This window comes from Pedobacter soli (genome assembly GCF_900101435.1).
GTDB lineage: Bacteria > Bacteroidota > Bacteroidia > Sphingobacteriales > Sphingobacteriaceae > Pedobacter > Pedobacter soli.
Genome location: NZ_FMZH01000011.1, coordinates 1 through 57,671 on the forward strand (window position 1 = coordinate 1; position 57,671 = coordinate 57,671).

Annotated in this window: 50 protein-coding genes (1 of these 50 running past the window's edge); 17 read left to right on the forward strand and 33 right to left on the reverse strand. The window is 40.0% G+C overall.

Translation table 11 applies throughout. The annotated features are described in order from the left end of the window. Positions 1-601: 601 nt before the first annotated feature. The 11 genes from sucD to fabG all read left to right on the forward strand — a co-directional run bounded on the left by sucD (position 602) and on the right by fabG (position 15,022). The gene (gene sucD / locus BLR37_RS19810; RefSeq protein ID WP_090771663.1) at positions 602-1,474 is read left to right on the forward strand and encodes a succinate--CoA ligase subunit alpha; all 873 of its coding nucleotides are present in this window, start codon (positions 602-604) and stop codon (positions 1,472-1,474) included. 568 nt (positions 1,475-2,042) lie between these two features. Beyond that, on the forward strand, positions 2,043-2,546 hold the full coding sequence (locus BLR37_RS19815; protein ID WP_090771894.1) for a methionine-R-sulfoxide reductase: 504 nt from the start codon (positions 2,043-2,045) through the stop codon (positions 2,544-2,546). 179 nt (positions 2,547-2,725) lie between these two features. Next, the gene (locus BLR37_RS19820) at positions 2,726-4,273 is read left to right on the forward strand and encodes an arylsulfatase (protein ID WP_090771665.1); all 1,548 of its coding nucleotides are present in this window, start codon (positions 2,726-2,728) and stop codon (positions 4,271-4,273) included. 194 nt (positions 4,274-4,467) lie between these two features. Further along, on the forward strand, positions 4,468-4,851 hold the full coding sequence (locus BLR37_RS19825; RefSeq protein ID WP_090771667.1) for a septal ring lytic transglycosylase RlpA family protein: 384 nt from the start codon (positions 4,468-4,470) through the stop codon (positions 4,849-4,851). A gap of 456 nt (positions 4,852-5,307) precedes the next feature. Continuing rightward, positions 5,308-6,279 (forward strand): ribonucleoside-diphosphate reductase small subunit, encoded by a 972-nt coding sequence (locus BLR37_RS19830; RefSeq protein ID WP_090771670.1) that lies wholly within the window; start codon positions 5,308-5,310, stop codon positions 6,277-6,279. A 145-nt stretch (positions 6,280-6,424) separates the two neighbouring features. Continuing rightward, the gene (locus BLR37_RS19835) at positions 6,425-8,809 is read left to right on the forward strand and encodes a ribonucleoside-diphosphate reductase subunit alpha (protein ID WP_090771672.1); all 2,385 of its coding nucleotides are present in this window, start codon (positions 6,425-6,427) and stop codon (positions 8,807-8,809) included. Positions 8,810-9,058: 249 nt separating this feature from the next. Continuing rightward, complete coding sequence (locus BLR37_RS19840; protein WP_090771674.1) at positions 9,059-9,280, forward strand: cysteine-rich CWC family protein; 222 nt, start codon at positions 9,059-9,061, stop codon at positions 9,278-9,280. Positions 9,281-9,884: 604 nt separating this feature from the next. Further along, on the forward strand, positions 9,885-11,849 hold the full coding sequence (locus BLR37_RS19845) for an SPFH domain-containing protein (RefSeq protein ID WP_090771676.1): 1,965 nt from the start codon (positions 9,885-9,887) through the stop codon (positions 11,847-11,849). Between the two features lie 254 nt (positions 11,850-12,103). Then, positions 12,104-12,979: a carbon-nitrogen hydrolase gene (locus tag BLR37_RS19850; protein ID WP_090771678.1), complete on the forward strand. Its 876-nt coding sequence runs from the start codon at positions 12,104-12,106 to the stop codon at positions 12,977-12,979. 98 nt (positions 12,980-13,077) lie between these two features. Further along, positions 13,078-14,154, forward strand: coding sequence for an agmatine deiminase family protein (locus BLR37_RS19855; RefSeq protein WP_090771680.1), 1,077 nt, complete (start codon positions 13,078-13,080; stop codon positions 14,152-14,154). Positions 14,155-14,278: 124 nt separating this feature from the next. Beyond that, positions 14,279-15,022, forward strand: coding sequence for a 3-oxoacyl-[acyl-carrier-protein] reductase (gene fabG, locus BLR37_RS19860; protein WP_039477310.1), 744 nt, complete (start codon positions 14,279-14,281; stop codon positions 15,020-15,022). 106 nt (positions 15,023-15,128) lie between these two features. Here the strand turns inward: fabG and BLR37_RS19865 are convergent, their stop codons facing one another. Beyond that, the gene (locus BLR37_RS19865) at positions 15,129-15,878 is read right to left on the reverse strand and encodes a L,D-transpeptidase family protein (protein WP_090771682.1); all 750 of its coding nucleotides are present in this window, start codon (positions 15,876-15,878) and stop codon (positions 15,129-15,131) included. A 204-nt stretch (positions 15,879-16,082) separates the two neighbouring features. On the opposite strand from BLR37_RS19865, the gene BLR37_RS19870 reads away from it, so the two are divergent. Further along, complete coding sequence (locus tag BLR37_RS19870; protein WP_090771684.1) at positions 16,083-18,167, forward strand: hypothetical protein; 2,085 nt, start codon at positions 16,083-16,085, stop codon at positions 18,165-18,167. Positions 18,168-18,230: 63 nt separating this feature from the next. Here BLR37_RS19870 and BLR37_RS19875 read toward each other — a convergent pair whose 3' ends face one another. The 5 genes from BLR37_RS19875 to BLR37_RS19895 all read right to left on the reverse strand — a co-directional run bounded on the left by BLR37_RS19875 (position 18,231) and on the right by BLR37_RS19895 (position 22,732). Further along, the gene (locus BLR37_RS19875) at positions 18,231-18,845 is read right to left on the reverse strand and encodes a trimeric intracellular cation channel family protein (RefSeq protein ID WP_090771685.1); all 615 of its coding nucleotides are present in this window, start codon (positions 18,843-18,845) and stop codon (positions 18,231-18,233) included. A gap of 90 nt (positions 18,846-18,935) precedes the next feature. Further along, the gene (locus BLR37_RS19880) at positions 18,936-19,235 is read right to left on the reverse strand and encodes an FtsB family cell division protein (RefSeq protein ID WP_025145767.1); all 300 of its coding nucleotides are present in this window, start codon (positions 19,233-19,235) and stop codon (positions 18,936-18,938) included. 141 nt (positions 19,236-19,376) lie between these two features. Further along, positions 19,377-20,672 (reverse strand): phosphopyruvate hydratase, encoded by a 1,296-nt coding sequence (gene eno, locus BLR37_RS19885; RefSeq protein WP_039477324.1) that lies wholly within the window; start codon positions 20,670-20,672, stop codon positions 19,377-19,379. A gap of 573 nt (positions 20,673-21,245) precedes the next feature. After that, a complete protein-coding gene (locus tag BLR37_RS19890; protein ID WP_090771687.1) occupies positions 21,246-22,094 on the reverse strand; it encodes a DUF2911 domain-containing protein in 849 nt (282 codons plus the stop codon). 74 nt (positions 22,095-22,168) lie between these two features. Continuing rightward, positions 22,169-22,732 (reverse strand): GNAT family N-acetyltransferase, encoded by a 564-nt coding sequence (locus BLR37_RS19895; RefSeq protein WP_208599698.1) that lies wholly within the window; start codon positions 22,730-22,732, stop codon positions 22,169-22,171. A 20-nt stretch (positions 22,733-22,752) separates the two neighbouring features. On the opposite strand from BLR37_RS19895, the gene BLR37_RS19900 reads away from it, so the two are divergent. Both BLR37_RS19900 and BLR37_RS19905 read left to right on the forward strand, forming a co-directional pair. Then, positions 22,753-23,385 (forward strand): ABC transporter ATP-binding protein, encoded by a 633-nt coding sequence (locus BLR37_RS19900; protein ID WP_090771689.1) that lies wholly within the window; start codon positions 22,753-22,755, stop codon positions 23,383-23,385. Next, positions 23,385-24,512 (forward strand): hypothetical protein, encoded by a 1,128-nt coding sequence (locus BLR37_RS19905; RefSeq protein ID WP_090771691.1) that lies wholly within the window; start codon positions 23,385-23,387, stop codon positions 24,510-24,512. Before BLR37_RS19900 ends, BLR37_RS19905 begins: the two co-directional genes overlap by 1 nt. Before the next feature lie 14 nt (positions 24,513-24,526). On the opposite strand, the gene BLR37_RS19910 is transcribed toward BLR37_RS19905, so the two are convergent. The 22 genes from BLR37_RS19910 to BLR37_RS20015 all read right to left on the reverse strand — a co-directional run bounded on the left by BLR37_RS19910 (position 24,527) and on the right by BLR37_RS20015 (position 47,742). Then, the gene (locus BLR37_RS19910) at positions 24,527-24,919 is read right to left on the reverse strand and encodes a type II toxin-antitoxin system VapC family toxin (protein WP_039477333.1); all 393 of its coding nucleotides are present in this window, start codon (positions 24,917-24,919) and stop codon (positions 24,527-24,529) included. Beyond that, the gene (locus tag BLR37_RS19915; protein ID WP_090771693.1) at positions 24,904-25,140 is read right to left on the reverse strand and encodes a hypothetical protein; all 237 of its coding nucleotides are present in this window, start codon (positions 25,138-25,140) and stop codon (positions 24,904-24,906) included. The genes BLR37_RS19910 and BLR37_RS19915 overlap by 16 nt, the downstream gene beginning before the upstream one ends. Positions 25,141-25,214: 74 nt before the next feature. Next, on the reverse strand, positions 25,215-25,574 hold the full coding sequence (locus BLR37_RS19920; protein ID WP_090771695.1) for a hypothetical protein: 360 nt from the start codon (positions 25,572-25,574) through the stop codon (positions 25,215-25,217). 27 nt (positions 25,575-25,601) lie between these two features. Continuing rightward, positions 25,602-27,011, reverse strand: coding sequence for a D-alanyl-D-alanine carboxypeptidase/D-alanyl-D-alanine endopeptidase (dacB, locus tag BLR37_RS19925; RefSeq protein WP_090771697.1), 1,410 nt, complete (start codon positions 27,009-27,011; stop codon positions 25,602-25,604). Between the two features lie 21 nt (positions 27,012-27,032). After that, positions 27,033-28,157: an ATP-binding protein gene (locus tag BLR37_RS19930; RefSeq protein ID WP_090771699.1), complete on the reverse strand. Its 1,125-nt coding sequence runs from the start codon at positions 28,155-28,157 to the stop codon at positions 27,033-27,035. 138 nt (positions 28,158-28,295) lie between these two features. Beyond that, the gene (locus tag BLR37_RS19935; protein ID WP_244154712.1) at positions 28,296-28,913 is read right to left on the reverse strand and encodes a CDP-alcohol phosphatidyltransferase family protein; all 618 of its coding nucleotides are present in this window, start codon (positions 28,911-28,913) and stop codon (positions 28,296-28,298) included. 39 nt (positions 28,914-28,952) lie between these two features. Next, positions 28,953-29,942: an aspartate-semialdehyde dehydrogenase gene (locus tag BLR37_RS19940; protein ID WP_090771703.1), complete on the reverse strand. Its 990-nt coding sequence runs from the start codon at positions 29,940-29,942 to the stop codon at positions 28,953-28,955. Positions 29,943-30,180: 238 nt separating this feature from the next. After that, the gene (locus BLR37_RS19945) at positions 30,181-31,053 is read right to left on the reverse strand and encodes a sugar phosphate isomerase/epimerase family protein (protein WP_244154713.1); all 873 of its coding nucleotides are present in this window, start codon (positions 31,051-31,053) and stop codon (positions 30,181-30,183) included. Between the two features lie 7 nt (positions 31,054-31,060). After that, positions 31,061-31,900: a sugar phosphate isomerase/epimerase family protein gene (locus BLR37_RS19950; protein ID WP_244154714.1), complete on the reverse strand. Its 840-nt coding sequence runs from the start codon at positions 31,898-31,900 to the stop codon at positions 31,061-31,063. Between the two features lie 44 nt (positions 31,901-31,944). Beyond that, complete coding sequence (locus BLR37_RS19955; RefSeq protein WP_090771710.1) at positions 31,945-32,835, reverse strand: hydroxypyruvate isomerase family protein; 891 nt, start codon at positions 32,833-32,835, stop codon at positions 31,945-31,947. A gap of 1 nt (position 32,836) precedes the next feature. Continuing rightward, a complete protein-coding gene (locus tag BLR37_RS19960; protein WP_039477352.1) occupies positions 32,837-34,078 on the reverse strand; it encodes a nucleoside permease in 1,242 nt (413 codons plus the stop codon). 217 nt (positions 34,079-34,295) lie between these two features. Then, positions 34,296-34,976, reverse strand: coding sequence for a 3-keto-disaccharide hydrolase (locus tag BLR37_RS19965; RefSeq protein WP_039477355.1), 681 nt, complete (start codon positions 34,974-34,976; stop codon positions 34,296-34,298). Between the two features lie 53 nt (positions 34,977-35,029). Further along, positions 35,030-36,487, reverse strand: a complete 1,458-nt coding sequence (locus tag BLR37_RS19970; RefSeq protein ID WP_090771712.1) for a Gfo/Idh/MocA family protein — start codon at positions 36,485-36,487, stop codon at positions 35,030-35,032. A gap of 32 nt (positions 36,488-36,519) precedes the next feature. Further along, positions 36,520-36,903 carry a c-type cytochrome gene (locus BLR37_RS19975; protein WP_090771714.1) on the reverse strand — a complete coding sequence of 128 codons (384 nt, stop codon included), beginning with the start codon at positions 36,901-36,903 and terminating at the stop codon, positions 36,520-36,522. An 88-nt stretch (positions 36,904-36,991) separates the two neighbouring features. Further along, a complete protein-coding gene (locus BLR37_RS19980) occupies positions 36,992-38,044 on the reverse strand; it encodes a sugar phosphate isomerase/epimerase family protein (protein WP_090771716.1) in 1,053 nt (350 codons plus the stop codon). 9 nt (positions 38,045-38,053) lie between these two features. Continuing rightward, positions 38,054-39,211 (reverse strand): Gfo/Idh/MocA family protein, encoded by a 1,158-nt coding sequence (locus BLR37_RS19985; RefSeq protein WP_090771718.1) that lies wholly within the window; start codon positions 39,209-39,211, stop codon positions 38,054-38,056. A gap of 174 nt (positions 39,212-39,385) precedes the next feature. Beyond that, entirely contained in the window at positions 39,386-41,086 is a 1,701-nt protein-coding gene (locus BLR37_RS19990; protein WP_208599699.1) for a GMC oxidoreductase, read from the reverse strand. Positions 41,087-41,109: 23 nt separating this feature from the next. Next, positions 41,110-41,694 (reverse strand): gluconate 2-dehydrogenase subunit 3 family protein, encoded by a 585-nt coding sequence (locus tag BLR37_RS19995; protein ID WP_090771720.1) that lies wholly within the window; start codon positions 41,692-41,694, stop codon positions 41,110-41,112. A 281-nt stretch (positions 41,695-41,975) separates the two neighbouring features. Next, a complete protein-coding gene (locus BLR37_RS20000) occupies positions 41,976-42,881 on the reverse strand; it encodes a sugar phosphate isomerase/epimerase family protein (RefSeq protein WP_090771722.1) in 906 nt (301 codons plus the stop codon). A gap of 47 nt (positions 42,882-42,928) precedes the next feature. Then, positions 42,929-45,859 (reverse strand): TonB-dependent receptor, encoded by a 2,931-nt coding sequence (locus tag BLR37_RS20005; protein ID WP_090771724.1) that lies wholly within the window; start codon positions 45,857-45,859, stop codon positions 42,929-42,931. Positions 45,860-46,054: 195 nt separating this feature from the next. Next, positions 46,055-47,077, reverse strand: coding sequence for a FecR family protein (locus tag BLR37_RS20010; RefSeq protein ID WP_090771726.1), 1,023 nt, complete (start codon positions 47,075-47,077; stop codon positions 46,055-46,057). A gap of 104 nt (positions 47,078-47,181) precedes the next feature. Continuing rightward, a complete protein-coding gene (locus tag BLR37_RS20015) occupies positions 47,182-47,742 on the reverse strand; it encodes a sigma-70 family RNA polymerase sigma factor (protein ID WP_090771729.1) in 561 nt (186 codons plus the stop codon). Positions 47,743-48,358: 616 nt separating this feature from the next. Here BLR37_RS20015 and BLR37_RS20020 point away from each other — a divergent pair. From BLR37_RS20020 to BLR37_RS20030, 3 genes are all read left to right on the forward strand, one after another. Next, positions 48,359-49,306, forward strand: a complete 948-nt coding sequence (locus tag BLR37_RS20020) for an NAD-dependent epimerase/dehydratase family protein (protein WP_090771731.1) — start codon at positions 48,359-48,361, stop codon at positions 49,304-49,306. A gap of 110 nt (positions 49,307-49,416) precedes the next feature. Then, positions 49,417-50,145, forward strand: coding sequence for a YebC/PmpR family DNA-binding transcriptional regulator (locus BLR37_RS20025; protein ID WP_039477381.1), 729 nt, complete (start codon positions 49,417-49,419; stop codon positions 50,143-50,145). A gap of 143 nt (positions 50,146-50,288) precedes the next feature. Continuing rightward, complete coding sequence (locus tag BLR37_RS20030; protein WP_090771733.1) at positions 50,289-50,843, forward strand: transposase; 555 nt, start codon at positions 50,289-50,291, stop codon at positions 50,841-50,843. A gap of 51 nt (positions 50,844-50,894) precedes the next feature. On the opposite strand, the gene BLR37_RS20035 is transcribed toward BLR37_RS20030, so the two are convergent. The 5 genes from BLR37_RS20035 to BLR37_RS20055 form a co-directional block, all read right to left on the reverse strand. Then, positions 50,895-51,674, reverse strand: a complete 780-nt coding sequence (locus BLR37_RS20035; RefSeq protein ID WP_090771735.1) for a carboxylesterase family protein — start codon at positions 51,672-51,674, stop codon at positions 50,895-50,897. A gap of 186 nt (positions 51,675-51,860) precedes the next feature. Then, positions 51,861-54,158, reverse strand: a complete 2,298-nt coding sequence (gene bglX, locus BLR37_RS20040; protein ID WP_090771738.1) for a beta-glucosidase BglX — start codon at positions 54,156-54,158, stop codon at positions 51,861-51,863. Positions 54,159-54,248: 90 nt separating this feature from the next. Beyond that, a complete protein-coding gene (locus BLR37_RS20045; protein WP_090771740.1) occupies positions 54,249-55,988 on the reverse strand; it encodes a discoidin domain-containing protein in 1,740 nt (579 codons plus the stop codon). Between the two features lie 21 nt (positions 55,989-56,009). Beyond that, on the reverse strand, positions 56,010-57,380 hold the full coding sequence (locus BLR37_RS20050) for a glucoamylase family protein (protein WP_090771742.1): 1,371 nt from the start codon (positions 57,378-57,380) through the stop codon (positions 56,010-56,012). 12 nt (positions 57,381-57,392) lie between these two features. Next, a protein-coding gene (locus tag BLR37_RS20055; protein ID WP_090771744.1) for a glucoamylase family protein crosses the window boundary here: on the reverse strand, positions 57,393-57,671 show its final stretch. 1,389 nt of this gene lie beyond the right edge of the window; 279 of the gene's 1,668 nt are visible here — the last part of the coding sequence; its start codon lies off the right edge, out of view; the stop codon is at positions 57,393-57,395.

Below are 57,671 nucleotides of genomic sequence, written 5' to 3' on the forward strand. Positions count from 1 at the left end.
TTTAATCTTCACAGCCTGCTCCGTATCGATAACTGAAAGACAGCAGTGGAAATCTTTTTTGGACACATCAATCCCGATTGAATACTTTAGATTACTCATAGTCTATAGATTAGAATAAGACAATCAGAAACTACTCTCAGTCTTTGCTCATGTTAATCGCTGATCCAGATACTCTGATCTGGTCAATAGGTACTGTTCTGACTTTAAGAAGTAAAAAAGAGAGGATAATCCTCTCCGTCAACATCTGTAATATTTCGTGTCTAGCGGGACCTCAACTTGCCTCTCTTTTCTGATTGTTATATATAAATATAAAGATATGAGCGGGACTGCAGCCCGCCAAAAGAACCTGACTGTTCATTTCTTAATCAAAGCGATAATTTTTTTATTTGGAAATGAAAGGCCTGTTTCTTACAATGTGCCAAAAAGAGTTTTATCCTTCGTCACTAAATCCGATCACAACAGTGTAGGCTACGCCCAGAACAGGCCTCTGGCAGGCATAAAGCAATTCCTTACATTTTCCTGAGAAAACGGGGCAAATAATATGCTTTTCGGTTTGACTTTCCAGTCAATAATATTAGCTTTGCACAAAAAAAATTGATACATGAGCGTTTTAGTAAATAAAGATTCTAAGGTTATCGTTCAGGGTTTTACCGGAAACGAAGGAACTTACCACGCAGAACAGATGTTGGCGTACGGTACAAACGTAGTTGGTGGTGTTACCCCTGGCAAAGGCGGGCAATTACATTTAGATAAGCCTGTTTTTAATACTGTTAAAGATGCTGTTGATAAAACAGGAGCAAATGTATCGATCATTTTCGTTCCACCGGCTTTTGCTGCTGATGCGATTATGGAAGCTGCCGAAGGTGGTATTAAAGTAATTGTTTGTATTACTGAAGGTATCCCAACTAAGGATATGATTCAGGTAAAAGAATATATCTCAGACCGTGATGTTACTTTAATTGGCCCTAACTGCCCGGGTATTATCACTGCTGATGAAGCTAAAATCGGTATCATGCCAGGTTTTATCTTCAAAAAAGGTAACGTAGGTGTAGTTTCTAAATCAGGAACTTTAACTTACGAAGCTGTAGATCAGGTTGTAAAAGCTGGTTTAGGTATTACTACAGCTATTGGTATCGGTGGCGACCCGATTATCGGAACGCCAACTGTTGAAGCTGTTAAATTATTAATGAACGATCCTGAAACGCACGGTATCATCATGATTGGTGAAATTGGTGGTGGTATGGAAGCTGAAGCTGCCCGTTGGATCAAAGAACACGGGACTAAACCTGTTGTTGGTTTCATCGCTGGTCAAACTGCGCCTCCGGGACGTAGAATGGGGCACGCTGGTGCAATTGTTGGCGGTGCTGATGATACTGCTGCAGCTAAAATGAAAATCATGGCTGAGTGTGGTATCCGTGTGGTAGAAAGCCCTGCTGAAATCGGAGCTGCAATGGCAGAAGAATTAGCGAAGTAAGATTTTTAAATTTATATAAAGAAAAGCGTTTCGATTTGGTTCGGAGCGCTTTTTGTTTTTGGTTACCCGCTGTTTAACCGCAAAAGGACGCAAAGAGTTGACGCAAAGAGCGCACATTTTTTAACCGCCGAGTGCACAGAGAAGGGCACGGAGGACGCTGAGTTTTTTCAACACTCAGGTGTGCTTAGGTGTCTTAGGTGGTAAATCTATATTTTTTAACTTATTTTACCACCGAGTACGCAGAGTGAGGCACAAAGGGCACTGAGTTTTTACCACCAAATGCACAGAGAAAAACGCAAGCACACAGAGTTAGGAGCATTATAACTTAACATTAAAACCAATTCGCTCGGTGCCTCTCTGTGAAACCTCTTTTCTCTCTGTGGTTAATACCTAAGTGCTGGCTTATATTTTTTACCTACTTTGGTTTTGCTTTAAGTCTCAGGTGCGCTTAGGTGTCTTAGGTGGTAAATAATAGATGTCATTACATACTTTGTCAGTAGGAGGTAAACACTATTACAAACCATTGAAACAGCAAACCAAAACCTATAGCTTTAACGTATATTGTAACATGAGAACGATGTTAAATAAACTATTTTTAGTTTCAGCTGTTGTTTTAACTACAGGGCTTTCTGCCTGTGCACAAAAGCAGGATAAGAAAGAAGAAAAACCAGCTAAGGAAACTACACAAATTATACCCAAGAAAAAAATGAACTGGAATCCATTAACCCCCGAAGAAGAAAGAGTAATTGTAAATAAAGGTACCGAATACCCGGGGACAGGTAAATACGAGCATACTACAGATAAAGGAACCTATACTTGCAAACGCTGCAATGCGGCCTTGTATCGCTCAGAAAGCAAGTTCGATGCGCACTGCGGCTGGCCTGCGTTTGACGATGAAATTAAAGGTGCTGTAAAACGCATTCCCGATGCAGATGGTTCGCGTACAGAAATTGTTTGTGCCAATTGCGGTGCACACTTGGGTCACGTATTTTTAGGAGAAGGCTTTACCAATAAAGACACCCGTCATTGTGTAAATTCGATCTCGATGAATTTCGTGCCCGATCAGAAATAAAGGTGGATATAGAAGGGTTAGGTAGAGGTGTATGGCTATAGGCTATACACCTTTTTTTATAGGCTTTTGTAATAATTCAAATGGTCAATCGTTTGCGCGTTTTTTTAAGATACGAGTATTTGCCGAATGCCTTATTTTAGTTGTACTAACCAATACAAACCAATTATCAGGAAGCAACAATGAAACGTAAACTCTTGCTCTTCGCCCTAAGCTTATTTACTTTTTACTCAGCCTTTGCTCAAAATGGGGTAAAAAAAGCTAACCAGTCTAAACCCAATATCGTTTATATCCTGGCCGATGATATGGGCTATGGCGAACTAGGTTGTTACGGACAAGATAAGATTGAAACACCCAATCTGGATGCTTTAGCCAAACGCGGCATGAAGTTTACCCAGCACTATGCTTACCCGGTGTGTGCACCTTCGCGTTATATTTTAATGACCGGACAAAATTCAGGAAAAGCCTTTATACGTGGTAACCACGAGTGGGGCGAACGTGGGCCAGTGTGGGATTTTAAGGCTATGGAAGAAAACCCTTATCTGGAAGGTCAGTACCCAATACCCGATTCGACGGTTACCCTGGCAGAAGTGTTAAAAGGTGCAGGTTACACTACGGGTATGGTAGGTAAGTGGGGTTTGGGCGCACCCTTTACCACTGGTTTCCCAACGCAACAAGGCTTTGATTATTTTTATGGTTACATCTGTCAGCGACAAGATCATACCTATTATAGCGGTCACCTGTGGGAAAATGAAAACCGCGTTCCTTTAGATAATAAAATTCAGGCACCTACGGTAACTTTTCCAAAGGGATTGGATAGCCTGGATGAGAAAAATTACGAGCGATATGCGCAAAAGGATTATGCCCCTGATTTTTTGATCAAAGCAGCATTAAAATTTATTGATAAAAATGCAGCTAAACCATTTTTCCTGTACTACCCAACGCCATTGCCGCATGTTTCGTTACAGGCACCTAAAGACCTGGTAGCTTATTACCATCAAAAATTTGGAGATGAAAAGCCATTTCTCGGCGATGGATCTTATTTTCCTTGCCGTTACCCGCGCGCTACCTATGCAGCTATGATTACCTTGCTGGATAGGCAGGTAGGCGAATTAATTAAAGAGCTAAAGGCAAAAGGGGTATATGACAATACCATCATTCTGTTCTCTGCCGATAACGGTGTAGCTTTCAATGCTGGTGTAGATCCTGTCTTTTTCAACAGTGCTGGTCCGTTTAAAGGTAATTTTGGCTGGGGTAAAGGCTTTGTTCACGAAGGTGGCATCCGCGAGCCCTTTATTGTTTCATGGCCCGGAAAAGTAAAACCTGGTAGTACCAGTGATCTGATTGCTTCGACTATGGACATGATGCCTACCTTTTGCGATCTGCTTGGTTTAAATACTCCAAAGGAGGTTGACGGGATCAGCATTTTGCCAACTTTACTGGGGCAACAACAGAAAAATACCCATCCTTATTTGTATTTCGAATACCCTGAATATGGTGGTCAGCAGGCTATCCGTTTGGGCAACTGGAAAGGTGTACGCCTCAATATGCTTAAGGGCAATGCGAAATGGGCTTTGTACAATCTGGAGAGCGACATTAAAGAAGAAAACGACCTGGCTTCAAAGCATCCCGATATTGTCGAAAAAATGATTAAAATCAGTAAGCAGGAACACCGGACCCCGGCATTATCGCGCTTTTTAATTCCGGTTTTAGAGCAGGAAATGAAATAAATTGTAGCAGTAAATCAAGTTTTTTTCAACAGGTAAAAATCTTACCTGACGGGGTGATAGGCAGCGATTTTTCGGGTAAAACGTTGCTTCGATATTGGAACTGAATTGCTGTGTTTTGCCGGGCAGGGGCCAATTAACAGCTTCATTTTAAACTAAATGCTTATATTTGCCGGCTCGATAAAGAATTTTAGCCTATGAAGTATCTTCTGTTATTAAGTAGTTTGTTCTTGTTTTTACACAGTAATGCACAAGATTCTGCCTCGCCGGTAAATACCGCAGACAGTATTCAGAAAACAGTTCTCGCCACTTATTACCACAGAAAATTTGAAGGCCACCGCACCACGAGTGGTGCCCGCTACAGGTCAAAAAAACTCACCGCCGCACATCGTACCCTGCCATTCGGTACAATGGTTACTGTAACCAATCCGGTTAATGGAAAATCAGTGGTTGTAAAGGTAAACGATCGTGGCCCTTTCTCTAAAAGACTGGCTATCGATTTGTCGGAAAGCGCCGCTAAACAGATTGGTATTTACCGCAAAGGCATTGCTAAAGTTAACCTCAGTTATACTGTTGAGTAGCACTCCATTTAGCTCTATTTTGGGCTTAAAACACCCCTCAAATTTAAGTTATTAACACTTGTTTTTGTTTGCTAAGTGCTTGAAATTAAATGATTAGCTTTTTTTTGGCTTGAAAATGATATTTAGCTGATCGTTTTTCCCCAGCAATAGACAAGGGTGTTAACAACTTTGGTTCACTAAAAAGAGCCATGGTATATATATTTGTTATAACAAAGTTCTTTAACTTCTTGCACTTGAAAACAATTATAAAAGCTTAGTTTTTAGTAATTTATGCGTATATCTCTCAGATTGCAATTTTAAATTTTCCGAACTAAAAGCTAAGTTGTTCGTCAGGTAATAGGGTTAGCACTTTCACTACAGCGTTTTGATAAAAGACATTACAATCATCATATAAAATTGATGGATGCGTGCCTTTGTCGGCTCTGTTAAAAAAATAGATTTTAAAAACATCAGCGTATGGAACAGGAATTATTACTACAAGAAAACAAAGACAGGTTTGTGCTTTTGCCGATCAAGTATCCGAAAGTTTGGGAGATGTATAAAAGAACAGAGGCGAGTTTCTGGACTGCCGAAGAAATCGACCTTTCTGACGACTTGAAACATTGGGAAAACCTTAACGATGGTGAAAGACATTTCATATCCCACATTTTAGCTTTTTTTGCAGCCAGTGATGGTATTGTAAATGAAAATCTTGCAGTAAACTTCATGAGCGAAGTTCAGATTCCTGAAGCCCGTTGTTTTTATGGTTTCCAGATCATGATGGAAAACATCCATTCAGAAACCTACGCTTTATTAATCGATACCTACATTAAAGATCCGGAAGAAAAAGACCGTTTGTTCCACGCCATTGATACTGTTCCGGCAGTAAAAAGAAAGGCAGAGTGGGCTTTACGCTGGATTGATAACGGAACTTTTGCAGAGCGTTTAGTGGCTTTTGCCGCGGTTGAAGGTATTTTCTTCAGCGGTAGTTTCTGCTCAATCTTCTGGTTAAAGAAACGTGGCTTAATGCCGGGCTTAACTTTCAGTAACGAGCTTATTTCGAGAGATGAGGGTTCTCACTGCGAATTTGCCTGTCTGTTGTACAGCATGTTAAGCAACAAATTAAGCGAAGAGCAAGTGCATGGCATCATCAGCGATGCAGTTGAAATTGAAAAAGAATTTATTACCGATGCATTGCCAGTTGCCTTAATTGGGATGAATGCAAAATTAATGAGCCAGTACATCGAGTTTGTTGCCGATAGATGGTTACAGGAATTAGGTTACAAAAAAATATACAACGCAACCAATCCTTTCGATTTTATGGAAATGATCTCGTTACAGGGTAAAACCAACTTCTTCGAAAAACGTGTTGGCGACTATCAGAAAAGTGGTGTATTAACCGCTGCCGATAACAAAGCCCAGGCGTTTTCTTTAGATGAAGATTTCTAAGGTAGAAGGTTAGAAGGCGGAAGGCATAAGGTCTTGATACCCGATACTTACTACTCGATACTAAATAACAAAAATTACAAAAGTGATGATTAAGTCTTGATACTTGATACTCACGACTTGATATAAAACTTAAATCTCATAAAATATGTTCGTACTAAAAAGAGATGGCCGGAAAGAGCCGGTGCAATTTGACAAAATCACAGCACGTATTCAAAAGCTGTGCTACAGTTTAAATTCAGATCTTGTAGATCCGATCGATGTGGCCAAAAAGGTAATCGAAGGTTTATATGATGGGGTAACTACCTCTGAGTTGGATAACCTTGCTGCAGAAACAGCTGCATCGTTAACGACAAAACACCCTGATTATGCTTTGTTAGCTTCGCGTATTGCGGTTTCTAACCTGCATAAAAACACCACCAAATCATTCTCGGGTACGATGAAAATGTTGTACGAATATTTCGACCCGAAAGCGCAGAAAGAGGCACCTCTTATCGCTGATGATGTTTATGAGATTATTGAAAAAAACAAAGATATTTTAGATAGTTCTATCATTTACGACCGCGATTTCGGTTTCGACTATTTCGGTTTTAAAACTTTAGAAAAATCTTACCTGTTAAAAGTTAATGGTCAGATTGTTGAGCGTCCTCAGCATTTGTTCATGCGCGTTTCAGTTGGTATCCACAAAGAAGATATCGAAAGCGCAATTAAAACCTATAACTTAATGAGCGAGCGTTGGTTTACACACGCTACGCCAACCTTGTTCAATGCCGCTACACCAAAGCCTCAAATGTCGTCATGTTTCTTGTTAACCATGCAGGATGACAGCATTGAAGGTATTTACGATACTTTAAAACAAACCGCTAAAATTTCACAAAGTGCAGGTGGTATTGGTTTAAGCATCCACAACATCCGTGCAACCGGTTCATACATTGGTGGTACCAACGGTACAAGTAACGGTATTATTCCAATGTTACGCGTATTTAACGATACTGCCCGTTATGTAGATCAGGGTGGAGGTAAACGTAAAGGTGCTTTTGCTATTTATTTAGAGCCTTGGCATGCTGATGTTTTCGAATTTTTAGATTTACGTAAAAACCACGGTAAAGAAGAAATGCGCGCGCGCGATTTATTCTATGCACTTTGGATCAACGATTTGTTTATGCAACGTGTTAAAGATAATGGCGACTGGACTTTATTCTGCCCGCACGAAGCACCAGGTTTAGCAGATTGTTTCGGTAAAGAATTCGAAGATTTATATACCAAATATGAAGCTGAAGGCCGTGGCCGCAAAACGGTTAAAGCACAAGAGCTTTGGTTTGCCATTTTAGATTCGCAGATTGAAACCGGTACACCTTATATGTTGTTTAAAGATGCAGCGAACAGCAAATCTAACCAACAGAACTTAGGTACCATTAAGAGCTCTAACCTGTGTACCGAAATTATCGAGTATACCTCTAAAGATGAAGTTGCGGTTTGTAACTTAGCTTCACTGGCTTTACCACGTTTCGTAATCAACGGTGCTTTCGATCACCAGAAATTATACGATGTAACTTATCAGGCTACTTTAAACCTGAACAAGATCATCGATCACAACTATTATCCTGTTCAGGAAGCTGAAAACTCTAACATGCGCCATCGTCCCGTTGGTTTAGGAGTACAAGGCTTAGCTGATGCCTTTATCTTGTTGCGTTTACCTTTCGAAAGTGATGAGGCTAAACGTTTAAACAAAGATATCTTCGAAACCATTTATTTTGCTTCGATGTCGGCTTCACACGATTTAGCTGTGAAACATGGTCCTTATCAAACGTTTAAAGATTCTCCGTTATCAAAAGGTAAATTCCAGTTCGATCTGTGGAATGTAACTCCAGATAGCGGCCGTTGGGATTGGGATGCATTGCGCAAAAAAGTAGTTAAAGATGGTGTGTACAACTCATTATTGGTTGCGCCAATGCCAACTGCATCTACTTCGCAGATTTTAGGTAACAACGAGTGTTTCGAACCTTACACTTCTAACATTTACACCCGTCGTGTATTAAGCGGAGAGTTTGTGGTAGTAAACAAACACTTATTGAAAGATTTAGTGGCCTTAGGTTTATGGAACAACGATATGAAAAACAAAATCATATTGGCTAACGGTTCTATTCAGGCGATTGCTGAAATTCCTGATTACATTAAAGAATTGTACAAAACCGTTTGGGAGATCAAGATGCGTAATATCATCGATATGGCTGCCGACCGTGGTGCCTATATCTGCCAGTCGCAATCGTTAAACCTGTTTGTAAATGCGCCGAACACTTCAAAATTAACTTCAATGCACTTCTATGCATGGGAGAAAGGATTGAAAACCGGTATGTACTATCTACGTACACAAGCTGCTTCGCAAGCTGTTAAATTTACAGTAGAGAACCAGGGCGGTAAAGCAATTGAAGCGGTTATCCCTGCTGAAATGACACAAGATCAGGTTGCAGAAGAAATCATCGACGGACCAGTTTGTTCGATGGAAGAAGGCTGCATTAGCTGCTCGGGCTAGTCTTGCACAATCGTCATGCTGCCCCGATTTTATATCGGGATCAGCATCTCTTCTAATAGTTCCTGAAACAAGTTCAGGATGACGAATCTAATAATATCGTAAGGTTTTGGGCAAACGCTCAAAACCTTATTTTTTGTCCTTACTTTTGTATTCAGTTCAATAGTTCATTAGGCAATTGGTTCATTGGTTTTGCCAAACGCAAATAGCGAACATCCATACTAATGACCATTGAACCAATGAACCTATAAAATGTCTGCACATACCCATAGCGCCAAACACGAAATCATTCCCTGCGAAAGATGCGGAACGGCTATAGAGTGCAAGGCCAATGCTTATACCAAATGCCAGTGCAGTGTAGTGCAACTCAGCATCAACGAAGTACAACATATCTCTGAGCTTTACGATGGCTGTCTCTGTGCCAAATGCCTGTTCGAGCTGCAACAGGAATACCGGGAAGAAATAGGAGCATAATACTTTACAATCTTTATTGCCGGCATAAATCGATCTGTGGCTCACAGACCGAATCTGTAAATCATTGCAGGTGTCGATATCATAATATGAAGGAACATCATTTGAAAAGCAAGCTCCTGTGCTTTTGGGTTGCTTTCAATCCCGCTTTTTCTGCTGCAGATTGAAGGAATCGGCATTCGTGCAATCGGGTTTAGCTTACAGCGGTTCCGATCTTTTCTGAATTTTTTATGTCAATACATCTTTTCTGATTCAAAACTGTTTAATTACTGTATCTCAATTCGGTCAATTGCATAGATTCAAAAAAGGACACCTTTCTTCTTTTAATTGTTGAAAGTACAATTAAAATTTCCGTAGCTATCAGGTAAAAGGAAAAAAGTCGTTTTTGGCTGTTTTTAAGCGTTTGGTTAAGCAAATTCTGAAAATGTCATCTGCAGTTGGTATTCCCGTAATCGTGTTTCTTAACGCTTCTTTCAGGCCTTAAAATCAATGAAAAATAGTTTGAAAATAAGTGTTAAATCTGGTAACAAAGCATACAATTTGATATCTATATCATGCTTAATAAATGGTTTATTAGGCTTAAAAAAACATAAAAATCATATAAATTATGGAATCGCTCATTTCAAATTACTGGTGGGTTTTAGTGGCACTGTTGTGCTTAGTTTTATACAAATATATTTTACGTTTCCTATTCGGGATGGTCATCGTACCCGAAGATAGAATCGGCTTAATTACCAAAAAATTCGTGCTCTTAGGTTCCGATCGCGAATTGCCCGACGGGCGCATTATCGCCATCAAAGGCGAGGCAGGTTTCCAGGGAAAAACACTCGCTCCCGGATTGTATTTCGGGATGTGGTTCTGGCAATACAGCGTAACTATGGAGCAGTTCACCGTCATTCCTGAGGGTAAAATAGGGCTCATTATGGCCAAAGACGGGGCCGAAATCCCAACAGGGAATATCCTGGGGCAAAAAGTAGAGTCAGATAATTTTCAGGATGCCGTTAAGTTCCTCGAAAACGGTGGCCAGCGAGGTCGGCAAACGGCTTATATCACTTCCGGATCGTACCGGATTAATACCATGTTATTTCAGGTTTCGGTTACCGATATGGTTCGTATTCAGGAAAGCATGGTAGGTATTGTAACTACACTGGATGGTTTACCAATCGAAGCTAACCAGATTGCAGGTAAGCTGGTAGAAGGCCACAATAACTTTCAGGATTTTGATGCCTTTGTAAAACAAGGCGGTAACAGAGGTTTGCAGCCGCAGGTTATTCTAGCGGGTTCGTACAATTTAAACCCCTGGGCAATCCAGTTAGAAGAAATACCCATGACCGAAATTGCTATTGGTTATGTAGGTGTGGTGATCTCGTTTATTGGTAAAGAAGGCGACGATTTAACCGGTGCCGATTTTAAACATGGTAATATCGTAGCTAAAGGATCAAAAGGGGTTTGGCTGGAGCCACTTGGGCCGGGAAAATATCCGATTAACAAATACATTATGAAGGTAGAGCTGGTACCTACAACCAATCTGGTATTAAACTGGGCATCGGCACGCAGCGAGGCACATAATCTCGATAAAAACCTCTCAACCATTACCGTACGTTCGAGAGATGGTTTCCCTTTTAACCTGGATGTGGCACAGATTATTCACGTGCCTACTACCGAGGCGCCAAAAGTAATTGCCCGTTTTGGTAACATGGTCAACCTGGTTTCACAGGTGTTGGAGCCTACTATTGGTAACTATTTCCGTAACTCAGCGCAGGGCAGCGATGTAATTGCTTTCCTGAGTACACGTAAAGAACGTCAGGAGTCGGCAAAAGAGCATATTCGAAAAGTACTTGACGAGTACAACGTAAATGCGGTTGATACTTTGATTGGTGATATTGTGCCACCAGAATCGTTAATGAAAACCTTAACCGACCGTAAAATTGCGGAAGAGCAAAAGGTGACTTACGAAACGCAGAAACAGGCTCAGGAAACGCGCCAGGGGATGGAAAAAGAAACTGCCATTGCCGATATGCAGAAAGATATCGTAAAAGCACAACAAAGTGTCGAAATTGCCGAGCGTACAGCAAGTGCAACGGTAAAAAAATCAGAAGGTGATGCTGCCGGCGTAAAACTGGCAGTAGGTGCTGAGGCTGAAGCTACTAAAATGCGTGCGCACGCAGAGGCTGAGGCAACCAAGGCACGTGCACAAGCCGATTCGGAAGCGATTAAATTACGTGCATCAGCAGAGGCAGAACAAATTTCGTTAACCGGTAGTGCCGAAGCTGGTAAAATTTTGGCGGTAGGTAAATCTACAGCCGAGGCTTACGAGCTTGCCGTTAAAGCTTTGGGTGGCGAAAACTTTACCCGCTACAAGATTACCGAAGAGTTATCGAAAGGTAATGTAAAACTGATTCCGGATGTATTGATCGGTGGAAATGCCAATGCTGGTGGTTCGGCCATGGATGGTTTATTAGGGCTTAAACTGATGGAGTTAATGGACCCTGAAAAACGTAAGGAAGTGGTTGCAGTAGCCGAAATTGTAGAAACCAAAACGAAACCGAAAAAGGATAATATTAACCCTTAAATTTGTTAAATTAGCATGGAAGGCCTTGACGTAAGTTGAGGCCTTTTTTGTAAGAAAAAAATCATCCTGCTTTGTGTTCTTCGTGTTTTTTCCTCTGTTTTCTTTGTGGTTAATAAACTATTACACAATTATGCCGTTCTACTCTTAAACAAAATAGTAACTTTGCAGCCGATTTAGAATGATAGCATTTTGAATGGCTGAATGATACTGCGAAGCACTCATTCACTCATTCTTTCATCCAATAATTTTAAAAAATGAAGAAGGTAAATGTTGGCCTGGTGCAGATGAGCTGTACTAAAGATAAGCAGGAAAATTTAGATAAAGCGATTGCGAAAGTAAGGGATGCCGCTGCAAAGGGTGCACAAATTGTGTGCTTGCAGGAGCTTTTTACTTCACTATATTTCTGCGATGTTGAAGATTACGATAATTTCGATCTGGCAGAAGCTATTCCAGGTCCATCAACCGATGCCTTGCAGGTAGTTGCCAAAGAATTGGGTGTAGTAATTATTGCTTCACTGTTCGAAAAACGTGCTGAAGGTTTATACCACAATACTACTGCCGTTTTAGATGCCGATGGATCTTATTTAGGTAAATACCGTAAGATGCACATCCCTGATGATCCCGCGTACTACGAGAAATTTTACTTTACACCGGGCGATTTAGGTTACAAGGTTTTCCAAACCAAGTTTGCGAAGATCGGTATTTTAATCTGCTGGGATCAATGGTATCCGGAAGCATCACGTATCACTGCATTAATGGGAGCCGATATCATGTTTTATCCAACTGCAATTGGTTGGGCTACCGATCAGGATGAGGAAACCAATAAAGATCAGTACAATGCATGGCAAACCATTCAGCGCTCACATGCCGTTGCCAATGGTGTTCCGGTTGTGAGTGTAAACCGCGTTGGTTTTGAGCAGGATGGTGCTATGAAATTCTGGGGCGGAAGCTTTGCTACCAACGCCCAGGGGCGTTTGCTTTATCTGGCTTCACACGATCAGGAAGAAACTGAAGTAGTCGAGCTGGATTTAACCCAGTCAGACTTTTTCCGTAAACACTGGCCATTTTTAAGGGATAGAAGGATCGATTCGTATCAACCAATTACGAAAAGATATCTGGATGGGGACTAAGCTGAAAGCCTAAAGACCAAAGGATAAAGCGAGAATCCATAAATTAAAAATCCATGGTTCGTGTCCTCACGAACCATTCATTTTATAAATAAAATTAGATGTCAAATTTCCCTCCTAGAGAAAATTTAAATATTAATCACTTCGATTATTCTCCTAAAAAACAAGGCTATGCGTTCCCTGCCGAGTGGGCTAAACATGAAGCTACCTGGTTAAGCTGGCCGCATAAAGAAGCCTCATGGCCGGGTAAGATCGAAACCATTTACGCCCCTTATTGCCAGTTTATTAAATTGGTTGCTGAGGGTGAAAAAGTACGGATCAATGTAAAAGACGAAGAAATGAAAGCTTTTGCCATTGCCGAACTTCAAAAAGTAAATGCCGATTTAGCGCAGATTGAATTTTATTTTAACGAAACCAACGATGCATGGTGCCGCGATCATGGACCTGCATTTGTGTTAAAGGGAAATGAAAAAGCAGTGGTAGACTGGGGCTATAACGCCTGGGGAGGAAAGTATCCGCCTTTTGATCTGGATGACGTTGTGCCCACCAAAATAGCCAAACACTTTAATCTGCCTTTGTTTGCACCTGATATTGTAATGGAAGGTGGTTCGGTGGAGTTTAATGGTGCAGGTACGGTTTTAACCACTACTGCTTGTCTGTTAAACGAAAACCGCAATCCGCATTTAACTAAAGAACAGATAGAACAGTATTTGCTCGAATATTATGGTCAGGAGCAGGTTTTGTGGTTAGGCGATGGCATTGTTGGCGATGATACTGATGGCCACATTGACGACATTACTCGTTTTGTAAATGAGGATACCGTTTTAACCGTAGTAGAAAGTAATCCACTGGATGAAAACTATGTATTGTTACAAGAGAATCTGGAGGCCTTAAAGGCAATGAGACTGAAAGATGGTCGTGCCTTAAATATTGTAGAGTTACCTATGCCTTCGCCGGTAATTTATGATGATACCCGTTTGCCGGCTTCTTACGCTAATTTTTACATTGCCAATTCAGCAGTAATTGTTCCGGTTTTTGATGATGTGAACGACCAAAAAGCTTTGGATATTATTCAGGGTTGTTTCCCTGACCGTAAGGTAGTCGGCATCAATTCGGTTGATATTATCTGGGGTTTGGGTAGTTTCCATTGTTTAAGCCAGCAGGAACCAGCTATTTAAGTTTGGAGTTGGCAGTTCAGAGTTTTGAATTGTTAACCATACGGCAATCAAACAATTTGACAATATTTCAGTAGAGTTATTAACTTTACAACATTAAAACATTTCAACTTTACAACATTTCATAATGAAATTACTAGAAGGAAAAACAGCATTAATTACCGGCGCATCAAAAGGAATTGGCCGTAAAATAGCGGAAAAATTTGCAGAGCAAGGTGCTAATGTAGCATTCACCTACTTATCATCAGTAGAAAAAGGCCAGGCTTTAGAGCAGGAATTGCAAAGCTTCGGTACTAAAGTTAAAGGTTACCGCTCTGATGCATCTAAATTTGATGAGGCTGAGCAGTTGATCAATGATATTGTAGCTGAATTTGGAACTATTGATATCGTAGTAAACAACGCTGGTATCACCAAAGATGGCTTGTTGATGCGTATGAGCGAAGAAAACTGGGATGATGTAATCAATATCAACTTAAAATCGATCTTTAACGTAACTAAAGCAGCTTCTAAAGTGATGATGAAAGCCCGTAAAGGTGTTTTCATTAATATGAGTTCGGTGGTTGGTGTTCAGGGTAACGCAGGTCAGGCTAACTATGCCGCTTCCAAAGCAGGTATTATTGGTTTTACCAAATCAGTAGCCAAAGAACTGGGATCAAGAAATATCCGTGCAAACGTTGTAGCTCCGGGCTTTATCCGTACCGAAATGACCGAGGTTTTAGATCCTAAAGTAGTTGAAGGTTGGGAAAAAGATATTCCGTTAAAACGTGCCGGCGAAACTGAAGATATTGCCAATGTTTGTGTGTTCCTGGCTTCAGATATGAGTGCCTATGTAACCGGACAAACTTTATCGGTTTGCGGCGGAATGCTGTAAAGGAGGTTAAAAGGTTAAAGGTTGGAAGGTTTTGAGCACAGAACTTTGCAACATTCCAACCTCTCAACTTTAAAACTATTTAATAAACATTAAAGAAGTCAAGTTTTTAAAACTTGACTTCTTTTGTTACCAGGTATTGTCCTTTAACTTCCCTAATCTCCGTAAGATATTTATGCTGCTCAAAAGCTAAATAACCTGGTTGTAACGACGCCCAAAAGCTAGCCTGGGCCGGGAAATGCATTGAATATTTCTTTAAATTTTCATTGGTCATTTTGAAAGGGTAAATATTTACTGGAATCCTTTCCTGACCAGTATTTCTGGCTTCGACACCCAAAATATAAACTTCCTTAATTTTTTCGTCCGTTAGCGGGATGCAGCCAACTGTTACACAATTACCGTGGATGTAAATGTCGCCTCCCGGTTTCCTATCCTTACCTGTACGGGCATAATCAACACTGTTGGGGTAATTTACGCCTAACGACAGGTGGAAATTACTCATCGGGTTAAAAACATTGATGTAATAAAAACCTTCAGGTGTTTGCCCGTCGCCTTCAGTTACTTTCGGGCCAAGCGTTCCTGAATGCGCACAGAAATCATAACTGCGGAACAATTTATAGCTTTTACCGGTATTAGCCTTTAGCCAAACTTCTAGTTTGCCTTCACTTTTGTAGGCATTGATTACCATCGAAAACTGATTGCCAAAGCCATCTGCCTGAACAAATTTTCGCAGCGTTTCCCACTTTTCATCGTATGCTTTTTTTACTCTTTCAAATTTGATTTGTGTTGCTTTAAAATTATTTTGGGCATTCACCATAAGGCTGAGAGATAGCAGAAACGTTAAACAGATTAATTTCATACAAATTGATTTGGTTAAAACTAACGATTTTATTTTTTTAACCGCAAAGGCCGCTGAGATTTGTTTACTGGAATGGCGCAAAGAACGCTAAGTTTAGTTAATTACCGGATGCATAACAGCTTTGCTGTGCTTTGCGTAATTCTTTGTATACTTTGCTGTTAATTAGCCTTGAAAATACCATCAAATTTACCATCTTTATGCAATATGAATAGCTTTTTTTCCGGTACTTCTGTTTTATCCTTTCTCGGTTGTTTGGCACTGGGCCTGTTGTATGCCTGGATACTTTATCGAAATAATAAAAATCTGGATAAAAAGCTTCAGTATATACTTGCCGTATTACGGATTTTGGTGGTTACTGCTATTGCCTGGCTTTTATTTGCTCCATTAATTAAAACCTTAAATTATACGCTCGATAAGCCCGTTATCATCATTGGGCAGGATAATTCGCTATCGGTAGGGCAGGTTAAAGCCCCGGGTTTTGATGAGAAACAGTATGCGCAAAACCTAAAGGCCTTGCAGGATAAATTATCTGATAAATACGAAGTAAAAACCTATCACTTTTCAGATCAGGTTGCTGATGGCCTGGAATTTAAAAATCAGGGTAAATTAACCGATGCTGCGGCATTTTTCCGTAAAGTGCAGGATGAATATACCAACCGTAACATTGGGGCGGTTATTTTGGCTACCGATGGTATTTTTAACCACGGAGGCAATCCGCTGTATAGCATTAATCAAATCAATGCGCCGGTTTATACCATCGCGTTGGGCGATAGCATTCCGAAGCGGGATGTCTTGATCTCAAATGTAAATTACAACAATATTGTATACTTGGATGATGATTTTACAGTTGAAATTCAGGTACAGGCCTTTCAGGGCAATGGTGAAAGTACCAGCTTAACGATTGCCCAAAATGGGAGTAAAGTAGCAGAACAAAATATTTCGATTAGTGGAAATTCCTTTGTAAAAACCATTCCGCTTAAACTACATGCCGGTAAAATTGGGGTGCAAAAGTATACCGTACAGCTCGGTAGCTTGCCAAACGAAATGACCACGAGAAACAACAGCCAGAGCTTTTACGTGGAGGTTATTGATGGCAGACAAAAAGTATTGCTGGCAGCCGCTGGCCCACATCCCGATTTAGGTGTTTTAAAGGAAGCTATTTCGCTCAATAAGCATTACGAGGCTAAACTGGCACTGGCCGATGATTTAGGCGCTACAGATCCCGCCAAATTCGATTTAATTGTACTCTATCAATTACCAGATGTGCAGAACCTTTCAGCAGGCTTTTTTCAAAAACTTAAATCGGTAAAGAAACCCATTTGGTACATTTTGGGTGGTCAAAGTAATATTACCGCCTTTAACCAGCTGCAGAGCCAGGTTAATCTAGCTTCGGCAAATGGTTCCGTACAGGAAGTTTACCCCGATTTTGCCAATGGTTTTACCAGTTTTAACTTAATTGAGGAGGATAAAAAGCAATTTGCCACTTTCGATCCATTACTGGCTCCCTTTGGCAGGCTTACCGTTAATGCCGGCGCTACACCTGTTTTTAACCAACGTATTGGTAAAGTGAGTACGCAGCAACCACTTTTGTTTTTTACCAGCGAAAACGGTACGAAGGCAGGCTATTTAATGGGAGAGGGGCTATGGCGCTGGAAACTTTCGGAAGCTGAAAATGAAGCACCACAATCGGTGTTAAACGACCTGATTTCAAAAACGGTTCAGTATCTTTCTGTTAAAGATGATAAGCGCAGGTTTAAAGTATTTACGGCCAAAGCAGCTTATGATGAAAATGAAAGCATTCAGTTTAACGGAACGCTTTATAACGACAGCTACCAGGCCGTTAACGAGCCAGAAGTAAATCTGCAGGTTAAAAATGAAGCCGGTAAGGTTTTCAACTACACTTTTTCCAAAACGGAAACGGGTTATCAGTTAGATGCAGGTGCCATGCCTGCGGGTAATTATTCGTATTTGGCCAATACAGTATTGGGCGGAAAGAAATTCAGCGCCACAGGCAGTTTCTATGTAAACGCTTTAATCGCCGAATACCAGCAAACAACTGCCAATCACCAGTTGCTGAATACCATTGCCAAACAAAGTAATGGTAAGCTTTTTATGCCCGCCGATCTGCTCAAAATTGCAGATGAAATCCTGAAAAATGAAAACATCAAAACCATCAGCTACGAAGACCGCAAGTACGATGAGTTAATTAATATGAAATGGCTGTTCGGATTGGTGCTGATTTTACTGGGTACAGAGTGGTTTTTAAGGAAACGGAATGGGGAACTGTAAGTTTGGAGTTAGGTGTCGTGAGTTTGGAGGCTCATAACTCCGAACTAAGAACTCTCAACTATTTTAGTGCCATTCATCCCGGTAAACAAACTTCGGCATGTGCCACTCATAGCGGATAGAAAGGAGCCTTAAAGCTAAGCCAACCACAGCCGCTGAAATAGTTGCCAGCATTTCTGAACCATGAAAATGCTCTACACCGATATAAACAGCACCCGTAACAATGGCAGCACTTGCATAAATCTCTTTGCGGAAAAGGAAAGGTACTTCATTACAAAGTACATCACGAAGTACGCCACCTGCACAACCGGTTATCATACCGCTAAATAATACAATTAAATAAGGTAAATGGATTGTTTGAGCCACCTGACAGCCAATGATCGTAAATACCACTAAACCCAAAGCATCCAGATAAAGGAACAGTTTTTTGAGTTTGGTCATAATAGAAGCAATAAATGCCGCCAATAAAGCTGCAGCAGCAGTTATTACCAAATATTCGGGATGTTCTACCCAGCTCATGGGATAATGGCCAAACAATACATTGCGAACTGTGCCACCACCCAATGCCGTAACCCAGGCAATAATACAAACGCCTACCCAGTCCATATCGCGTCTACCTGCAGAAAGTGCTGCGGTCATGGCTTCGGCTGTAATGGCTATAATGTAGAGGATGTGGAGCATGACCTAAGTTGAAAGGTTACCTGTTGTAAAGTTGGAAGGTTAAATTATTGCTAAACTGTTAACTGCAAATTGTTAACTGAAAACTGCCAACTAATCCTTCTTCTCTTCCTGGATAATCACAAAAACATCTTCATTGTCTTTTTTCATGAAGTATTTTTCGCGGGCAAATTTTTCGGCTGTATTTAAATTGGTATTCAGCTCGTTTAAATCTTTTTTCACCTGGGCAGTTTCTTTCTCAAAATACTCTTTTTCCTCCTGCAGCTTATTTGCCTGACTACGGTATTCGTATTGCGACATCATATCGTTTTTATCGAAAAATAGCATCCACATGGCAAAAGCAACTGTTGCCAGGAAATATTTATTGCGGAAAAGGTCTATTAAGCGTTTCATATATTGATATGAGATTTTTGATGTCAGATCTTGGAAGATCAAATCCAACAAGCAAATATAGTATTAAAATAAAAACATCCGAAGATTTAAAATCTCCGGATGTTTCACAAATAAGTTTTTCAACTTATTAACACTATGCTATTATTTTTTAGCGTATTTGAATTTTGAACCGATGAAACGTGCGTTTTCGCCCAATTCTTCTTCAATACGTAATAATTGATTGTATTTTGCAATCCTGTCCGAACGTGAAGCCGAACCGGTTTTAATCTGTCCGCAGTTTAAAGCAACAGCTAAATCAGCAATTGTAACATCTTCAGTTTCGCCAGAACGGTGACTCATTACCGAAGTATAACCACTGTTTTGTGCTAAAGTTACCGCATTGATGGTTTCAGTTAACGAACCGATTTGGTTAACTTTTACCAGGATAGAGTTTGCAGTTTCTTCGTCAATACCACGTTGTAAACGGGTTACGTTAGTTACAAATAAATCGTCACCAACTAATTGAACGCGATCGCCAACTTTATCAGTTAAGCTTTTCCAGCCAGTCCAGTCGTTTTCATCCATACCATCTTCGATAGAGATAATTGGATATTTAGCAGAAAGATCAGCTAAATATTGTGCCTGCTCTTCGCTTGAACGAATTACACCGGTAGCACCTTCAAATTTAGTATAATCGTATTTACCATCTTTGTAAAACTCAGATGAAGCACAATCTAAAGCTAAGCAGATTTGCGAACCTGGTTTGTAACCAGCAGTTTCAATTGCTTTTAATACGGTTTCAATTGCATCTTCAGTACCATCAAAAGTTGGTGCAAAACCACCTTCATCACCTACAGCAGTAGATAAACCTCTGTCGTGAAGAATTTTTTTCAAGCTATGGAAAACTTCAGTTCCCCAACGTAATGCCTCAGAGAAAGAAGGTGCGCCTACTGGCATAATCATAAATTCCTGGAATGCGATAGGTGCATCAGAGTGAGAACCGCCATTGATAATGTTCATCATCGGGATAGGCAAAGTGTTTGCATTTACACCGCCAATGTAACGGTATAATGGCTGGCCAATTTCATCAGCAGCAGCTTTGGCTACAGCTAAAGAAACACCTAAAATAGCATTAGCACCTAAGTTACCTTTGTTTTCGGTACCATCAAGGTCTAACATAAGTTTGTCAATTGCATTTTGTTCAAAAACATCAATACCTCTTAATGCATCAGCAATTTTAGTATTAACATTTTCAACTGCTTTTAAAACGCCTTTACCTAAATATGTAGATTTATCTCCATCACGTAATTCAACAGCTTCATATTGTCCGGTAGATGCACCACTTGGTACTGCAGCGCGGCCAAATGCACCGGCTTCTGTTGCAACTTCTACTTCTACTGTTGGATTTCCTCTCGAATCGAGGATTTGTCTCGCATGGACATTAACAATTATGCTCATTTTATTTTAATTTTTTGTTGATTTCTTAACCTGCTTAGTGTACAAAGTACAATTACTAAGCGCAACATCAAAGTTAGTATAATTTTTAAATAAATAAAGCCTTTTGAGGCTTAATGTTATGATAGTTGTTCGAGTTAACCGATGGTTAATTTTAAGTTAATATTGGTTGCCGTTCACATTGCAACTGATGATCTTTAGCGACTTAGGTCATAATACTTTTTTTGAAAAGCAATTGCAATAATGCATCGGTTGGGGCAGGTCCCGCTTTTTACTACAAGCCGCTCCCGATGAAAAATCGGGATTGCGGGCTTTTCGTTTCATCCGATAGCTATCGGATCGGGTTTATTTACCTGGCTTCGATATTTTAAAGGGAGAAACATATTTCATTAATATTGTTGCCTTTATCCGATAACAATCTGATGGAATGCCAGCCAGTAAAGATCTTTATGTAGCTCCTTAAGCTAACCCGTCATTGCCAGCTTGACTGGCAATCTTAATGCAATATAAAAATTAGCTAATTCTATCGGTCGGCGTCAAACCGACTGATAGAATTTAGTTAGATGGTGACGTTTATTATTTCTTTGCTTGTGCTAAAAGTTCAGTATTCAGACGAACATATTCATCAATTTTTTGTGCTTTGGCAGCATCAATTCCTTGTTGTGCGGTAGCCATTGCAGCCGCTTTGTCACCCATTTTTAACTGAATACGGCCTTTCCATAGTTTAAACCAGGGCGCTTTTGGATCAGATTTTTCTGCCTCAGTCATCCATGCTAAAGCTGTTTTTAAATCTTTGCCAGTTTGGAAGTAGTATTGTGCAGCGGCAAAATAAGGTTTCTTTTCGCCTTTCATCGCCTCAGCAATATTGGCCATTACTTTTTCATCAATAGAAGTAGTAATATTTACAGCGAAAGCACTATGTTCCCACATTACATTTAGCTGGGCAGAAGTTTCGGTTACATCGCCAAATTGCATGGTAAGGGTTTCAACTTTATCTTTTAAAGGGGTGGTTTTTACCGTTACACGCAATACATCATCGCTTTCCTTATATTGGTAAGCTCCCCATTGATCGGCAATTTTGTTAAAAATAACCGTCCATTCTTTTTTACCGGGAATACTAAACAGTCCATATTCACCTGCAGGCAGATCTTTACCTTCAATTTTAACGTCTTCAGTAAATTTAATACGTGTGGCCGCATTGGCACCTGTGCGCCAAACTACCCCTAAAGGCTCCATACCGCCAAAAATTGTGCGCCCTTTAACATTCGGACGGGAGTAGGTTAAGGTAATTTTACCTAAGCCAAAATCTTGTGTAATGGTTTGCCCACTGCTGGGTTGCGGAATTTTTAAACCTTGCGCACTGGTTAAATTGGCCAGGCCCAATAGCACGATTAGCAGTGCTACAGCTTTGTTAAATAATTTCATGGTTTTGTTGTTTTTGGTTTATACTAATTTACGGATAAAGCTTCGGTTTTAGCAAGATCTTTTAACTGTTTGGTTTAAGCCAGCTGATGCTTGCGGAAACCAAAAATCCGCTCGTCAAAATATTCACCGTGCTTAAAAATGGTCGATTTCAGCTCTGCTTCGAAAATGAAACCTGCTTTTTTCAGCACCTGTTGCGAGGCCAGGTTGGTATGGGTAGTACGCGCGAAAATCCGGTCGATATCAAAAGTCTCAAAACCATACTTTAGCATTTCTTTTACGGCCTGCGGCACAATTCCTTTCCCCCAGTAAGATTCACTAATCCAATACCCTATTTCTGCGCTTTTGCTATAAATATCGGCCAGTTGGTGTATCCCAATTGATCCCACTACTTCATCATCCACCACTATAGCTTTAACCTGTAAAGGCTGATGGCTTAAAGCAAATTGAATAAAGCCTTCGCCATCTTTTTGTGCGTATGGAAAGGGAAATTTATTGGTTAGGTATTTAGATATGTTGAAATTATTGGCATGTTTTACCAGGTCATCAACATCAGTAAGTGAAAAAGGGCGTAAAACGAGTTGCATGGTATAAGGTTCAGTTTGGATGGGCACGATTTGTAACTTTTTATCAAAATCCAAGTCGAAAATAAAATGGTTTTATGCTACACTTCAGTCAGTTTGAAAAATCTTATTTCGGCCATCAGGTTTTAAAGATAGCTAATATTAAACTTCCTGCCGGAGTTTTCTGGATAAAAGGAAGCAATGGATCTGGAAAAAGCACGCTGTTAAAGGCAATAGCTGGCATACTGTCTTTTCAAGGCGATATTGCAATTGGTACCACATACTTAAAAAATCATGGAGTTGCCTATCGGAAGCTGGTCAATTTTGCTGCAGCCGAACCTTTATTTCCTGAATTTTTAACAGGAGCAGAAATGATCGGTCTTTTTGCTAAAGTTAAAGGTGCAGGTGTGGATCAGGCGCAAGCATTGCTTACCGAAATGGGGATGCAAGCGTATATAAATAATCCTTTAAGTTCTTATTCAAGTGGTATGCTGAAAAAGCTTTCGCTGGTACTCGCCTTTTTAGGAAAGCCCAGGTTGATTTTATTGGATGAACCGTTGAATGCGCTTGACGCTGATTCGCTGGAGGTACTCTATCGCTGGATTAATGAAAAACACGCACAAGAGCAGATTAGTTTTCTTTTGTCCTCGCACCAGTCATTGGATGAGGTAAAACTGTCCGGACTAAAGCAAATTAATATTGGAGACAAAAAACTAAGCCTGAACTTTTAATGCTGCAGCTTTCAAACCTGGCTTTAAGAAAAATATTTGTCGACGGATTTTACCGGAGCCATGCCGGTATGCTGCTGTTTGTTTTTGTCATGTTGGTGAGTTATTGTTTGTTTATCAATACATTGGGTACAGTAATGCCTGATCAGATTGATTTCTGGCAGTTTTTCTTTACCATCAGTTTGGTAAGCAACCCCTTAATAATGGGCTTTTATCTGATGGCAAGTGTATTGTATGCTTATAAAGGGTTGCAATACGTATTAAGCCAGTTTGCCTTACCACAGCAGGAGTTTTTGTACTATAGTTTTACCACTTGTCCTAAAAGGCAGCAGTTTACAGTTTGGTGTAAAGTGCAGGTTTACTTATTTATCCCTGTATTGTGTTATACCTTATATGCGGGCATTATCGGGCTCGTATTTGGTTATTATCTGATTTCAATTGGTATTTTGTGTTTCCAGCTGTTGCTCATTATGGGCTGCGCTTACATCTGTTTGAAAGAAAATAACCGTTTAATCGCAGCTAGTAAATTTAGTTGGTTGATCAGGATCAGCAGGAAATGGAATAAACCTGGTTTTTTATTGTATGTATTTCAGGTATTTAACCAAGCTAAGCTGCCTTACCTGTTAACTAAATTACTTTCGTGGGCCTTAATTTCTAGTGTTTTTATCCTTTTTTCAGATCTGGAAGATAATTTCAGGTTACTCATGCTCATTACTTCTTGCGTGGTTGTAGCCCATGTTGTGCTTATTTATCAGGAAAAGCTTTTTAACGATCGTTATTTGTCTTTCCTCGCTAATTTCCCTATCCCTAAAGTAAAAGTGTTTTTTAGCTTTGGTTTAAACTATCTCATTTTACTGCTTCCCGAAATATGCTGGCTTTTGACGCGCTTTGACACACTAACTGCTCTGTTGCTGATTGCATTTGCATTTTCAGTCATCCTGTTGTTCAGGAGTTTTCTTTTACTGGATAAAATGCAGGTTAAAACTTTTTTGATTTTGGTTTTCTGTCAGTTTTTCTTCTCTTACTTGTTTATTCTGTTTGGCTTAGGGCTGATACTGGTACCTGTAAATGTGGTAGTGGCGTGGTTAATATTCAAAATCAATTTTTTGAATGATAGTGTTTTAGATTGATTGAGATGGTTAACTTACAAAGCAATCAATTCTAAATTCATAATTCTTTCGAAATGTTTTTTATTTAATGTAGCTATTTTTATGTTTCTGGATAAAGCTGTTGCGCCAATAAAAATATCTGGAATTTCAATTAAAGTGTTTTTATTCTTAAGGTATCTGGTGATTTCTATGGCCTTATCATTTGCATCTTTATCAAATGGAAGTATAGTTATTTTATCGAAAAAGGCTTTCCAAAAAACTATTTCGTCTGGTTTAGCGCCAATCATAATTTCATATTCAGTAATGATCGACACGGCAAAAAGTTTGTAGACTTTAGTTAATTTATAAAAAGCACTTTTCTCTTTTATTTGCTTTCTATAAAAATCAATTAAAATTGAAGTGTCTAAACAGACTATTCCATTCTCCATGAATTGAAGTTTTTTCTGTCGCTTTTGTGTTTTTCATATTGCTCTTTGCTCATAATAGGAGCTTTGAGTAAAAAATCCTGAAAATCTGATAAGTCATTAGAAGCTTTTTGCTCAATAAACTCGTCATTTAAAACCGATTTTAATTGTTCGATTTTTGCGGCAGGAAGTTTTCTTATCGCTGCAAGCAATTGTTCATAACCAATATCGATCGTTATTTCCATAGATCAAAAATACAAAATATTAAAAATTTAATCAAGTTGCTGATTTTTAGTCTACATAAGGAAGCTTAAAGCAATTAAATATTCGCAAATATAAAATTTAGCCGAGCTAACTCGGTTTTAACCTGCTTCATACCTATTAAGCCGCCAGACATACCACTCGATTGCTGAAAAACATTTACCGTAAGTTCGTTATCGCTGTCTGAGACCATGGTTACACTAAATTTATAATAGGTTGCAAAAGCACCCAGCAGGAGTCTTTTTGTACGGTTACCTTTTTCTAAAATTAAATTGCCGAATTGCTGGTCAATTACCTTGTAGCCCTGTAGATCAAACAGGTCGGTAATCTTTGTCGTCATTTCTTCAACAGTAATATCTTTATAAAGGTTCGAAATCAATCCATCAACTGTTTGCAGGTTTTTAATAAAATGTACCATCAGATGCGTTTTTTTAGCTTTAAGTCTTTATTTCAATTCATCCAGTACCTTAAATAATTTCTTATTGATGCCGCTTCCGCTATAGTTGTTGATATTAATCACCACAATATATTTGTTCCCGGCGGCATCGGTATGGTAACCGGCAAATGCTGAAACATCATTTATAGTGCCACTTTTGATTTTCATTCCGTTATATTCTGGAAAGGCTTTGTAATAATCGGGAAACCAGATCTCTTTTTGTGCCTGAAATAAAATGCTGGCCATAGCTGCTGTTGTAATCCTGTCGCCCGGCGAAAGCCCGCTACCATCGATAATGTTCAATGCCGATTTTTCTATGCCCTTGTTGGTCCAGAAAGCAATTTCGGCTTCAGCACCTTTTGCGGTACTGGCTTCCTTTCCCGATTTTGAGGCAATGGTTTTTAATAAACTTTCGCCATACAGGTTAATACTCTTCTTTAAAAACCAATAGGCCATTTCGCTCAGGGTAGGAGAACTGATGGTACTTATTTTTTGCGTTACCGCCGGAACAGGCTGATTATTTAAAGCCATCAGGCGGGTAGTAGTAGCCTGCTGATTGGTGGTTATACCCAATCTTTTTAGCGTATCCTGCAAACGGTATGCACAGTCGAAAGCGGGATCTGGTAGAGCAACCGAAATACCTGTTTTACCAATTCCCATTCCCCAGCTGCCGCGAAGGTAAGCCACATTGCTGTAGGGTGGGAGGAAAGCATAACTTCTGTCGCCAGTGCCAGGAGCGCCGGTTTTCAACTCGTTTACAATCTGAACATAGGGCGTAGCCGGAACAGTTTTTACGATTTTTACTTCATCGGCTGTACTGCTGCCAGGTCTAAGGTGGATATCGAACTGATTTTCGCGCCACGCCAGCCCGGAAGTGCCTGCACCATAGTAGTTGCCTATGTCTTGCCAAACCCAGCCTTCGGGAGTGGTTTGGGTACCAAAAATACGGTCGTCACCAATGATGGCACCTTCAATTTTCTTTATGCCAGCCGATTTTATGGCAGCTACCCACTGCGTTAAAACTGCATTTTCTTTGTTTTGGTAGCGCCAGGAGCCCAATGTAGGGTCGCCGTTCCCAATGATAATCAGGTTACCTTTTAAGGTTCCATCGGTAGTGATGTTACCCGAATAAGCCAAGGTAGTCTGATACTGAAAATCTTTGCCTAAAACACTAAATGCAGTGGCTGCGGTAATAGTTTTTAAGGTCGAAGCTGTGGCAAGGCCAATCTGCTCGTTATGGGCAAAAAGCGTTTTGCCGGTATTGGCATCTAACACGCAAAGCGATACCAGGGCATGTTTGGCCTGTTCATCGTTAAGGAGGTTGTTGAAAGCTTTCTCAATATTTTGGATTCTGTTCTGCGCAAAAGTTCGTGTAAAAGAAAGAGCCAGGAGAATAAAAAGGAGTTTTAAAAATTTCATTTTTAATGTTGTGGGTATTATTTATGCCAGAAAACTGGTGTAATTCAATTTATTTATAACGTGGGTTTCGCTGGTATGATATGCAGCTAAAAAGGTTGAGGGGAACTTTACTTTTTTATGCTCGTTCCATTTTATTTCTATTGCATTTATCTTCCCATCAATTTCTTCAACCAGATCAATTTCCTGTTGCTGAAAGCTACGCCAAAAATAATATTTTGCCATTTTTCTTTTGTTGTTATTGGCCTTAATGTACTCTGAAACAATATAATTTTCAAAAAGCTGACCAGTATCCTGTCTTAGCCCAATTGCACTAAAGTTTTCTATAATGGCATTACGCACGCCTGTATCATAAAAATATATTTTTTTACTTTTTTTAATTTCATTACGTAAGTTGCTACTGTATGCGCCTAATCTAAATACAACAAAGCATTGTTCTAATAAGTCTATGTAGCGCTCAACTGTTAGTTTGTCTGCCTCTATCATTTGCCCCAGCTCTGTATAAGAAACTTCGTTGCCAATTTGAAGTGCTAAGGCTTGTACTAATTTCTCTAGCTGTAGAGGTTTTCTAATGCCAGTAAGCGAAAAAATATCTTTAAAAAGGTAGCTGTTAGTTAAGTTTAACAGTAATTCTTTTTCTTCACCAGGATAATTTATCGCATCGGGATAACTGCCATATATTAATCTTTTTTCTAATGCTTGTTCTTCGACAAGTATATTGGTGTCGTCAATAAGTTCAGCTACCGAGAAAGGATAGAGGTGATATTCAAATTTCCTTCCGGTGAGTGGTTCCTTTATGCCCTGTGCTAAATCCAGAGAAGAGGAGCCTGTAACCAAAAGCTGTACGTCGGTAAAATTATCTACAATCAGCTTCAGGGTTAAACCGATATTGGTTACGCGTTGTGCTTCGTCAATAAAAATAATTTTATTTGTACCAATAATCGATTTTAACCGCTCTATGCTAATATCGGTTAATGTGGTGCGAACGTTAGCTTCGTCGCAATTTAAGAATACAAAAGGTAATTCTGTTTTTTTTACTAGCTGCTTTAACAAGGTAGTTTTGCCAACTTGTCTGGCACCGGTAACGATAATGGCTTTTCGTTTAAAAAATTTAGATTCGATATGAGCCTGTAGGTTTCTTATAATCATTTTGCTACATTTTATCTCCCCTCACAAATATAGTAAAATATCAGCCTAATCACTAAATTATATATAATTTAGTGATTACGATCTCTTTTTTACATATAATTTGGTGATTATAATCGCTAAATTATATGTTTTTAGCTTCTATCCGTTAAACAGCTTATTCCGTTTAATTTCTTTTCCCTTCCTGAGTTTTACTGCATGGTAAATGGTGGGGACATCATTTGTCCATTTTTTGAGCGTGAAAACAATAGCCAGAATTTCTAAACGGGTGGCCAAACCAACCCAAAGACAAAGCTCAAACAATACAACCGACTGGCAGTGTGCCATTACCTCAACCAGGGTGGCAAATAAAATGAGGGTCCATATTTTGGCCCCAATGGAATGGGTTGCAATCTCTCTTTTAAATTTAAGATAACTTACCAAATAGGTTGAAGCTTCAAATGCAAGCAGAACAATGAGCTTAACCAGATTGTCTTTAAAAAAATCAGGACATTGGATGTAAGTAGCCACAACCACTGAAATGAAAAATACCTGGTCAATGCTTGAATCTAAACGCCTTAATTTTTCGGATGAGATATTGAGCCTGCGGGCAATGATGCCATCAAAAACATCGGTTAATAAACCAACAGATAAAAGGGTAATGGCTAACGCGGGGTAGTAAGCAGTTTGAAAAATACTGAGCAGAATTATTGCAAAACCAATTAACAGGCGGGAGTAAATTAAAGCAATAGGGATATTTTTCATGAATGGAGCGCGCATAAAAAAGCCCCGATTTTTGATCGGGGCCTGTAATATTGATTAAACCAATTCTTTTTGAATCAGATATTCTGCAATTTGAACCGCATTGGTAGCAGCGCCTTTACGCAGGTTATCGGCAACAATCCAAAGGTTTAAAGCTTTAGGTGCTGAATCGTCTCTACGGATACGGCCTACAAAAACTTCGTCTTTTTCGTGTGCATCTTTAGGCATCGGGTATTTTAAATTAGCCACATCATCAACAACGATAACGCCTGGCGCTTTTTCTAAAATGCTGCGTACTTCTGCTAAATCGAAATCATTTTCGAACTCGATATTAACCGACTCAGAGTGACCGCCCATTACCGGAATACGAACGGTTGTAGCGGTAACTTTAATGCTATCATCGCTCATGATTTTGTTCGTTTCCTTAATCATCTTAATTTCTTCTTTAGTATATCCGTTTTCGGTGAAAACATCGATATGCGGAAGCACGTTTAAGTCGATTTCGTATGCATAAGCTTTAGGACCATCAATGCCTTTACGCTCGTTCATTAACTGCTCTACAGCTTTTACGCCGGTACCGGTAACCGATTGGTAAGTTGATACCACTACACGTTTAATTTTATATTTATCGTGCAAAGGTTTTAAAACCACTACCATTTGAATGGTAGAACAGTTAGGGTTGGCAATAATTTTATTATCGATAGAAAGCTCGTGCGCATTAACCTCAGGTACAACCAATTTAATGGTTGGGTCCATTCTCCATGCAGAAGAGTTATCGATTACTGTAGTTCCGGCTTCTTTAAAGCGTGGAGCATGCTCTAAAGAGGTACTTCCGCCGGCAGAAAATAAAGCGATATCCGGTTTCATGCTAATAGCGGTATCCATGCTAACAATTGGGAACTTCTTACCCTTAAAAGTAATTTCCTTACCAACACTCTTCTCAGATGCTACGGGAATTAACTCTGTTAAAGGGAAATTTCTTTCCTCCAATACTTTTAACATGACAGTACCTACCAAACCGGTGGCACCCACTACTGCTACTTTCATTTTAAATTTTAATTATATTTTATTAAACATTTGATGTAAGCCCAAATATGCTAAAAATTAAGCTTATATCCCTATTGTTACCAATTTAATTTGCTTTTAATGGCAGAAATATTATTTTCTCAATAAATAATATGGTTTTTTGAAGAAAATATAATAGAAATCAGGTGAGGTACAGCTTCGAGCTGGAAGGGGAGAGTAAACCTTGCAGGTATGGAAAACCTGCAAGGTTGTGATAAGTTTATGCCAGGTTGGCTTTAATGTAGTCGCAACTGGTTTTAATAGAACCGATTGGGTCGGGTTTATAATTGGTTTCGTGCTCAACAAAGAAGTGTTGCATGCCCGAAAGTTTAGCCTGTGCAAAAATGGTTTTGAAATCGATTGAACCATTACCTACCTCGGTATTCCACTCGCGTTTGGTTTTGTCCATATCTTTAACGTGCCACATCGGGAAACGGCCTGGATACTTTTTAAACAAAGCCAGCGGATCGTTACCTGAGCGTACTACCCAGTATAAATCCATTTCAAAGTTAACCAGGTTTTTATCGGTTTCGCTTAAATAAACATCGTAACCAGTGGTATCACCTAATTTTTTAAATTCGAAATCGTGGTTGTGGTAGGCAAATTTTAAGCCTGATGCTTTTGCAATTTCGGCAACTTTGTTAAAGTTTTCGGCAGTTTGTTTAAAGCCATCTGCGCCTTTACTCATATCAACATGTGCACCGGCAATGGTAAAGTATTTACCACCAATAGCTGCCGATGATTCGATATCTGCTTTTAATTTATCGGTTTTTCCGGTTTTAACAAAATCGTCCATACCGTAGTGACCGCTTGGCGCTTTTAATCCGTTTGCATCTAAAAGTGCTTTAAACTCTTTTGGAGTTAAACCCCAGAATTTACCATTAGAAAAACCATAGGTTTCTACTTCTTTGTACCCAGCCTGAGCTACCTTTTCGATAACACCTTTTACATCTTTTGGTAATTCATCGCGTAGTGTATAAAGTTGTAAACCGATATTTTTCTTGGGTTTATCGAATGCGAAAGAGGGAATCAGTAAGGCTGCTCCGGCAGCTAGTCCTGCTTGCTTTAAGAATGTTCTTCTTGAATTCATCATTTAAAAATTAAATAATTTCCTTTTTAATATAAGCGCAGCTTGCTGCAACCGAAGCCATTGGATTTGGTTTGTAATTGGTTTCGTGCTCTACAAAGAAATGTTTCATGCCCGAAAGTTTTGCCTGGGCAAAAATCGGTTTGAAATTAATAGAACCAGTACCCACCTCTGCATTTAAGGCTGGGTTAGCTTTATCCATGTCTTTAACATGCCACATGGTAAAACGGCCCGGATTTTCTTTAAACAATTTTAAAGGATCGTTTCCTGAACGTACTACCCAATATAAATCGAGTTCGAAATCAACTAATTTTTTATCGGTATTTTTTAACAGAATTTCGTAACCAGTAGTATCGCCAATTTTGTCGAATTCGAAATTGTGGTTGTGGTAGGCCAGGCGGATACCTGCAGCTTTACACATTTTACCGGCTTCGTTTATGCGTGCGGCAATTTTCTTGTAATCTTCAGCATTTTTTCTGATACCCGAATCCAACCATGGAATGGTTACATACTCGCTCTTAAGTACTTTAGCAGCAGCAATTGCAGCTTTCAATTCGGTAGTGTTACCGTCGCTTAAATAACTTCCTAAACCATAGTGGCCGCTTGGGGCTTTTAATCCATTATCATCAAGCAGTTTTTTAAACTGAGCAGGTGTTAGACCCCAGAACTGATCTTTGATCGAAAAACCATAGGTTTCTACTTCTTTGAAGCCGGCTTTGGCAATTTTTGCAATGGTTCCTTTTACATCTTTTGGCAATTCATCTCTTAAGGAATACAGCTGCAAACCAACTGCTCTTTTATCAGCAGCCGCGAATACAAATGATGGAACCAGTAGTGCTGCTGCTGCAGCCATACTGCTGTTTATTATAAAATTTCTTCTTGATATCATAATGTAGATTAAATATCGCAGATCTCAACTGCCTTTTTTAACGAGGCTATTTTATCTGCATGTTTAGGTATAAATTCTTGTGCAACGTAGCCTTTAAAGCCTGTTTCGGCAATGGCTTTCATAATTGCAGGGTAATACAACTCCTGGGTATCGTCTATTTCATTTCGACCAGGTACGCCAGCGGTGTGGTAATGTGCAATATATTGGTGATAGTCTCTGATGTTTCGGATTACATCCCCTTCATCAATTTGCATGTGATAAATATCGTAAAGCAATTTGAAGTTTTCTGAACCCAAACGTTTGCAAAGCTCAGCACCCCACGAGGTTCTGTCGCACTGGTAATCTTTATGGTTTAGTTTACTGTTTAAAAGCTCCATTACCAATACCACATTGTGTTTTTCGGCCAATGGGATTAATTGTTTAAGTCCTTTTACGCAGTTGTTCCATCCGGTTTCGTCGTCTTTGCCACGGCGGTTACCGCTAAAGCAGATCAGGTTTTTATAACCGGCAGCCGCCACAAGCGGAATCATTTCAGTATAGTTTTTGATCAGCTTTTCATGGAATTTTTCATCATTAAAACCATCAACCAGGTTAATTTCGGCGCCATTGCACATGGTCGATTCCAAACCGTGTTTTTTTAAGGTAGGCCAGTCTTTCGGACCTACCAGATCAATGCCTTTAATCCCAATTTTTTTGGCTTCAACGCAAAGTGCTTCTACATCGAAACTACTAAAACACCAGCGACATACCGCATGGTTAATATTTCCTTTTAGCCTGAGCGGCTCGTTTGATTCTGGTTTATCCATTGCGAGGGCTGAAAGTCCTGAAGAAACACCCACTGCCGCAGTACCTGCAACAATGTTCTTTAATGCATTTCTTCTGTTGATTTTTGAGGCCATATTAAACAGTTTTAGCTTCTACTTCCGATTTTGTTTTATCGTTGAATACTAATGCAAAAAGCAAAAATACAACCAGGGCAATACCAGCAGGAATGATCCAGATCATTTTCCAGTCCATGGTGCCATCTACTGCTTTGTAAGCATCAGATATTTTACCAGCAACAGCAAAACCGATTAACATACCTACACCGTAAGTAGCTAAAGTGATTAGACCCTGAGCAGAGCTTTTAAATCTTTCGCCCGCTTTAGAGTTGGTATAAATCTGACCAGAAACAAAGAAGAAATCGTAGCATACCCCGTGTAAGGCAATACCTAAAATCAGCATGAAGCTTAGTTCGCCGGCGTTACCATAAGCAAAGAGGGCGTAACGTACAGCCCATGCCAGCATACCTACCAAAATGGTCATTTTAAAGCCGAAACGTTTAAAAAATACAGGTATAAACAATAAGAATAACACTTCTGAAGCCTGACCGATAGTCATTTTACCAGTTGGGTTATCCATACCAATATTAGAAAGGAATGGGTTTGCATTCTGGTAATAAAAGGCCAATGGAATACAAATCAGGATTGAAGAGATAAAGAAAATCAGGAAGTTCCTGTCTTTTAATAATTTTAAGGCATCAAGACCCAATACATCCGAAATGGTAATTTTTTCATCTGATGAAACTTTCGGTGGCGTTTTAGGTAAAGTAAAGCTGAACAAGCCTAAAGCTAAAGAAACAATACCAGCCATCAGGAAAGTATTTTTTAGCAAGCCTGCTTCTGTGCCTTCTTTTGAATCCCAGTGGAAGAAGTAGCTGATTAATAAACCAGCAGCAATCCAGCCAATGGTTCCGAAAATACGGATAGAAGAAAATTCTTTCTCCGGATCTTTCATCTGATTAAAAGAAACAGAGTTTACCAGGGCTAGGGTAGGCATGAACAAAATCATGTAACCTAAAACGTAAGGATAGAATACGCTAACATCGGTTGCATTGTACATTTGGTACATCAATACAGCGCCGATAATGTGTAAAACACCTAAAATGCGCTCTGCATTAAAATACCTGTCGGCGATTAAACCAACAATAAAAGGGGCAATAATTGCACCCCACGATTGAGTAGAAAATACAGCACCGGTTTCGGCACCTGTAGCTTTTAAGTTATTTCCTAAGAAAGTACCAAGGGTAACAAACCAGGCGCCCCAGATAAAAAATTCCAGGAACATCATGGCAGAAAGTTTAAAGCGAGTAGTGTTATTCATTTGGTTTATATAAGGTTTTTAGGTTTACGGTTTAAGGCGTAAGGTAAGCTAAAGATATAAATCTTCGGCCTTACTTTACGCCCTGCCTTATTATTTTTAAGGTTTTAGGTGTCGGGTTAGAGCAAAAGAAAGAAAATCCTTTCAACCCTATACCTTTATGTGGTTAAGGCGCATGAAAGGAAACCTCTAGCCTTCAACCTTACACCTTCTACCTCTATTATAGTTCTTTTATAGAGATATTTTTGTACCAAACCTCATCACCATGATCTTGCAATGCAATTTTACCGGTTTTGAATGTTCCCCAGTTTTCCCAGGTAGCAAATTTACTGCCTGCTACAATTTTTTTCCAGCTCTCATCCCAAAGGGTAGTTTTTACAACTTCAACACCGTTTAGGATTAAGGTTAATTTACCTTTTTTGCTGATAATTTCAGCTTTGTTCCATTCGCCAACTGCTTTAACAGGCTCTGATGAACTTTTTACAAGATCATATAAATCGCCCGCGCGGTGTTTCGTAATTTTACCATCAGGGTGACCATCGTTATCAATTACCTGCATTTCTAAACCAGTAGAGTAAGTTGCATGGTATTTAGGCTCTTCGTGCACATAAAAAATAAGCCCACTGTTTGCTTTTGGTGCAACTTTCCACTCGTATTTTAAATGGAAATCGCCGTATTCTTTATCGGTAACCAAATCACCACCACCATCTTTTCCTTTGGTAGCTAAATCTAAATGCAATGCACCATCTTGTACCTGCCATGCACTGCCGACAGTAGTTTTGTTATAAGTGTGCCAGCCGGTTGTAGTTTTACCATCAAACAATGGTTTAAAGCCTTTTTGCGCTTTTGATATTTGTGTAACTGCTAACAGGATGCAAGCAGAAAGAAAGATTTTTTTCATGTTTTTTTATATTAAACCTCGCAGGTTTTAAAAACCTACGAGGTTTGTAATTATTAAAGTGTTAAATTATTCCAGCCTTTGCGATATTCGCGTTTTACAAACTGGTTTGCATCATCAAAGTTGGTTACCTTCATGTTGTCGTTATCCCAAAGCATTTTAGTGTATCTGCCCGGATAGGTTACCTTACCGTTTACCGTTTTCTGGATGTCGAAACTTCTGATTGCAAGGTTAGCCATTAATAAAGCTTCGGTTAAAGGGCCTGCAATTTCGAATGGCGAACTTACTTCCTGCTTACCGTAACCTGCAATTGCTGCTTCTACCCATTGTTTGTAATGGCCATTGGCACCATCAGGTACACGTGCATATTTAGGTTTAACCTTAATGTCCTTATTTCTGCTTAGCGGCAATAATTTTGGATTGGCGCTGTAGGTTTCAGACATCATTTTACCTTTGGTTCCGATAAATAGGGTACCGTTGCCACCATCACCAAAAGTTTCATTGGCTTCCAGTTCTTCCGGACGCTCTGGCTGGATACCACCGTCCATCCAATGTAAGGTTACTTCGCCTTTGGTTTTTTCGGTTTTAGGGAACCTTAACGTAACATGGCTTGATGGCGGACAGCTTTCCGGGAAATAACCGCGTTTAAATTCATCAACATACACAGAGCCCACACTCGCCTCAACTTCTTTAGCGTATTTTAAATTTAACACACTGAAAGGAGCTTCGATTAAATGGCAGCCCATATCGCCTAATGCACCTGTTCCGTAATCCCACCAGCCACGCCAGTTAAAAGGAACCAGTTTATCAACAAAATCTTTTTCAGGGGCAGTTCCTAACCATAAATTCCAGTCTAATTCTTTTGGAATTTCGGCCTTTTTAGTTGGCCATGGAATACCCTGAGGCCAAACCGGACGGTTGGTCCAAGCATAAACAGTATGTACATCGCCAATTAAACCGGCTTCGTACCATTCTTTCATTTGGCGCGGACCATCATTTGATGCCCCCTGATTACCCATTTGCGTAACTACCTTATATTTTTTTGCGGCTGCAGTTAAAATGCGGGCCTCATAAATATCATGCGTTAAGGGTTTTTGAACATACACATGTTTACCCAGTTGCATGGCCGCTAAAGCCTGGATGGCATGGTTATGATCAGGAGTGGAAACAGAAACCGCATCGAAGTTTTTATGCTCCTTATCCAGCATTTCGCGCCAGTCTTTATAGTATTTGGCTTTAGGGAAAGCTTTTATGCTATTGGCAGCACGACGATCGTCTACATCGCACAGAAAAGCGATATCTGCTTTTCCACTTTTGTAAAACATATCTAAATCACTCTGGCCTTTACCGCCAACACCAATACCGGCAACCAGTAAACGGTCGCTTGGCGCTAAATAACCCGGACCGCCCAAAACATGGCGCGGAACAATCATAAATGCAGCAGCAGCGATAGCTGTTGTTTTAATAAAATCACGACGGTTACTCGTGTTTTTATTTTCTTGCTCTGTTTTCATATGAGGTAAATCGATTTGCTAATGAGGTTAAATTATTTCTTTTTAAGAGACAAAATATATTTTACCATTAATTTTGCATCATCTTTTTTAAGTGTAGCATGTGCAGTCATTGGCATGTTACCCCAAACTCCGGTACCACCTTTAATAATTTTATCAGCCAACATATTGATGTTTTTCTCTGTAGCAGGATATTTTTTTGCAATATCTACATAAGCAGGGCCAATAATTTTATTGGTTTTGTTGTGGCAGCCTAAACAGTCGTTTTTATTGATCAGTTTTTCACCCGGGTTTGATTGAAAAGCATGGTTTGCCATAGTTGCTGTAGCAACTGCACTTTTCTCTTTCGCTAAATCTGCTTTCGTGAAAGACGCCATAAAAATGACCACAGCGCCTAAAATTAAAAATGTTTTTTTCATTGTGTGTTTTGTTTTTATTCGTATTCGGGCTGGCATAAGCGGTAAAATTAATTTGTTTTGCTTATCCAGGTTTCATTGCTTTTTAATGTTATAGTCCCAATATTTTTTTATTGAAAGCACTATCACTACCCGATGCTGCAAAATCGTCGAATGCTTTATCGGTTACATGGATAATGTTCTTTTTAATAAACTCGGCACCTTCACGCGCACCATCCTGCTGATTTTTAATGCAGCATTCCCACTCCATAACGGCCCAACCTTTAAAATCGTATTGTGCCAGCTTACTGAAAATGGTTTTAAAATCTACCTGACCATCGCCAGGCGAGCGGTAACGGCCTGCACGATTTGCCCAGCTTTGGTAACCACCAAAAGTACCTTGTTTCCCAGTCGGATTAAATTCTGCATCCTTAACATGAAAGGCTTTAATTCTTTCGTGATAAAAATCGATGTATTGAATATAATCTAACTGTTGCAATACAAAGTGTGATGGATCATACAATAAGCATGCCCGTGGGTGATTATTTACTGCCGAAAGGAACATTTCGTATGTTTCACCATCAAATAAATCTTCGCCGGGGTGTATTTCGTAGCATATATCTACTCCACATTGGTCAAATTCGTTCAAAATAGGTGTCCAGCGTTTAGCCAGTTCGGCAAAGCCTTCTTCTACCAAACCAGCAGGACGTTGTGGCCACGGGTGAAAATATTGCCATAATAACGAACCACTAAAAGTCGCATGAGCGTTTAAGCCCAGGTTTTGCGATGCTTTGGCCGCGTACTTCATTTGTTGTACTGCCCATTCCGTTCTGGCTTTTGGGTTTTTATGTACTTCTTTTGGTGCAAAAGCATCAAATAAGTCATCATAAGCAGGGTGCACCGCAACCAGCTGACCTTGTAAGTGGGTAGATAATTCGGTTATTTCTAAACCATGAGCTGCGATTTTACCTTTTAAATCATCAGCATAGGTTTTGCTCTCAGCTGCTTGTTTAAGATCGATAAAGCGGGCATCGAGCGTTGGCATCTGGATACCTTTAAATCCTAAATCTGCAGCCCATTTGCAAATATTATCAAGTGAATTAAACGGTGCTTCGTCGCTTATAAACTGTGCTAAAAATACAGCGGGTCCTTTTATTGTTGTCATGCCGGATGATTATAGTTTATAGTCGAACCATTTTTGATCTGATTGGCTTGAAGCCACTACATTTTCGATAAATGCCATTCCCCTGATACCATCTGTGGTGCCCGGGAAATCGAGCATTTCTGCTGTAGGTTGCTCATTATTTAATTTTGCATTTACAGTTAATGCAAAGTTTCTATAAATGTTGGCAAATGCTTCTAAATAACCTTCCGGGTGACCACCTGGTGTGCGGGTATTGTGTTTGGCAAAGCTACCCATGTAACCATTACCCGTTCTGTAAATTTGTGCAGGTGCGTTTAACCACCTTACAATAAGGGTATTTGGTTCCATCTGGTGCCATTCTAAACCACCTTTTTCGCCATAAACCCTGATTTTTAATGCATTTTCTTCGCCAGCGGCAATTTGCGAGGCTACCAATACGCCGTTAGCACCGTTATCGAACTTTAACAATACGTTACCATCATCATCAATAGCTCTTCCGGGTACAACAATGTTTAAATCAGCACAGATTTTTGAAATTTTTAGGCCAGAAATGTACTCGGCAAGATGCGCAGCATGCGTACCGATATCGCCCATGCTACCACTTTTTCCGGTTTTAGAAGGGTCGGTACGCCAGGCTGCCTGTGCATTACCTTCGCGCTCAGAAAGCGTACTTAACCAACCCTGAGGATATTCTACTACAATTTTACGGATAGCACCCAGTTCGCCTTCGCGTACCATTTGTTTGGCTTGCTTAACCATTGGGTATCCAGAATAGGTGTGGGTTAAACAAAGTGTTAAACCGGTTTCTTCTACTTTAGCCTGTAGCTGTTTAGCTTCTTCTAAGGTTAAAGTCATTGGTTTTTCTATTACCACATTGAAACCTTTATCCAATGCCATCATTGCAGGTGCAAAGTGGGCAAAATTTGGGGTAACAATGGTTACAAAATCAATTCTTTCATCAGCTGGCAATTCACTCTCTTTTGTCAGCATTTCTTCGTAATTGCTGTAAATCCGGTTGTCAGGAAGAAAAAGCAGTTTTCCGGATTCATACCCGATTTCAGGGTTTACACTTAAAGCTCCGGCAGTTAATTCAATAAGGCCATCCATGTTAGCGGCCAAACGGTGTACAGCACCAATAAAGGCGTCTTTTCCACCGCCTATCATGCCCATTCTTAATTTTCTTTTCATGTTATAAAAGGTGTGGGGTGTAAGGTGTAAGGTTTAGGGTAAATTTCCTATACCTTAACGCTTAAGCCTTTTCCCTATTTAGATGTTGTTTTTATAAGGTTTGAGGTGTAGGGATTAGGAGATAAGACCTTACGCCTTTTACCTTAAACCTTACACCTCAGTTTTAAACCTTTTCTAGATATTCTTTTTCTTTAATTCTTTTACAGCGTAATCTGCAGCGCGTGCTGTTAACGCCATAAATGTTAATGAAGGGTTCTGACAAGCGATAGAAGGCATGCACGATCCATCGGTTACGAAAACGTTATTCACCTCATGCATCTGGTTCCATTTGTTCAGTACCGATGTTTTAGGATCGTTACCCATTCTGGCAGTACCCATTTCGTGGATAGCCATACCCGGGTAGCAACCATTATCGTAGGTTTTGATGTTTTTCATGCCTGCTTTTTCTAACATTTCAGCTGCATCATTCATCATATCCACACGCATTTTTTTCTCGTTCTCTTTGTATTCGCAATCAATCGCCAATACAGGTTGTCCCCACTTGTCTTTTTTGTTGTGATCGATGTAAACTTTGTTTTCGTAGTAAGGTAACATCTCTCCGAAACCACCCAGACCCATGCTCCATTTGCCTGGTTTGGTCATTTTTTCTTTAAGATCGGCACCAAACGATAATTCGGCTACATCATTTTGCCAGTTCGATCTGCTGGCACCACCCTGATAACCAAAACCACGCAGATAACCGCGTTTATCGTTTCCGATGTTTTGATACCTTGGAATGTAAATACCATTTGCACGACGGCCATAGGTGTATTTATCGTCGAAACCTTCGGCTTCGCCTGATGCACCGCAACGGAAGTGGTGATCCATTAAGTTGTGACCTAACTGACCGCTACCATTACCCAAACCATTTGGATGTGCTTCTGAAGTAGAGTTTAACAAAATGAATGTTGAACCTAAAGTAGACCCGTTAACGAAAACAATTTTAGCATAAAACTCCATTGTTTTGTTGGTTTGTGCATCAATAACCATTACACCTTTAGCTTTTTTGGTGTCTTTATCGTAAATGATATGGTTTACAATAGAATATGGCCTTAACGTTAAACGCTTGGTAGCCATTGCAGCAGGCAGGGTAGAAGATTGCGTACTGAAATATGCACCAAACGGGCAACCGCGGCTACATAAGTTTCTGTACTGACAATTGCCACGGCCTTTATGCGGAACGGTAAGGTTAGCCACACGACCAATCATCATAATCCGTTCTCTTTTATAATGTTCTTCTATACGTGATTTTACCGATTTTTCTACAATGTTTAAATCCATTGGCGGCAAGAATTGTCCATCCGGACAAGTTGGCCAGTTTTCGTTAGAACCACTGATGCCAGCGAAACGCTCGGCATAATCATACCATGGCGAAAGTTCTGCATAACGCAATGGCCAATCGCTTCCGTGACCATCTCTTGCATTATCTTCAAAGTTATGATCGCTTAAACGGTAGCTCTGACGGCCCCACATCAGCGATTTACCACCCACATGAAAGCCACGGTACCAATCGAAACGTTTATCTTCGGTATATGGGCATTCCAGATCGTTTACCCACCATTTTTCGTTCGCTTCCTGGTAAGGGTAATCTCTTTTTTGTACCGGGTGGGTACGTTTTTGTTCTTCCGTTAATTTACCTGCATGTTTAAAATCCCATGGATTTTTCATTGCAGTTTCGTAACCGGTAATGTGCTCAATGTTCATCCCTCTTTCGAGCATCAAAACACGTAAGCCCTTTTCGGTAAGTTCTTTTGCAGCCCAGCCGCCACTAATCCCCGATCCTATAACAATAGCATCGTAAGTATTTTCTGCTTTTAAATTTGTATTTAAATTCATGATGTTTTGTCGTTGTTTTGATGTTAGGTAGCCCAAGATTTTTGGCCTGGCTTTAAGGTAGTATTGCCATCGTAGCGGCCTGGAACAAGAACATAAGCTCTTGCTTTGGTGCAACCAATTTCGGAAGAGTAATAGCCTAATAAAGTTAAATCGCGTGCGGTAACAAAGAAATAAGCTAAATCTTTGTTGTCTTCTGATTTAGTTTCTTTTTGCGCAATGGCGATGGTTCTTAAATCGGCCATTAACTTTTTGCGGTCGGCAACGGTTAAGGCCATGTAAGGTTTACCGAAATCTTTCATCGATTTAGCCTGAAGGGCTTTAAATCCATTTGCAAATGAAGTTTGCATGGTAGCAGGATAACAGTCTTTCATCATCATTGGTATAAATTTACCTAATCCGGCAGCTTTGGCACCGGCAGATGACTGTGTGGTTGGCACAATGATATCAGCAAATTCAGCAAAAATCTTCTCATCCTCAATAGAATACTGTACGAAGTTTTTTTCGTTTTCCGGGAGCGTAAAACTTTCGAATAAAACGCCCATTGTACTTGCCGAGATTGCTCCTCCCAGCAAAAATGCAACGTTTTTGAGTGCTTCTCTTCTATGCATCGTATTTATGGTTTTATATATTGGTTATGTTATGTGTTGAATGAGTAATATTAGAAAAAATATAATGGAAACGTTAAGGTTATACCGTTAAATTATTGATACGCAACGCAATTGTTACTCCGAATAATAATTCTAAATAATGCGTTTTTTGTAGGTTTAAACCATGTTGAGGCCTGTTTTTTTATCAGATTTACTTGGTGTAAAAAGTACATTTAGTGCGAATGAACATGTTATTTACCAGTAAATTTCTAAACAGGCCTTTTCATGGCTTGAATGACTGCCTACAGCAAGTTGTTTTTAATATAATTGTAGCTTTCTGTAATGCTTTGAAAAGGTTCTTTTTTAATCAGGTCCTGTTCGGTAAAAATGTAATCAACACCGGCCAGTTTAGCGCTGGCAAAAATGGTTTTAAAATCGATTTTGCCCGAACCTACTTCGGTAAACACGGCTTTATCCTGTTTATCCATATCCTTAACATGAAACATTTTATATCGCCCCGGATTTTTACTGAACATGGCTACGGGATCTAAGCCTGCATTTACGGCCCAGAAAATATCGAGTTCAAAGCCTACCAGTTTGGCATCGGTTTCATTGAGTAAAATGGAATAGCCTGTAACACCGTTACCCTGATCTTTAAATTCGAAATTGTGGTTGTGGTAGGCTAATTTTAGGCCTGATTGTTGACAGAGCTCTGCGGCCTGATTAAATTTGGTGGCCATGCGCTTGTAATCATCTAATGTGCCGTTTGCTCTGATATCGGTAGGTAATGCCGGAACCACAAAATATTTTTGACCTACGGTTGCAGCAGTTTCGATGTGCGATTTTAATACTTTATCATCGCCGGTAGAAAGGAAGTCGGTTAAATTGTAATGGCCACTTGGCGAAGTAAGGTTATTGGCTGTAAGTAAAGCTTTAAAATCTTTGGCTTCCAACCCCCAGAAGCCCTTAACTTCATATTTGCCCGGATAGCCATAATAAGTTTCTACCTGGTTATAGCCAATCTGGGCCACGCGGGCTATAGTGGCCTTAACATCGGCTGTTAATTGTTCTCTCAAGGTAAATAAACCAATGCCTATTTTAGAAATTTTGGCTGGTTGTGCCAGGGCAGAGGTAATAACTGACGGGCTTAAAAATGCTGCAACTGCAGCTAAGCTTGTTTGCTGTAAAAATGATCTTCTTGTTGTCATGATGTTTTGAATTAAAAAAGGCCGGAGCGTAAACTCCGGCCTTGCTGTTAAAATGAATAAGCCAATGATCCCCAGAAAGTACGTTGAAGTAAAGTTCTGCCAATCATTAATTGACCAGGGCTTACTGTTGAGAAATCTCTGAACTGATCTCCACGAACATCGCCTTCGGTCAACACTTTTGCATTTAACAAATTGTCTGCCCAAAATCTTATGGCTACTTTTTTAGTGAAATTATAGCCTGCGCCAGCTTTCATTACCACATAACCGGGTAATTCGTAGCTTCCGCTTGGTGAGGTAAAGCGGCTGCCCACGTAATTTGCTGCAACATATAAGTTAAAGTTTTTGTAATCGTAGTTTGCACCAAGTTCGGTGTTAAGCACCGGAACCCGTTCTGTGCGGTTACCGGTAAAGCTGTAAATGCGGTTACCAAATTCGGCGGCAACGGCAGCGTTGCCACTGGTATTGGCTTCATAATCGGTATATTTAGAATCCTGAAGCGTTCCGGTTAAGCGTAAGCTGAGTGGTTTGGCAATTTTGTAAGAAACTTCATATTCTGCGCTCCAGGTGCGGGTAGAACCAAAAGCCACCAAAGCCTGTGTACCTGCCGCTGTGGTTGGCACATTAATGCTTAACGATACATTTTTAATAGCCGAGTAACTTCCGGAGGCAAAAATGGCCAGGTTGTTTTTGGCATATTTAAAGCCTACTTCGCCTAAATAAACCGGACGTTTTTTAATATTGGCGGCATTGTAGGCCGATGCATTGTAATCGCCAATGTTCGGCGCGTTGTAGGCTTTGGTTGCCCGGGCAAAAATGCTTGAAGTATTGCTGATTTTATAATTTGCACCTACAGAAGCCGCCCAATTAGTTAATGTTTCGTTATAAGCAGTATAGCCTAAAATAGTCGGTGTAGCACTTGCACTTGCATTTACAGTACCATTGGTGTTTAATGCATAATAAGGTCTGTCGCCTTTTACATTTTGATTGTCGATCCTCGCCCCAATATCCAGACGCCATTTTTCTGATATTTTAATCTCATCACCAGCGTAAGCGGATAAGGTTCTGGTATCGCCTATGAAGGTATTTTTAGTTTGAATGGTGCGCTCTGCAGCAGTTGGCGATTGTAAGATAATACTTGGGTGTTCTTTAAACTCGGTAAACGAACGGAAAGCATAACGTACATCGTCTCGGTTATATTGGTGGATGCCCAATCCGATATTAAGACTGTGGTTTTTTACTTTCTTTTTTAGGTCCAGATAATCTACAATCTGCACGTCGCTGTTAATTTGCCCCTGGGCATTTGAGGTAATTACATAATCGCCGGCTACAAAAGGTGCAACAGCACCGCCAGGGTAGTAGTAAGGTGTTGTGCTGGTTCTGGCTGTAATTCCGGCAGGTGCAGTATAAGTAGCATTGGTGTGGGTATTCTGGTAACGGAAATTGTTTACGATCTGCCAGCCATTATCAGTTAGGTAGTTAAACTGGAAACCAGCAGAACCTAATTTGGTATGTATCCCGTCTGTTAAACTAAAATCATAGTTTCCGTTTACAGGGTCGTTATAGCTCCAATCGGTTTGAACAGGAGTAATGGATTGAGAAGCCATATTGTAATCTCGGTAAGTGGTTGGCTTTCCGGTTCCATCGTAAGGGTAGTAACTGGTTAACAGGAACTGAACTTTATCGTTCAGGTACTTTCCGTAAAGGCGGATAAAACCTTTGTTATTCTTGAAACTAAAAGTCATGTTACCTTTAATTTGTCCGCCTCGATTGGCCGGATTAAAACCCTGATCTACCACGCCATTATCGGTACGGTAAAAACCACCAATGTTGTATTTAACCTGATCACTTATTTTTCCACCGGTATTGCCATCAAAACGGTACAAGCCCTGCGAAAAGCCTGTGGTGAATTTAAACTGGCCATATTGTTTATCGGCACCCACATAACTGAGGTTGTTAACCACTGCACCAGGTGTATTGGCCTGAATAATAGAAGCGTTACCTCCTCTAATGGCTTCGATGTTTTGGATAGTCAAATCGGTTTTGTAGTATTGATCTACTGATGGATTGGTGTTGAAGCCTGTAGGTAACAAAGGCAAACCATCTTCCTGTATACCCAGGAATATATAACCACCTTGTTGCGGAAAGCCCCTTACCCAAACGTTTCCGGGCCCATCACCACCTGTACTCTCTACAGTTAAACCCGGAATGGCTTTTAATAAATCGGTACTGTTTAAAGGTGCCCTGTTGGTAATGTCTTTATTGCTTACCGAAGTAAGGGCTACGCTGCTTTCGAGCTTCTTTTTCGGATTACCACCGGTAACCATTACACTTTCGAGCTGTAAGTTATCTTCTGATAAGCTGATGTTCAGGTTTTCGTCGGCATTGCCTGGCGATAGGTTAACTTCTTTAGAAATATAGCCTACGTACCTTACTACCAGCACGCGACTGTCAACCGTAAGGCCTTTTAATGCAAAAGCTCCGTTTTCATCGGTGGTAGTACCAATGGTTTTGCCTTTTACGGTAACCGATACCCCGGGGATGGCGTTGCCTTTGCTATCGGTAACTTTACCGGTAACAATCCCTTCAAAGGCTTTTAACAGTGCGAGGTTGTTATTGGCGGGAATAGAATAGAGCAGAATCTGATCTTTAACTATCCTATATCCCACGTCATAACGTTTTAGCGAATTCTCAAGAAAGTATTTAAGTTTTTGGTTAACAACGTTTACAGATATTTTCCGATCGGAGTTAATTAATTGCGGACTGTACACAAATTTTACATTGGCCAGCTGTTCGGTTTTTTCAATAATGGTTTTAATATCGGTTTGATCGGCTTTGATCGAGATTGCTTTATTCAGAAATTCCTGTGCGCCAACATTTTTTGCAAATGCAGCACAGGTAAAGGTTATTATTGCAAGTATTTGGTAAATCGAAACTCTCATTGCATATATCGCCAGCGAAATAAGTTGATTTTTTTTCATAAATTTGGTTGTTGTTCATTAAATGATTGGATTTATTGGACATAGGAATACCATGAATACATTTCTATGTATTTAACTCGCCGGCAATGCCCCACATTGTCGGCTTTGTTTTTTAGAAAAATATTATGGGAAGTGGTGCCGCGGTTACGGGCTGTTGATAATCTGGTACTGTTTCATAATGTTTATATATTTTGGTTAGTTGGTATTCGAAACCATAATGCTGGTTCCTTTGATTTTATATTTACCTGATATAGATCCGCAAATCAGATCGAGCTGCTCATATAGCCCTTTATTGCTTAAATCTCCGGTAAAGGTGTAGTTTAAAATATCCTGCTGACTGGTTAAAATATCAATACCGTAGGCTTCTGATAAGGTACTGAAAATCTCTTTCAGGCTTTTTTCTTTAAAATTATAACTGACCGTGTTGGGTACATTGTAAGCCACGGCTAAAGGAATAGGGTGCTCTACCAGGGTTTTGCTTAAGTTATGATCGGTATAAATTCCCTTCTGATTAGGTTTGAGTAAAATAGGTTTGGCTACCCTTTTATCCGAAAGGCGGAACAGGCTGCAGTTTTCGTTTTCGTTTACCTGTACCTTGCCTGTGCGTACCGAAACTTGTGCCGGTTGCTGGTTAACTGATGATTTAACAAAAAAGCTGGTACCTAAAACGCGTACAACCAATGTTCGGTTGTACACGTAAAAAGGTCTTTTCGGATTTTTGCTTACCGAGAAAAAAGCATTTCCTTTTAGGTAAACGGTTCTTTTATCGGTAGCAAAATCCTTTGGGTAAATAATGTTTGCCTTTGGATCTAAAGTAATTTTACTCTCATCGCTCAGCGAAACTATGATGGGACGATTTGTATCGTTGGTTTTGCTAATTAGTTCCAGACCTTCATTATCGCTCATAAAGGCATTTTCGGCGTTGTTCTTGTTTGCCCAGTACAAGCCACCAATTAGAAATGCAACAATAAACGATGCTGCAATGGCAAATTTTGGCCAAAGTCTCTTTATGGTAGCCGTTTTTACCAGTTTTGTGGCATCTGGATTGATATTTTGCCAAACACTTTGCTGCATCTCATCCAGTGCAGCATCAGAAAGATCTTCAAAACTCTTACTGTTTAAATTATGATACCATTTATCTACCCAAAGCTTTTCGGCTTCAGTACAATTTCCGTCGTGATAACGGGTAAGTAAATCGTAGAATGATTTTTGGTTCATAAGAAAAAATATTTGGCTTTATACTTACAAGTAACACAATGAGGGCTAAACCCTAAAGCAAATTGCAGAAAAATGAAATTATTTTGTAATTATCTGATATACAGCTATAAAAAGATGTAGAAATTTTTAATATATTCTTTAATCCTTTTAATAGACTGGGTAATGTGGTATTCCACAGCCTTTTCAGAAATGTTTAATCCGGCAGAAATATCTTTGGTAGATTGGTGCTGGTAACGGCTGAGCCTGAAAACTTCCCGGGTTTTTTCGGGGAGCGAATTGATGCCTTGTTCGATAATGGCTGAAAGGTCATGAAAGTCGACCAGGTTGGCGGTATCCTGATGATCTTCTGTATAGGTGAGGCTTTGGTATTGCACGTATTTGTTTTCCATCACCAAACTCCTGATATGGTTAATTACACTCAGTTTTAGTGCGCCAAATAAATAAGCTTGCAGGTTGCTGATTTTGGCTTCAGCACGTTTTTCCCAAAGTGAAATGAAAATATTCTGCACCAGTTCCTCAGCAATTATCCTTTCTCCTGTTTTTTTGTAAGCTGCTAAAAGCAATTCTTTACTATAGGTTAAATAAATGCGCTCATAAGCCTGCTTATCGCCCAGTTTTAGGCGGTTAAGTAAATCTGCAGCATATTCAGGCTCAAAAGGAGTCATTGGTTTATTTGGAGGTACGCTAAGGTAAATGTATAAATTTTAAGTTTTAAAGCTGAGATATTGGTGTGTTTTAAAGTTGAAAAGTTGAAAAGTTTTAATGTTGGAATGTTGGCAGTTCGCAGTAAACCAGTTTGCAATTTACAGTTTTCGGTTGACAGTTAACCAGTTTCAACGATTAACCAGTTAACCTTGCTGAGTTGGCAGTTTTCAATTTACAGTTAACAGTTTTCAGTTGACAGTTAACCAGCTTAAACGATTTACACAGTTAACCTTGCTGAGTTGGCAGTTTTCAATTTACAGTTAACCAGTTTAAACGATTTACACAGTTAACCTTGCTGAGTTGGCAGTTTTCAGTTTGCAATTTACAGTTAACAGTTTGCAATTTACAATTAACCAGTTTAAACGATTTAAACAGTTAACCTTGCTAAGTTGGCAGTTTTCAATTGACAGTTAACCAGTTTAAACGATTAAACAGTTAACCATATCAGTAGGCAGTTTGCAATTTACAGTTAACCAGTTTCAACGATTTAATCAGTTAACCAACTTACACACTAAGTATAAATATTTTATCACCTTTTATCTCATTTTTTTACCTTTGCTCAATCTCAAGAAAAATATGCAGGAAAAAATTGTTGTTTTAGGCTCTAACGGACAGATTGGCACCGAATTGGTTACCACTTTACGTAAGATATATGGCGATGATAACGTAGTTGCATGCGATATCCGCAGACCTGATTATGATATCAAAAACTCTGCGCCATTCGAATTTGTAAATGTGCTTGATAAGGAAATGGTTAAAGGCATTTTTCACAAGTACAGGCCTACACAGGTTTACCTGCTGGCGGCATTATTATCAGCAACGGGCGAACAGAACCCTAAATTAGCCTGGGATTTAAACATGAATGGTTTGCTGAATGTACTCGATTTAGCACTCGAATATAAAACAGCAAAAGTGTACTGGCCAAGTTCTATTGCTGTGTTTGGGCCAAATTCGCCTAAAGATCATACCTCGCAATATTGTGTAATGGACCCGAATACGGTTTATGGTATTAGTAAACTGGCTGGCGAGCGTTGGTGCGAATATTACAACCAAAAATATGGTTTGGATGTACGCAGTATCCGTTATCCGGGATTGATTAGCTGGAAGGCAGCACCGGGAGGAGGAACTACTGATTATGCCATTCATATTTTTCACGATGCGTTAAAAAAAGGCAGCTATCAGAGTTTCTTAAATGCCGGAACCGAATTGCCGATGATGTATATGGACGATGCGATTCGTGGTACGATTGAATTGATGGATGCACCAGCCGATCAGATTTCGGTGCGCAGCAGTTATAATTTTGCTGGCGTAAGTTTTACACCAGAAGTTTTAGCAGCCGAAATCAGGAAGCACATTCCTGATTTTACCTTAACTTACACCGAAAACGATCCGCGCCAGCAAATTGCCAACAGCTGGCCACGTTCTATTGATGATACCTACGCGGCTAAAGACTGGGGCTGGAAACCGGAGTTCGATTTATCGAAGCTGACAACTGATATGTTAAAGAATTTAAAAAAGAGCTAAAAGACCAAAGCTAAAAGACTAAAGCAGAGGTATTATATTAAATAAACAAAATAAAGGGTTAGGAACAAGGATCATCTTGATACTTGATTCCAATTACTTGATACTACAAAATGGGAAGAGCATTCGAATTTAGAAAAGAAAGAAAATTTAAGCGTTGGGCCAAAATGGCGGTTCAGTTTACGCGTATTGGTAAAGATATTGTAATGGCGGTTAAGGAATCGGGGCCTCATCCTGAAACCAACTCGCGTTTACGTACGGCTATGCAAAATGCTAAAGCTGTAAACATGCCTAAAGATAGGGTAGAGGCAGCTATTAAGCGTGCATCTGATAAATCGTTAGCCAATTACGAAGAAATTGTTTACGAAGGTTACGCACCTCATGGTGTGGCGGTTTTAATTGAAACTGCAACCGATAATACCAACCGTACCGTTGCCAACGTGCGCAGCTACTTTAATAAAACCAATGGAACTTTAGGCAAAACCGGTTCTTTGGATTTTGTTTTCAACCGTAAATCTATTTTCCGCTTTGTACCTGCTGATGATTTGGATTTGGAAGAATTAGAATTTGAATTAATTGATGCAGGTTTAGAAGAACTTTACGTTGAAGCGGATGAAGAAGGAAATGATGTAGCAGTAGCTCAGGGCGCTTTTGAAAACTTTGGTTCTTTACAAAAAGCACTGGAAGAAAAAGGCATTGAGTTAAAAAGCTCTAAACTGGAGCGCATTGCTTTATCGCACCATGAGGTAACCGAAGAGCAAGCTGCCGATGTTTTAAAACTGATTGATAAGCTGGAAGAGGATGATGATGTGCAGGCGGTTTATCACAACATGGCTGAATAATAAATACCTTATTTATAGCAAAAGGCTTGGGGATTTTCCTCAAGCCTTTTTTGTTATTTAAGACCTCGCAGGTTTTTAAAACCTGCGAGGTCTGGAAGCTAAATAGGTGATTTGATTTTACTTGATTTTATTTAAATTTAAGTATGATTAAAACAATTCCATTAGAATACGAAGCCTATTATCACATCTACAATAGAGGGAATAATAGTGAAATCATATTCCGGGAGGAAGATAATTATCTATATTTTTTAAAATTGTTAAAGAAATACATTTCGCCAGTTGCGGATATTTTTGTCTATTGCCTTTTAAATAACCATTTCCATCTTTTAATTAAAATAAGAGGTGAAGAACATTGCGGCGGAAGTGTAGAAAAGAGCTTCTCTAATTTATTTAATGCCTACGCCAAGGCCTTTAATAAGCGATATGATCGCACCGGTAAACTTTTTGAAGAAAGATTCAAAAGACGAAAAATAGAAGATGAGGAATATTTAACAGAATTGATATATTATATTCACTCGAATCCACAAAAACATAAAGTATTACCAGACTTTAGAGATTATCCCTATTCTTCATTCAATAGTATTTTATCTGATAGAGCAACATCCTTAAAAAGAGAAGAAGTTATTAAATGGTTTGACGGGCTATCTGGCTTTAAAGAATATCATCAAAAGAAATATGAAGATCTTAAGCGCGTATAAATAGCATTTATTTAGACCTCGCAGGTTTTTAAAACCTGCGAGGTCTTGCTGTTATTTCTTATGCGAAAACAACCAGGGCAATAACTCAGGCTCCGCAAAGGCACTATCCCAGCTATTGTGGTTAGCTGTAGGGTAAAGGGTAAATTTAACCTCGTCGCCAACTGTTTTTAAACGTTCGGCAATAGCGATCGATAATGCGGGATCTACAACATCATCTTTTGCCCCATGGAAAATCCAGAGGGGTGTTTTTTTGTATTTTTCGATGTTATTGGTATTGTCGCCACCACAAATGGCAATGGCTGCAGCAAATTTACGACGCTCTCTTCTCAGCAGCTCATAAGTACCCATGCCACCCATGGATAGACCACCAACGTAAACCTGCTCGCGGTTTACGTAAGGTTTTTTAAGGAAATCTTTAATCATGCCCTGCAATGCGTGCATAATTTTGGTTGGCTTGCCACCTTCAACAAAACTTAATTTCCTTTTACCTTTAGTGTCTTTATCGATGTTAATATTGGCCCAGAAATCGTTAGCCGGGCATTGTGGAAACACTACAATGGCAGGAAAATTTTTGCGCACATCGTTTTTTAAAAACAACTTTCCACCGTGTACCAGCTGACTGGCATTGTCATTGCCTCTTTCGCCACTGCCATGCAGGAAGATCACTAACGGGTATTTTTGTTCGGGGTTAAAGTTTTCCGGAAACAATACCCTGTAGTAAATAGAATCTTTGCCTTTAATAAAGCTGCCTTTATCGTATTTTTTAAAATCCTGAGCGTTTAAAAAGAGTACAGAAAAAAGGATGCAGATAGTGAGAGAAAAAGTTTTCATCAGGGATATTATGTTAAATAAGTAGTTTTCTAGCAATAGTGGTCTTCTATACTTAAGGTAGTTTTAGACGATAAATCCAGCCGATTTGGTTGTCGGGGTTAAAATCATTATGCTTTCCTCTCACAAAAATAGAAAACCCTGGCTACTTTACAATAGCACAGGGTTAACAACCAAACCTAATTGTCTTTATTTCAGCGTAAAAGATGCTTCTTTTACATCGCGTGAGTTGGTGCCGATAAATACTTTGAAATCGCCGGGTTCTGCCACAAATTTTAAATCCGAATTATAGAATTTAAGATCGTTTTCGGTTAGGGTAAAAGTGATGTTTTTGCTTTCTCCAGCCTTTAAACTTACTTTCTGGAAGCCTTTTAGCTCTTTAACCGGTCGGGTAATACTACCCACCAAATCGCGGATATAGAGTTGCACAACCTCCTGTCCGTCGTATTTGCCGGTATTGGTTAATGTAACCGACGCGGTAATAGATTTGCCTTTGGTTAATGTATTCGAACTTAATTTAATATCGCTGTAGTTAAATGTGGTATAGCTTAAGCCAAAACCAAATGGGTACAAGGGATCATTACTTACATCTAAATAGTTAGAGCGGAATTTTTCGAACCATTTACCGTCGGCTAAAGGGCGACCGGTATTTTTGTGCGCATAATAAAGTGGCACCTGACCAACATTTTGCGGAAAAGTAGCACTCAATTTGCCAGAAGGGTTTGCATCGCCAAAAAGTACATCGGCAATGGCGCTTCCGGCTTCGCTACCCGGAAACCACACATTTAGAATAGCAGGGATATTTTCATCTTCCCATTTTAAAGCCAGCGGGCGACCTGTAAACAGCACCATCACAACCGGTTTACCCGTTTTAACCAAAGCTTTTAAAAGATTTTTTTGCGTTTCGGGGATTTGAATATCGGTAACGCTGCTGCTTTCGCCTGAAAATTCAGAACCTTCACCAACAGTAGCCACAATTACATCCGATTTTTCGGCAACAGCCAAAGCTTCTTTAATCATTTCTGCTTCTGAGCGCGAATCGTGTTTGTAAGTAGGGTTGTGGATATTTACATAGCGGTGCTCTAAAGCCGAATCGGCCAGGAAGTTAGCACCGCGGGCGGTTAATATTTTTGCATTGTTGCCTAAAGCATTTTTTAAACCTTGCAAAACCGTTACCGATTTGTCGAATAGAGCCGCTACACTCCAGGTACCGTACATATTGGCAGTGTTATCGGCCAGTGGACCAACTAAACCAATTGTACCTGATTTTTTAAGTGGTAAGATATTGTTTTTGTTTTTAAGCAATACAAAACTTTCGGCAGCGATCTGACGGGCAACGCTACGGTTTTCAGGGCTGAAAACTTCTTTCTCTGCGCGGTTTGCATCACAGAATTTGTACGGATCGGCAAATAAGCCCAATTTGTACTTAGCCTGAAGAATTAAGCGGCAAGCCCTGTTAATCTGATCGATGCTCACTTTCTTTTCGGCAAGCGATTTTTTTAGTGTACCTAAAAAACCTTCACCCACCATATCCATATCTACACCTGCATTTAAAGCCAGTGCCGAAACTGTTTGTAAATCGCCCATTCCGTGCGCAATCATTTCAGGAATACCAGTATAATCGGTTACCACGAAGCCTTTAAAGCCCCACTGGTTGCGTAAAACCTCGGTCATTAGCCATTTACTGCCCGTAGCCGGAATGCCGTCAACCTCGTTAAATGAAGCCATAATACTGGCGGCACCAGCGTCAACAGCTGCTTTGTATGGCGGAAGGTATTCGTTATACATTTTTACCTTACTCATATCAGTCGTGTTGTAATCTCTTCCTGCTTCGGCTGCGCCATAAAGGGCATAGTGTTTAACACAAGCCAGAATTTCGTTGTTGGCCTGCAATTTACCCTGATAACCTTTTACCATGGCTTTGGCAATTTGAGAGCCCAGATATGGATCTTCGCCATTACCTTCCGAAATCCTTCCCCAGCGTGGGTCGCGCGAAATATCAACCATGGGAGAGAAGGTCCAGTTGATGCCGCTTGCACTGGCTTCAATGGCTGCAACACGCGCCGATTTTTGAACAGCATCCATATTCCAGGTGGCACTCATACCTAAAGGGATCGGGAAAACGGTATTGTAACCGTGTATTACATCCATACCGAACAACAAAGGGATTTTCATCCTGCTGTTTTCTACAGCAACCTTTTGTACTGCTCTGATCTTTTCAACGCCCTTAATGTTGAATAAACCACCAACCTGGCCATCTTTGATCTTTTTACCGATATCGCTGCTGTTGGCCTGCCCGGTGGTAATATCGCCGGAGCTTGGTAAATTCAGTTGGCCAATTTTTTCATCGACCGTCATTTTAGCCATCAGGTTATTGATAAAGGTGTTCATCTTTGCTTCCTCAGCCGAAACCGGTTTTTTGGTCTGCGCAGATGCGTTCAGTACGAAGGCTGTAAAAAAAACAGCCAGGATTTTCGCTCTTTTCATGCTATGTGTATTTTATTCTTTTTCGTGTTTTAATCGTTATAAACGATTGATTATTTCCGCGCGCGTTACAAACGAGCGTGAGCTATATTTTTAATCTACCTTTTTAACTGCTGTTTTTGCCGAAACACCATTCTCGTTTATCGCTTCGATAGCGAAGTAATAAGCTTTTTGGCTATCCATTGCTTTAAACCAGTATTCGTTAAAGTCATGAATCATGATGCAGTTATAAAGTTTATCGGGCGCGGTGCCATAATACAGGTTATAGGCAAAGGCATTATCAACCGGTTGCCATTTGATATAGGCACTGCGTTTATCTTTCTCGGTGCGCAATACAATCAAGTTTTTCACTTGTGCTGGTTGCTCACCGTTTCCGTTACCAAAAACGCGCAAACCACTAATGGCAAATTTTCCGGTTGGCATGTGGATATTTACCATTTTAATAAACCTGGTTTTAACCGGTTTTGGCAATTCGATATAATCATGCGGCACATCTGTTTTGTTCTGACTTTTATCAACCAAGGTCGTCCATTTTTTGCCATCAACTGATGAAAGGATTTTGTACTGATGAAAAATACCGGTTTGTTTACCAATAAATTCGGCATCCTGATCGGCATAGTTGATTTGAATGGCATTAACAGTGGCCAGGCTCCCTAAATCTGTTTGGATCCATTCGCCATTGTTAGCAGTTTTGGCGCTCCAATAGGTTTTTATACTTTCATCTACAGCATTGTTGGCCTCAAAAGCACCTAATGTAGAAGAAACAGTAACTGGTTTTTTATAGTTAATCAGCATCCATCCCGGACCAGCAGGGCCATTTGCTTTTCTTTCTGAAGGCAGGTAGAGTGGGTAATCGCCAAATGCGGTATTGGTCCACATCACATCATCCTGATCAAAACCGGTTGGCCAGATGCCCATCCGGCGCTCCCAGGTATTTTTTACACAAATAATGCTGGTAGAAATGTGCCAGTAATTTTTGTTGTTATCCTGAAAGGTTGCTCCATGGCCTGCACCTCTTGAAAAGCCACCGCCTTTATAACTCAGCGGATCGGATTGCGGGGTAGCCTGTATGCCATCGAAAAGCGGCTTACAGCCTACCACAACCCCGTCAGAGTATCCGCTAAATTCGGTTCCGGGTGCACCATACTGAAAATAATACTTGCCATTGTGTTTGGTCATCCAGGCACCTTCGGCAAAAGGATCGAGAAAGGTATCGTCCATATACTCGCCGAAACGCTGCCAACCATAGCGCCAGCTTTGCAGCAGGTACATCGGGGTACGGGTGCCTTTAGGCTTAAATGTTTTGCGGTCTAATTCAACACCATACATCGGGTAGTTATTGCTGCTGCCGTTGTACATGTAAAATTTGCCGTCATCATCGGTAAAAAAGGCCGGGTCCCAGCCACCTATTTCCAACGAATCGACCAAAGGAAACCATTTGTTTCCTTTGGGATCGGTACTGCCCCACAGGGTGAAATTTTTGGTGTAAGTACTCCCAAAAACCACCATGGTATCGCCAACTATGCCTACTCCGGGTGCGCAGAGTTCATCTTTGGTTTTATTCCACGGGCGCAGAAACTTTCTTTCTTCAAACTTCCAGTTGAGCATATCCGGACTGTGCCAGTAACCCCATTGATTGGTACTGAACAGGTAGAAATCGCCTTTGTAGTTTACAATAACCGGATCGGCCGTAGCGCGGTGCTTACCCCATTCGGTAAAAGATTCAAAAGGGGTATAGCCATAATCCACGTTGATTGGGTTGCAATAGGTTTTTTGCTGTGCCTGCAATCCAACAGTTATGCTGGTTAATATGATGAATAGAATATGCTTCATTTAATGTTATGCTTATCAATTTTATTTCTTCAATGCCGGACTTTCAAAGCCTAATTTAGTTAAGCCTTTCTGTACATCTTCATTGCTCATAAATAGTTTCCAAAGTAATCCAGACCGGTAATTTTCAATCATCACCACCATTGGTCCCTGATCTATGCCTAAATATCTTTGCGGATACCAGTTGTCGGTTTCAGAAAAGGCATCATAAAAGCCATATTTGCCCCATACTTTGGTACCTAAATTTTCGTAAAGGTGTCTGATTACCTTCATCGATTCTTTTGGCGTATAAGGAATAGATGAAATGGCAGCGGTAGGAGAAATTACGCCAAAATCTTCCTGCGGATTATGGGCTGCATACCCCTTAACAGAATAGCTGGCGGTTAACCCCCAGTTGTTTTGGCCATAGCCTTTAAAGCCTTTTGGGTTAGCTACACAATAATCGTGGATAGCCAGGGTATGGTTTACATTGTTTTCCCAATAGTTGGCATAACGGTCTTTTAATCCTTTTGGATTTAAGCCCAAGTAAGAATAGTGTGCCCAGAATAAAGGGCCAACCGAGTTTTTCTGACCCTGATAATCGAGCGTAAAAGGATGGCCGTAGACCTCAAAATTGGTTTTAATTTCGCCGTTTCTGGCCCAACCCTGATGATAAACCTCGGCAGGTACAGTATGGGTAGGAGAGGAAGCCGCTAATACGTACATAATTAAGCATTCGTTATACCCTTTAACAGGAAAGTTCATTTCCCATTGATATTCGGGCGACCAGTGCCAGTACAATACATTTTGGCCATCATTGCGGTACCAGTTAAAATCAATGCCTTTCCAAAGTTCATCGGCTTTTTTAGCCAATGCTTTTTCTGCAGTTGTGCCGTTTTTATAATAGCTGTTAATACAGATTAAGGCTTGCGCCACAAAAGAAGTTTCTACCAAATCGCCGCCATTATCTTTGCGGCCAAACGGACGTACTTTACCGGTTTCGCCATAAATCCAGTGCGACCAAGCCCCATGAAAACGATCGGCTTTGCCCAGAAAATCGAGAATTTTGTTTAAACGTTCCGCTCCATCTTTTTTGGTGACGTACCCCCTGTCGATACCACTTAAAATTGCCATTAAACCAAAACCTGTAGCGCCGGTTGCAACAGTGCTTTTATCGTTTTCGGGATATATGTTATCTACGTGATAACGCTCTCGGCCAGCACCAGATGTAGGTTCTGCACCATCCCAGAAATACTGAAAGGTTTGCTTTTGTACCAAATCGAGCAATTGCTCGTCGGTTAAGTTTTTACGGATGGTAAGATCGGGGTTGTAGCCCGACTTTTTACCCTGAGCGCAGGCAGAAAGGGTAATTAGTGTGAGCGAAAAAAATAAAAAGTGTTGAAAATTGAGTTTCATTTGTGTGTGTTGTTAAAGGTTGGGGCTGCTAAAACCAAGATTTTTCATTCCTGCTTTTACTTCTGGTGCACTCATAAATAAGTTCCAGATTAATTTTGTTCTGTAATTTTCGATCATGACCACAATTGGCCCCTGGTCTATCGCCAGGGTAGAAGTTGCAAACCACTGGTCTTTTAAAGAAAAAGCATCGTAGAAGCCATAATCGCCCCAGGTTTTATTGCCCAGCTTGTAATAAAAATATCTTAAGGCCTGCATCGATTCGGTAGGGGTGTAAGGCATAGAGGCCAGTGC

Excerpts from the sequence above, each read along its gene's own strand:
- BLR37_RS19980 (WP_090771716.1), bottom strand. The coding sequence starts at position 38,044 with ATGACAACAATAAAAGGACCCGCTGTATTTTTAGCACAGTTTATAAGC.
- BLR37_RS19875 (WP_090771685.1), bottom strand. The coding sequence starts at position 18,845 with ATGCTCCACATCCTCTACATTATAGCCATTACAGCCGAAGCCATGACC.
- BLR37_RS19855 (WP_090771680.1), top strand. The coding sequence starts at position 13,078 with ATGTCAAATTTCCCTCCTAGAGAAAATTTAAATATTAATCACTTCGAT.
- BLR37_RS19935 (WP_244154712.1), bottom strand. The coding sequence starts at position 28,913 with ATGCGCGCTCCATTCATGAAAAATATCCCTATTGCTTTAATTTACTCC.
- BLR37_RS19990 (WP_208599699.1), bottom strand. The coding sequence starts at position 41,086 with ATGAATTTAAATACAAATTTAAAAGCAGAAAATACTTACGATGCTATT.
- BLR37_RS19835 (WP_090771672.1), top strand. The coding sequence starts at position 6,425 with ATGTTCGTACTAAAAAGAGATGGCCGGAAAGAGCCGGTGCAATTTGAC.
- BLR37_RS19840 (WP_090771674.1), top strand. The coding sequence starts at position 9,059 with ATGTCTGCACATACCCATAGCGCCAAACACGAAATCATTCCCTGCGAA.
- BLR37_RS20005 (WP_090771724.1), bottom strand. The coding sequence starts at position 45,859 with ATGAAAAAAAATCAACTTATTTCGCTGGCGATATATGCAATGAGAGTT.
- BLR37_RS19825 (WP_090771667.1), top strand. The coding sequence starts at position 4,468 with ATGAAGTATCTTCTGTTATTAAGTAGTTTGTTCTTGTTTTTACACAGT.
- BLR37_RS19920 (WP_090771695.1), bottom strand. The coding sequence starts at position 25,574 with ATGGTACATTTTATTAAAAACCTGCAAACAGTTGATGGATTGATTTCG.
- BLR37_RS19960 (WP_039477352.1), bottom strand. The coding sequence starts at position 34,078 with ATGAATAACACTACTCGCTTTAAACTTTCTGCCATGATGTTCCTGGAA.
- BLR37_RS19995 (WP_090771720.1), bottom strand. The coding sequence starts at position 41,694 with ATGCATAGAAGAGAAGCACTCAAAAACGTTGCATTTTTGCTGGGAGGA.
- dacB (WP_090771697.1), bottom strand. The coding sequence starts at position 27,011 with ATGAAATTTTTAAAACTCCTTTTTATTCTCCTGGCTCTTTCTTTTACA.
- BLR37_RS19955 (WP_090771710.1), bottom strand. The coding sequence starts at position 32,835 with ATGGCCTCAAAAATCAACAGAAGAAATGCATTAAAGAACATTGTTGCA.
- BLR37_RS20025 (WP_039477381.1), top strand. The coding sequence starts at position 49,417 with ATGGGAAGAGCATTCGAATTTAGAAAAGAAAGAAAATTTAAGCGTTGG.
- BLR37_RS20000 (WP_090771722.1), bottom strand. The coding sequence starts at position 42,881 with ATGACAACAAGAAGATCATTTTTACAGCAAACAAGCTTAGCTGCAGTT.
- BLR37_RS20050 (WP_090771742.1), bottom strand. The coding sequence starts at position 57,380 with ATGAAACTCAATTTTCAACACTTTTTATTTTTTTCGCTCACACTAATT.
- bglX (WP_090771738.1), bottom strand. The coding sequence starts at position 54,158 with ATGAAAAGAGCGAAAATCCTGGCTGTTTTTTTTACAGCCTTCGTACTG.
- BLR37_RS19850 (WP_090771678.1), top strand. The coding sequence starts at position 12,104 with ATGAAGAAGGTAAATGTTGGCCTGGTGCAGATGAGCTGTACTAAAGAT.
- BLR37_RS20035 (WP_090771735.1), bottom strand. The coding sequence starts at position 51,674 with ATGAAAACTTTTTCTCTCACTATCTGCATCCTTTTTTCTGTACTCTTT.
- BLR37_RS19815 (WP_090771894.1), top strand. The coding sequence starts at position 2,043 with ATGAGAACGATGTTAAATAAACTATTTTTAGTTTCAGCTGTTGTTTTA.
- BLR37_RS19865 (WP_090771682.1), bottom strand. The coding sequence starts at position 15,878 with ATGAAATTAATCTGTTTAACGTTTCTGCTATCTCTCAGCCTTATGGTG.
- BLR37_RS19910 (WP_039477333.1), bottom strand. The coding sequence starts at position 24,919 with ATGGAGAATGGAATAGTCTGTTTAGACACTTCAATTTTAATTGATTTT.
- BLR37_RS19970 (WP_090771712.1), bottom strand. The coding sequence starts at position 36,487 with ATGAAAACAGAGCAAGAAAATAAAAACACGAGTAACCGTCGTGATTTT.
- BLR37_RS19965 (WP_039477355.1), bottom strand. The coding sequence starts at position 34,976 with ATGAAAAAAATCTTTCTTTCTGCTTGCATCCTGTTAGCAGTTACACAA.
- BLR37_RS19975 (WP_090771714.1), bottom strand. The coding sequence starts at position 36,903 with ATGAAAAAAACATTTTTAATTTTAGGCGCTGTGGTCATTTTTATGGCG.
- BLR37_RS19905 (WP_090771691.1), top strand. The coding sequence starts at position 23,385 with ATGCTGCAGCTTTCAAACCTGGCTTTAAGAAAAATATTTGTCGACGGA.
- BLR37_RS19900 (WP_090771689.1), top strand. The coding sequence starts at position 22,753 with ATGCTACACTTCAGTCAGTTTGAAAAATCTTATTTCGGCCATCAGGTT.
- BLR37_RS20030 (WP_090771733.1), top strand. The coding sequence starts at position 50,289 with ATGATTAAAACAATTCCATTAGAATACGAAGCCTATTATCACATCTAC.
- BLR37_RS19940 (WP_090771703.1), bottom strand. The coding sequence starts at position 29,942 with ATGAAAGTAGCAGTAGTGGGTGCCACCGGTTTGGTAGGTACTGTCATG.
- sucD (WP_090771663.1), top strand. The coding sequence starts at position 602 with ATGAGCGTTTTAGTAAATAAAGATTCTAAGGTTATCGTTCAGGGTTTT.
- BLR37_RS19820 (WP_090771665.1), top strand. The coding sequence starts at position 2,726 with ATGAAACGTAAACTCTTGCTCTTCGCCCTAAGCTTATTTACTTTTTAC.
- BLR37_RS20045 (WP_090771740.1), bottom strand. The coding sequence starts at position 55,988 with ATGAAGCATATTCTATTCATCATATTAACCAGCATAACTGTTGGATTG.
- BLR37_RS19950 (WP_244154714.1), bottom strand. The coding sequence starts at position 31,900 with ATGGCTGCAGCAGCAGCACTACTGGTTCCATCATTTGTATTCGCGGCT.
- BLR37_RS19985 (WP_090771718.1), bottom strand. The coding sequence starts at position 39,211 with ATGAAAAGAAAATTAAGAATGGGCATGATAGGCGGTGGAAAAGACGCC.
- BLR37_RS19945 (WP_244154713.1), bottom strand. The coding sequence starts at position 31,053 with ATGATGAATTCAAGAAGAACATTCTTAAAGCAAGCAGGACTAGCTGCC.
- fabG (WP_039477310.1), top strand. The coding sequence starts at position 14,279 with ATGAAATTACTAGAAGGAAAAACAGCATTAATTACCGGCGCATCAAAA.
- BLR37_RS20010 (WP_090771726.1), bottom strand. The coding sequence starts at position 47,077 with ATGAACCAAAAATCATTCTACGATTTACTTACCCGTTATCACGACGGA.
- BLR37_RS19915 (WP_090771693.1), bottom strand. The coding sequence starts at position 25,140 with ATGGAAATAACGATCGATATTGGTTATGAACAATTGCTTGCAGCGATA.
- BLR37_RS19880 (WP_025145767.1), bottom strand. The coding sequence starts at position 19,235 with ATGAAACGCTTAATAGACCTTTTCCGCAATAAATATTTCCTGGCAACA.
- BLR37_RS20015 (WP_090771729.1), bottom strand. The coding sequence starts at position 47,742 with ATGACTCCTTTTGAGCCTGAATATGCTGCAGATTTACTTAACCGCCTA.
- BLR37_RS19845 (WP_090771676.1), top strand. The coding sequence starts at position 9,885 with ATGGAATCGCTCATTTCAAATTACTGGTGGGTTTTAGTGGCACTGTTG.
- BLR37_RS19890 (WP_090771687.1), bottom strand. The coding sequence starts at position 22,094 with ATGAAATTATTTAACAAAGCTGTAGCACTGCTAATCGTGCTATTGGGC.
- BLR37_RS19930 (WP_090771699.1), bottom strand. The coding sequence starts at position 28,157 with ATGATTATAAGAAACCTACAGGCTCATATCGAATCTAAATTTTTTAAA.
- BLR37_RS19870 (WP_090771684.1), top strand. The coding sequence starts at position 16,083 with ATGAATAGCTTTTTTTCCGGTACTTCTGTTTTATCCTTTCTCGGTTGT.
- eno (WP_039477324.1), bottom strand. The coding sequence starts at position 20,672 with ATGAGCATAATTGTTAATGTCCATGCGAGACAAATCCTCGATTCGAGA.
- BLR37_RS19830 (WP_090771670.1), top strand. The coding sequence starts at position 5,308 with ATGGAACAGGAATTATTACTACAAGAAAACAAAGACAGGTTTGTGCTT.
- BLR37_RS20020 (WP_090771731.1), top strand. The coding sequence starts at position 48,359 with ATGCAGGAAAAAATTGTTGTTTTAGGCTCTAACGGACAGATTGGCACC.